Source organism: Massilia sp. 9I, assembly GCF_902506415.1.
Classification (GTDB): domain Bacteria; phylum Pseudomonadota; class Gammaproteobacteria; order Burkholderiales; family Burkholderiaceae_D; genus Telluria.
Genome location: NZ_LR733275.1, coordinates 3,481,159 through 3,538,205, shown reverse-complemented (window position 1 = coordinate 3,538,205; position 57,047 = coordinate 3,481,159). Strand labels below are relative to the sequence as shown.

The window sequence follows — 57,047 nt, the reverse complement described above, 5'->3', positions numbered from 1 at the left end:
ATCACCTTGCCGCCCAGTTCGAGCTGGCGGGCGCTCACGCGCAGGGTCCACTTGCTCGGGGCCGGCGCCGGGTCGGCGGGACGCACCCGGCGGTCCAGGGCTTCGATGTGCGCGGCCAGTTCGGGGAACTTGATCGGCTTGGTCAAATAATGATCGGCGCCCAGGCGCAGGCCGAGGATGCGGTGGTCGAATGCGACGCGGCCGGTCAGCACCAAGAGGCCGATCTCGGGATACAGCTGGCGCATCCGCGGGATGACATTGAACCCATCCTCGTCCGGCAGGCCGAGGTCGAGGACGACGACTGCGGCCGGCGTGCGCGTCAGCGCTGCCCACATTTCGCTCGCGGTCTTGGCAATGCTGACTTCATGGTCCAGTTCCCGCAGGAACTCGGCCATGTCGTCGGCGTATTCGCCATTGTCTTCAACAATCAGTATCTGCGTCATGTATTGTCACTATTAATGATCCGACCGATTATCACTGCTGGGACTGGATGAGGCAAGTTGTTGTTGTCCGCTTATATGCGAGCTGGGTAGCCACAGTACGAAGCTTGCGCCGCCCTTCCCGCCTTCCGGGTTTACGAGGCGTAGCATGCCGCCGTGGACGTCGACGATCGAACGCGCCATGTACAGGCCGAGACCGCTGCCCGGCAGGCCGGCGGCATTGCTGCCGCGGTAGCCCTTGTCGAAGATATGCGCGGCATCTTGCGGCGGTACGCCGCCGCCTTCGTCGCGCACCGTGAACTCGACCCCGCTGCCGCTGCGGCGCGCACCCAGCGCAACCTTGCTGCCGGCGGGCGAAAACTGCAGCGCGTTGTCGACCAGGACCTTCAGCGCCAGGCGCAGCCCCTCGGGCTCGCCGCGCAGTCCCAGCGTCATCTCGTCCGCCTCGACCTGCGCTTCGCGTCCGGCCGTGCGCACCTGCTGCACGCCTGCATCCAGCAGTTCGCGGGCGGCGATCGTGTTCGGCTGGCGCACCTTGCCGATCGCGGCCATGCGATCCGGCGACAGGTATTCGTCCAGCATCGCGATCAGGCGGTCCACCGCCACCGCGATCTTGCGGTAGCGCTGGCGCACCGCATCGTCGGCGCCCTGCGCTGTCGCTTCCAGCCGCTGGATGGCGCCGTCGATGGTCGCCAGCGGCGTGCGGAATTCGTGGTTCAGCATGCTGGCGAAGCGGCGCTGGTCGGCCAGGTGGGCGCGCTGCGGCGACAGGTCGCGCAACAGGCCCACCAGCGAATTGCCGCCGTCCGCGTCGCGCAGCACCGTCGTGATCGCCTGCAGCCCGATCGGATGGCCGTCGGCATGGTGCACCTCGACTTCCTGCACCCGGCGCTCGTCCGGCTGGCCCTTACTGCCCGCCGCGGCGGCGCACTGCTTCAGGTGCAGGCCGAGCGCGCCGAGCGCGTCACGGGCGCCTCCGGCAGTGAGCGCCTGCTGCAGTGCGGCCGCATCGTGGCCCAGCAGCTGCGTGAATGCCGGACTCAGGTAGCGCAGCGTACACGCCGGCAGCGCGATGCTGAAGGCGATGTCGCCGGCGAGTTCGGCGATGGTGCGGAAGTGGGCATCGATACCGGTGGTGCCGGCGCCGGGGCGCTCCGGACCGGCCGGCGCGGGTGGGTCAGCAGCCGTACTACGGGTCATCAGGCACTTTCTTATCGATGGGACAATGAACGTTGTCAGGAAGTATAGCCTTGCTTTCGCCTTTTTGTATAGAAGAGGTCGCGGCGCGGCCTCACGCCTGGGCAATGAAAAATGCGCCACGGCGCCCGCACTTGGTGGATAATTCGCGTCTATGAACGATACCGCTACCCTCCCCCCACTTCCGGACCGGCTCTCGATCGACCCGAGCAGCCCTTTTCATAACCGTGACGTCTTCCAGCGCGAAATCGGCATCCGCTTCAACGACAAGGATCGCCACGACGTAGAAGAGTATTGCATCAGCGAAGGCTGGATCAAGGTCGCCGCCGGCCGCACGCTCGACCGCAAGGGCAAGCCCATGCTGATCAAGCTGAAGGGCAAGGTCGAGGCCTTCTACAAATAAGCCCGAGTTAGCAAACGACAAAAGGGCGACCGGCATGCCGGTCGCCCTTTTCGTTTACTTACCGCCTGACTTAATCTTCCAAAGGTGCGAAGATCGCCTGCAGGTCTTCCTGCGTCAGCGCCATCTTCTGCGATTCGCCTTCGGACAGGATCGACTGCGCCAGCTCCGACTTCTTCTGCTGCAGCAGCTGGATCTTCTCTTCCAGCGTGCCCTTGGCGATCAGCTTGTACACGAACACGGGTTTGTCCTGCCCGATGCGCCAGGCGCGGTCGGTGGCCTGGTTCTCGGCCGCCGGGTTCCACCACGGGTCGTAGTGGATCACGGTGTCGGCCGCGGTCAGGTTCAGGCCCACGCCGCCGGCTTTCAGGCTGATCAGGAAGATCGGCACCGCGCCCTGCTGGAAGGCGGCCACCTGGGCCGAGCGGTCGCGCGTCTCGCCGGTCAGGAGCGCGTAGTGAATGCCGCGCGCCGCCAGTTCTTCTTCGATCAGGAACAGCATGCTGGTGAACTGCGAGAACACGAGGATCTTGCGGCCTTCCTGCAGCAGGTCTTCGACCATCTGCATCAGGTCGGTCAGCTTGGCCGACACCGCCGCCGTGTTCTTCTTGCCCGGCATGGATTTCACCAGGCGCGGGTCGCAGCAGACCTGGCGCAGCTTGAGCAGGGCTTCGAGGATGACGATCTGGCTGCGCGCCACGCCCTTGCGGTCGATCTCGTCGCGCACCTTCTTGTCCATCGCCAGGCGCACGGTCTCGTACAGGTCGCGCTGCGGACCGGACAGTTCGATCCGGCGCACCATCTCGGTCTTCTCCGGCAGTTCCTTGGCCACGTGGTCCTTGGTACGGCGCAGCAGGAAAGGCTTGATACGGCGGCTCAGCAGGGAGCGGCGCACCGTGTCGTCCTGGCGTTCGATCGGATGGCGGAACTGGTTGTTGAAGGTCTTCTCGTCGCCCAGCAGGCCAGGCAGCAGGAAGTGAAACTGCGACCACAGCTCGCCCAGGTGGTTCTCCAGCGGAGTGCCCGACAGGCACAGGCGATGGTTGGCGTTGAGCGAGCCGGCCGTCTGCGCCGCCTTGGAGCGGGTGTTCTTGATGTAGTGCGATTCGTCCAGGATCACCAGGTGATAGTGGTGCTCACGCAGCTTCTCTTCGTCGCGCGGCAGCAGCGCATACGTGGTCAGGACGATATCGGCGTCCTTGATCTGGTCGAACAGGTCCATGCGCTCTTTGCCCTGCAGGAGCAGCACTTTCAGGCTCGGCGCGAAGCGCGCGGCCTCGTCCTGCCAGTTGGCCATCAGGCTGGTCGGCGCGATCACCAGGGCCGGACTCGTGAGGCGGCCGGCTTCCTTTTCGGTGAGGATGTGGGCCAGGGTCTGCACGGTTTTACCGAGGCCCATGTCGTCGGCCAGGATGCCGCCGAGGTCATACTCGCGCAGGAACTGCATCCACGACAGGCCGTCGAGCTGGTAGTCGCGCAAGGTGGCCTGCAGGCCTTTCGGCGCCTCGACCTTCTTGACCGAGCCGAACTGGCTCAGCTTGCGGCCGGTCTCGCGCAGGCGTTCGCCGCCGGTCCAGCGCAGCTCGAGGCCGCGCGCCAGTTCTTCCAGGCGCGCCGCGTCCAGCGTCGACAGGCGCATGCGGGCCTTGATCTTGTCATTGAAGTACAGCTCGCCCAGGGTGGCGAGGATGGGCTTCAGGCGGCCCCAGGGCAGCGCCACGCGCAGGCCATCGGGCAGGGTGGCCAGCATCTGGTCGGCTTCATCGTGGGCGGCCAGCACGGCCGGGTCAAAGTCGGCGGGTGCGCTGCGGATCAGCTGCACCAGTACCGGCAGCAGCGGCACGCGCTTGCGCGCGACCACGATGCCGAGCTCCAGCTCGAACCAGGCATTGCCCGCTTCGGCCGGTTCGTCGATGTCGGCGTACCAGTCTTCGACCGCGACGGTGTCGTAGCGGTACTTGTTCGATTTCTGCACGTGCCAGCCGGCGTCGGACAATGCGTCCAGGTCGGCTTCGGCAAAGCGCAGCCAATGCGCCTGGCTGTCCAGCACTAGGGCGCCGGCCATTGCATTGAAGGGTGCGGTGACGGGCTTGCGGAAGCCCATCTCATTGAGTTGGTTGAGCGCCGACGCTTCCGCTTTCGGGTCGCGTTCGATGACTTCGGTGACGTCGCCGATCTGGCGCACCACGCGCTGGGCCGGATCGAAGGAGACGCGCTGGCCGTCGTAGTCGTAGGCCAGCACGGCGAAGTCGTGCCAGCGCGGGCTGCCGCCGTCGGCCAGCTGCACCGAATCGAGCAGCAGGTGCGGTATCGGTTTTACATCGTTGCGCAGGCGCTGGGTCAGCGGCTGCGGCAACGGCATCAGCTGCTGCAGGCCGTGCGCCAGCAGCAGCTGCGAGACGCGCTTCTTGTCGGTGCCGGTGAGGGTCGGGGCCTGGGCCACCAGGGCCTGCAGTTCGGCCAGCGAGATGTCGATGCCGCCGCGATTCAGTTCGAGCGGACCGATCGACAGGTTGTCGATGTACCAAGGCGGATCGGTCGGCAGCATGTAGTCGATCAGGTCGGCGCCGCTGTGGGTCGCGCCCTTGGCCGGTTCCACCGACCATCCGAGCTTGGCGACGCGGCCTTCGTCGCGCCAGGCCAGGCTGGCCAGGCGGGTGGGGCCTGCCTGCAGCGGATAGACCAGGCCACCGGCCATGTCGGACCACGAGTTCGCCCACAGCAGCTTGCCTTGTTCAAGAAGCATCTGCAGCAGGATGGCGCCCACTTTGCCTTTCGGTTCGGTGGCGCTGGTGCCCTGGGCCGAGCCGCTGCGCATGGCGATGAAGAAGCGCACCAGGTCGACGTCGTCGCCTTCGAGGTAGCTGGGGGGCGCCGACAGCAGCGAGAACACTTCGCTCACCGGGCTGGCGGCGGCGACGTCGCCGTTGGGGCGCAGGCGCGCCTTGCACAGGCAGATGGCGACATGGCGTCCGCCGCTGGTGGGGGCCATCACGTAGACAAACTTGTACTGCACGGCCTTCGGATCGGCGACCTCGTCGGTCAGCTTGGGCTGCGGATGCGCAGCCGCCTCGACCCTTTGCAGCCAGCTCACCACCGGCGCGGGCAGGGCGGGAGCGCGTGCGGGAGCGCGGGCGACGGCGGGTGCTGCTGCGGGTGCGTCGCTGGCGTTCTCGCGATGATCATCGACTGTGTGCATGGGCCTCGAGTGTCAGTATTAAAAACGACAATAACGAACATTATCCTTCATACGAACGCTTCCGTTTTGTTCGGAATCGCACGTAGCGGACAAAACTTGTCCGCACCATCTGCGTGCACGCGTCCTTCACTGCAGTTAGTGCATGCAGCCGACTGTTCTCGCATGTTCGAGCGTAGCTGTCAAGACTGGTGTATCCACCGCGTTTGCGTATCATTGTTCGCTTGACCTTTTTTGAATCGCCAGGTTCACGCAACATGCTGCCATCCATCGAACAACGCCTCGCCCTCGAACTGTCCGCCAAACCGGCCCAGGTGGCCGCCGCCGTCGCCCTGCTCGACGAAGGCGCGACCGTCCCCTTCATCGCACGCTACCGCAAGGAAGCCACCGGAGGCCTGGACGACATCCAACTGCGCCTGCTGGAAGAACGCCTGCGCTATCTGCGCGAGCTAGAAGACCGGCGCACCTCGATCATCGCGTCGATCACGGAACAGAACAAGATGACGCCGGAGCTGCTCGAGGCGATCGTGCACGCCGAGGACAAGACCCGCCTGGAAGACCTTTACCTGCCCTACAAGCAGAAGCGCCGCACGAAGGCGCAGATCGCGATCGAAGCGGGCCTGGCGCCGCTGGCCGATGCGCTGCTCGCCGACCCCACGCTGAACCCGGACGAAGTAGCGGGTGGCTACCTGCGTGAAGCCTTTACCAATGCGGACGGCGGCGCCAACCCGGGCGTAGCGGATGCGAAGGCGGCGCTCGACGGCGCGCGCCAGATCCTGATGGAGCGCTTCGCCGAAGACGCCGCGCTGCTGCAGTCGCTGCGCGAATACGTGCAGGAGCACGGCGTGGTCGAATCAAAAGTCGTGGCCGGAAAAGAGGACGAAGGCGAGAAGTTCGCCGACTACTTCGACTATTCCGAAACCCTGTCCACCATCCCCTCGCACCGCGCGCTGGCCTTGATGCGCGGCCGCCGCGAGGGCGTGCTGGACGTGAGCCTGCGCCTCGATTCGGAACCGGAAAAACCGAAGTGGGACGCGCCGCACAACCCGTGCGAGAGCCGCATCTGCGCCGCCTTCGGCATCAAGTCCGCAGGCCGCGCGGCCGACAAGTGGCTGCTCGATACCGCGCGCTGGACCTGGCGCGTGAAAAGCTTCATGTACATCGAGACCGAGCTGATGGGACTGCTGCGCGAGAAGGCCGAACTCGATGCGATTCAAGTCTTCGCCCGCAACCTCAAGGCGCTGCTGCTGGCGGCGCCGGCCGGCCCGCGCGCCACCATGGGCCTGGACCCGGGCCTGCGCACCGGCGTCAAGGTGGCAGTGGTCGACCCGACCGGCAAGGTGGTCGATACCGCCACCGTGTATCCGCACCAGCCGCGCAACGACTGGGACGGCGCCCTGCACACGCTTGGCCAGCTGGCCGCGAAGCACAACGTCTCCCTGATCTCGATCGGCAACGGCACCGCGTCGCGCGAGACCGACAAGCTGGCCGCGGACCTGATCAAGCAGCGCCCGGAACTCAAGCTGACCAAGATCGTCGTCTCGGAAGCCGGCGCCTCGGTGTACTCGGCCTCGGAATTCGCCTCGCGCGAACTGCCGGAACTCGACGTGTCGCTGCGCGGCGCGGTGTCGATCGCGCGCCGCCTGCAGGACCCGCTGGCGGAACTGGTCAAGATCGATCCGAAATCGATCGGCGTCGGCCAGTACCAGCACGACGTGTCGCAGACCCAGCTCGCGCGCTCGCTCGACGCCGTGGTCGAGGACTGCGTGAACGCGGTGGGCGTGGATGTGAACACCGCATCAAGCGCGCTGCTGGCGCGCGTCTCGGGCCTGTCAAACAGCGTGGCGCAGAGCATCGTGTCCTACCGCGACATGAAGGGCGCCTTTGCCTCGCGCGCCGCGTTGAAAGGCGTGCCGCGACTGGGCGACAAGACCTTCGAGCAGGCAGCGGGTTTTCTCCGCGTGATGAACGGCGAGAACCCGCTCGACGCCTCGGCGGTGCACCCGGAATCCTATCCGGTGGTCGAACGCATCCTCGGCGACATCAAGCGCGACATGAAGGCCGTGATCGGCGACAGCGCGCTGATCAAGTCGCTCAATCCGGCCAAGTACGCGGACGAGAAGTTCGGCGTGCCGACCGTGACCGACATCCTGAAGGAACTGGAAAAGCCGGGCCGCGACCCGCGTCCGGAATTCACCACCGCGACGTTTAAAGAAGGCGTGGAAGAGATCTCGGACCTGCGCCCCGACATGATCCTGGAAGGCGTGGTGACCAACGTCGCGGCCTTCGGCGCCTTTGTCGACATCGGCGTGCACCAGGATGGACTGGTGCACATCTCGGCGCTATCGAACACCTTCGTGAAGGACCCGCACACCGTGGTCAAGGCCGGCCAGGTGGTGAAGGTGAAGGTGCTGGAAGTGGACCCCAAGCGCAAGCGCATCGCGCTCACCATGCGCCTGTCGGACAGCGCACCGCAGCCGGGCACGCGTCCGGAACAGCGCGGCGACCGCAACGACAGCAAGCGCCTGGCGCAGCACCAGCGCCAGGAAAAGCCTGCCCCTGCCGCCGGCGGCGCGATGGCCGCGGCCTTCGCCAAGCTGAAGAGGTGAACGTCGCAGCCGCCGATCCGGCCAGCTCGGATGCGCTGGCGCTCATCGCGGAACTGGACGGCGCGCTGCAGGCCATCACCGGGGACAGCGGCGCCTCGTCCTTCGATCCGGAGGACGTGCGCGGCCCGCGGGCGGTGTTCATGATCGCGCGTGAGGTCGACGGCGGCCTGCTGGGTTGCGGCGCATTGCGCCCGCTGCTGCCGGGCGTGGCGGAACTCAAGCGCATGTATGCGCGCCCGGGCAGCGGCGCCGGTGCGCCCCTGCTGGCGGCGCTCGAACGCGAGGCGCGCCGGATGGGATACGAGGAAGTCCGGTTGTCCACGCGCCGCGTCAACGCCCGCGCCGTGGACTTCTATCGCCGGCATGGCTATCTTGATGCGCCCGCCTGGGGAAAATACGTGGGCAGCGAAGTCTCCGTCTGCCTCGGCCGCGTCCTCCTCAGCCCGCGTGCTTGAGGTAGAGCCCCACCATATAGATACTCAGGAAGACGAAGCCGAGCACCAGCATGCGCGACTGCGGCATGGCTGGTCTGCCGGTCTTCTTGATGTGGATGCCGTCGCGCGCCAGCAACAGTCCGTAGGCCAGGGCGGCGATGCCGCAGATCAGGCGGCCGCTGCCGTTGCCGCTCAGGCCCTGGACCAGGTTGATCAGGCCGGGCACCGCCAGCAGGGCGGCGATGACGAAGTTGGCATTGGCCGAAGGCGTGCGGCCAGTTGGTTTTTGTTCCATGAATATGCGTGGATGGTGGGAATCCGCGCGATCATACCAGTCAGGCGAAGGTGCGTACCGCCGTGGCCCCGACCTTGACCATGAAACACAGGCAGAACAGGCCGAAGCAGGCGTAGCCGACCATGGTCGTGCGGTCCGAGGCCAGCTCGCTGCGCCGGTCGCGGTAGGCCTGCACGGCGCAGTACAGCAGGAAGGCGCCCGCCAGCAGCTGGGTGAGGTTCAGCAGGACGTCTTCCATGGCGTCCTCCAACATCCCTGTCATGACATCGTACAGGCCGGGAATGACGAAAAACGCGGCCATGATCCACAGCAGGGGCGATGGCATGGAGGCGAAGCCTCGGTAAGCGGTCATGATGACTCCCGTTCGAGTGGCATGCGAACCATCATAACGGGGATTTTCGGGAAAAAATGCGTCGATTGTCACAGCCGGGGGCTCGCCCATGCCCGCCCTGCCGAATTCTTATAAAATGTCGGCATCTTATCCATTCTCACTGAAGGCATACACATGAGCGACGTTCAAACCTGGATCAAAGACACCGTGACCAATACCCCGGTCGTGCTGTTCATGAAGGGCACCGCGCAGTTCCCGCAATGCGGTTTCTCGGGCCGCGCCATCCAGATCCTGAAAGCCTGCGGCGTCGACAACATCGCCACCGTCAACGTCCTGGAAGACGCCGAAGTCCGCCAGGGCATCAAGGATTACTCGAACTGGCCGACCATCCCGCAGCTCTACGTGCGCGGTGAATTCGTCGGCGGCTCCGACATCATGAACGAGATGTACGAATCGGGCGAACTGCAGACCCTGCTGAAGAACGGCTGATCGCATGAGCAGCCGGCCACGTCGTATCGTCGTCGCCATCACCGGCGCGACCGGCGCGGTCTATGGCGTGCAGCTGCTGCGGCGGCTGCATGCGGCTCCCGGCGTCGAGACCCACCTGGTCATTTCCGACGCCGCCTCCCTCACCCTGCACCAGGAACTCGGCCTGCAGCGGCGCGACGCCGAGGCGCTGGCCCACGTCGTCCACCGCAACCGCGACATCGGCGCCTCGATCGCCAGCGGTTCGTTCCAGACCGACGGCATGGTGATCGCTCCCTGTTCGATGAAGACGCTGGCGGCCGTGGCCCACGGGCTGTCGGACAACCTCGTCACGCGCGCGGCGGATGTGATGCTGAAGGAAAGACGCAGGCTGGTGCTGATGGTGCGGGAGACGCCGTTCAACCTGGCGCACCTGCGCAATATGACGGCCGTGACGGAAATGGGCGGCATCGTGTTCCCGCCCCTGCCGAGCTTCTACCACCGCCCGGCCAGCATCGACGAGATGGTCGAGCACACGGTCGACCGGGCGGTCGACCTGCTCGGGCTCGACAATGCCCTTGCCCCCAGGTGGGGCGGCATGAAGAGCACGCCGGACGCTTGAGTCCGCTTCTTTAGCGCTTGTCGCCGTCGAAGGGATCGTCGGCCTTTTTCGCCTCGCGCGCTTCCTCGATCATCCGCCGCTTGGCGTTGCGTTGTCGCATCACTTCAGCATGGCGCGCCGCCGTCATCGGCGGTGCGGTCATCAGTTCCTTGAGCTGGGCGGTGTTGGCGTAGTTGTTTCGCATACGGCAGCTGCTCCTTGACGTGACCGTGTGGCAGCGGATCCGCTCGCCACAAGTTGATTATGAACCAGCTCCGGCAATTTGTGCGTTCCCGGAGTCACGAAAAGTGATATTGCGAAACTATTTTTGCTCGGGCTTCTGGTGGTTCATCCGCACCAGCATGCGGATGAACTCGCGCGCCAGCTGGCGGTGATGCTCGTCCAGGCGTTGTAAATCTGCAATAAGCTTCACGTCGGCTGACTCGAAGCGGGCGCCGCCGCCGTTTGCTTCCGCGCCGGCGGCAGCGTTCTCTGCGCCGCCGAAGCGCAGCCAGTCGGCCGGCACGCCCAGCCACTGGGCGATCATGCGCAGTTTTTCCTGGGTCGGGATCGCTTCACCCACCAGCCATTTGCGCGCGGCATGGACGGTGATCGGGCGGCCTTCGAAACGGATATTGAATTCCCTGGCGAGGCGGGTCGGACTATCGGGCGAGTAGTGGGCGTTCTTCAGCGCCTGTTGGAGGCGCTCACTGAAGCTCTCCCGTTCATTGGTTGAATTCATGTGATGCTATCGATTCATGTGGACGGCCTCTTATTGCTGAGAAGCCTCAACGGACAATCATACCCTTAAAAAGTAACAAAGATGTGATTATCTAATAGAATTTGCATTTCTTACAAAATGTAAATAACTCTTCAATACTCCATTTGGGGTATGAAAATATAGCTTATCGGAAAGAGTATGTCATCGCCGCACGGTTGAATGCAACAAAGTATGCAGGGCCAATAAAGCCCCTGCATTGGGGCGGGGGCTCAGGCGAGCTGGAAGCGGATGACGCCGTCGCTGTCCCGGGAGCGGCGCAGCATGCCGTCGCGCCAGAGTTTATGCAGGTGGGCGAGCGCTTCGCCCAGAGCGAAACTGAGCTGGTGGGCGTCCAGCTGGCGGCGGAACATCAGGGGCACGATGTCGACCGCCGACTTTCGTTCGACGCAGGCGGCCAGCACCTCGGCCAGGCGTGCCGCATGGTGATCATGCAACTGGGCAATACGGGTATGCAGGCCGCGGAAGGGCTTGCCGTGCGAGGGCAGGACAAGCGTGTCTTCAGGCAAGTTTGTGAACTTTTTCAGCGATTCCAGGTAGAGCTCGAGCGGGTTGCCTTCCGGTTCGACCGCAAACACGGAGACGTTGGTCGAAATGCGCGGCAGCACCATGTCGCCGGAAATTAGGACGTTCAGTTCCTCGGAATACAGCGCGGCGTGCTCGGGCGAGTGGCCGAAACCGGTGATCACGCGCCAGTCGGTGGCGCCGATCCGGACCCGGTCGCCGTCCTGCAAGCGGGTATAGGCTTCCGGTACGGAAGGCACCAGCGAGGGATAGTAAGTCTTGCGGCTGCGCATCTGGTCCAGCATGGCCGGGTCGACCAGGCCGTGGCGCTCGAAGTGCGGAATGGCCGAGGGACCGTCCACGCCCGGCAGCGCCGCCGCCATCATGCGGGCGAACGCGAACTCTCCGGCCGTGGTGCAAAACGGGGCATCGAAGCGATCGCTGAGCCAGCCGGACAGCCCGACGTGGTCAGGATGGCAATGGGTGGCGAACACGCGCAGCAGCGGCGCGCCCCCCAGGCCCTGGCCGAGCACCTGCTCCCAGGCTGCGCGGGTGGCGTCGGTACCGGCGCCGCAATCGACCACGCTCCAGCCGGCGCGGCCTTCGACCTCGTCCCGCAGCAGCCACAGGTTGATGTGGTCGAGCGCGAACGGCAGCGGCATCCGGATCCAGGCCAGCCCCGGCGCCACTTCCTGGATCACACCGGGTGCCGGAATGGTGTCGCCAAATGGATAGTGCAGCTGGGCTTCGAGCGGGTTCATGGAAAACTTTCGTATTCGTCGACAGGCGGTCGCGCTACAATGCCGTTAACGTTAACGTAAACGGAAATGCGCAGACATCGATTGTAAGCGATTCCGCGTTTTGCTTCCCTTGCCCCAGGCTTTCCTTATCCGTAGCTTCCATGGTCACCTACACCATCGCCGAACTGGCCCGCGAATTCGACATTACCGCCCGCGCCATCCGTTTCTATGAAGACCAGGGACTGCTCAGCCCCAAGCGCGAAGGCGTGGGCGGCCGCAACCGCGTCTACACCCCGCGCGACCGCACCCGGCTGAAACTGACCCTGCGCGGCAAACGCCTCGGCCTGACCCTGTCGGAAATCAAGAGCATCGTCGACATGTACGAGTCGCCGCGCGATACGGCGGCCCAGATCGACCGTTTCCTCGGGGTGCTGGCGCACCAGCGCGTGACGCTGGAACAGCAGCGTGCCGACATCGAGATGGCGCTGGAGGAAATCTCCGCGCATGAAGAGGAATGCCGCCGCCTGCTGGCGGAAAACGCGGAACGCAAAGACGCTGCCTGAATGAACCCGCGGGGCCCGGCCCCGCTTTTTTCGCCCTTTGGTTGACGTTTACGTTAACGTAAGAGGCGAGTATGATTCACCCTACTTTCTGCTCAACCACCGTTCACCCGTGAGGACGACCATGCTGCATCTCCCAGGCTTGACCTTTGACCATGGCGAAGACATCGCCGCGCTGCGCGAAGCCGTACAACAGTTCGCCGAGGCCGAAATCGCACCGCGCGCCGCGGAGATCGACCGCAGCGACCAGTTCCCGATGGACCTGTGGAAGAAGATGGGCGAACTGGGCCTGCTGGGCATCACCGTCGGCGAAGAGTACGGCGGCGCCAACATGGGCTACCTGGCGCACATCATCGCCATGGAAGAAATCTCGCGTGCCTCGGCCTCGGTCGGCCTGTCCTACGGCGCCCACTCGAACCTGTGCGTCAACCAGATCAAGCGCAACGGCAGCGAAGAGCAGAAGCGCAAGTACCTGCCGAAGCTGATCTCGGGCGAGCATGTCGGCGCCCTGGCCATGTCCGAGCCGAACGCCGGTTCCGACGTCGTCAGCATGAAACTCAAGGCAGAACTGAAGGGCGACCGCTACGTCCTGAACGGCACCAAGATGTGGATCACCAACGGTCCGGACGCCGACACCCTGGTGGTGTACGCCAAGACCGACCTGGAAGCGGGCCCGCGCGGCATGACCGCCTTCCTGATCGAAAAGGGCTTCAAGGGCTTCTCGATCGCCCAGAAGCTCGACAAGCTGGGCATGCGCGGTTCGCACACGGGCGAACTGGTGTTCCAGGACTGCGAAGTGCCGGTCGAGAACGTGCTGGGCGGCGTCGGCAAGGGCGTCAACGTCCTGATGTCGGGCCTGGACTTCGAGCGCACCGTGCTGTCGGGCGGACCGCTGGGCATCATGTCGGCCTGCATGGATTCGGTGGTGCCTTACATCCACGAGCGCAAGCAGTTCGGCCAGGCCATCGGCGAGTTCCAGCTCATGCAGGGCAAGATCGCCGACATGTATTCGACCATGATGGCCTGCCGCGCCTATGTCTACGCCGTGGGCCAGGCCTGCGACCGCGCCACCTCGCCGGAACAGGTGCGCGCCCTGCGCAAGGACGCCGCCGGCGCCATCCTGTACAGCGCCGAGAAGGCGACCTGGATGGCCGGCGAAGCGATCCAGACCCTGGGCGGCAATGGCTATATCAACGAGTATCCGGTCGGTCGTCTCTGGCGCGATGCGAAGCTCTACGAAATCGGCGCAGGCACCAGCGAGATCCGCCGCATGCTGATCGGCCGCGAGCTGTTCGGCGAAACGATGTAATACCCGCTGGACCGACAGGTCCACCGGCTTGGCCCGCGCGCGAGACGAACGATGACCCAGGGAGCGTTCCCCAAACTGCTGTCTTCCCAGATCGCATTCGACATCGCGCGCACCATCCTGGACGGCTTCGACAAGCACTACCGCCTGTTCCGCCAGGCCAGCCGCCAGGCGCGCCAGTACTTCGAGACCGCCGACTGGGCCACCGCCCAGGGGGCCGCGCGCGAGCGCATCGATTACTACGACAAGCGGGTGCAGGAATGCGTCCACGTCCTGCAGGACGAGTACGAAGCAGAAGAACTCCTCGACCCCGTCTGGCGCGAAACCAAGCTGCATTACATCGGCCTGCTGTCCGGCCACAAGCAGCCGGAACTGGCCGAGACCTTCTTCAATTCGGTCAGCTGCATCATCCTGCACCGCAGCTACTACCATAACGATTACATCTTCGTGCGCCCGGTGATCTCCACCGAGTACATCGAGACCGACGAGCCGCAGCCGACCTACCGCGTCTATTACCCGGCCGCCGACGGCCTGCACGGTGCGCTGCGCCGCGTGATCACCAATTTCCAGTTCGCCCAGCCCTTCGCCGACCTCGAGCGCGATGTCGCCAGCGTCGAGGCGCGCATCACCGAGGCCTTCGGATTGCAGCGCGCGGAGTCGAATTTGCAGCTGCAGGTGCTCTCGAGCCCCTTCTTCCGCAACAAGGGCGCCTACATCGTCGGGCGCGCCATCAACGGACCGCGCGACTACCCCTTCGTGATCCCGGTGCTGCACGAGCGCGCCGGCAAGCTGGTGCTGGACACGGTGCTGACCGACGTCTATCACATCACCCTGCTGTTCAGCTTTACGCGCGCCTACTTTTTGGTGGACATGGAAGTGCCCTCGGCCTACGTCCAGTTCTTGCGCAGCCTGATGCCGCGCAAGCCGCGCAGCGAGATCTATACCGTGCTGGGCCTGCAGAAGCAGGGCAAGACCCTGTTCTACCGCGACTTCCTGCAGCACCTGAAACACAGCTCCGACCCCTTCCGCATCGCCCCCGGCATCCGCGGCCTGGTGATGCTGGTGTTCGAGCTGCCGTCCTTCCCCTATGTGTTCAAGGTGATCAAGGATTTCTATCCGCCGCCGAAGGAAACCACGCGCGCCCAGGTCAAGGAAAAGTACCTCTTGGTGAAGCACCACGACCGCGTCGGGCGCATGGCCGATACGCTCGAATATTCCGACGTCGCGTTCCCGCTGGCGCGCTTTTCCGAGGAACTGCTGGGCGAGCTGAAGGCGTTCGCCCCCTCGCTGGTCGAGATCGAGGGCGAGCGCATCATCGTGCGCCACCTCTACATCGAGCGCCGCATGGTGCCGCTGAATCTCTACCTGACCGATGCGCAGGCGGCAGGCGACGAGGAACGCATCGAGCACGGCGTGATCGAATACGGCAATGCGATCAAGGACCTGGTGGCCGCGAATATCTTCCCCGGCGATATGCTGTACAAGAATTTCGGCGTCACTCGCCACGGCCGCGTCGTGTTCTATGATTACGACGAGATCGAATACCTCACCGACTGCAATTTCCGCGACATCCCGGAAGCGCGCAACGAAGAGGACGAGATGGCTTCGGAACCCTGGTACCCGATCGGCAAGCACGACGTTTTTCCGGAACAGTTCGGCCGTTTCCTTCTTGGAAATCCGACCATCCGTCACTATTTTATGAAGCACCACGCGGAGCTCCTGAGCCGCGCATACTGGCAATCCCACAAGGACCGCATCCTGGCGGGCGTCGTCGACGACGTCTTCCCTTACCCCCAGCAGATTCGCTTCTGCCACCCAGCACATCCCTCTACTTTGGAGAACCTGAACAATGAATGATCCAGTCGTTATCGTTGGCGCCGCCCGCACCCCGATGGGCGCCTTCCAGGGCGATTTTTCGTCGAAGTCGGCGAGCGACCTCGGCGCGGTGGCGATCAAGGCTGCGGTGGAGCGCGCCGGCGTCGATGCGAACAGCGTCGAGCATGTCTACTTCGGCAACTGCCTGATGGCCGGCCAGGGCCAGGCCCCGGCGCGCCAGGCGCTGATCAAGGCCGGCCTGCCGCTGTCGACCGGCGCCGTGACCCTGTCGAAGATGTGCGGCTCGGCGATGCAGGCCGCGATCTTCGCCCATGACCAGCTGGTGGCCGGCAGCGCCGACATCGTGGTCGCAGGCGGCATGGAATCGATGACCAACGCCCCCTACCTGATCCCGAAGGCGCGCGGCGGCTACCGCATCGGCCACGCGCCGATGTTCGACCACATGATGCTCGACGGCCTGGAAGACGCCTACTCGCGCAACGAGAAGACCGGCGAAGGCCGCTCGATGGGCACCTTCGCCGAAGAGTGCGTGGCCACCTACCAGTTCTCGCGCGAAGAGCAGGACAACTTCGCGATCGAATCGGTCAAGCGCGCCCAGGCTGCCAACAACGAAGGCTGGTTCAACTGGGAAGTGGCGCCGGTCTCGGTCGCCACCCGCACTGGCGAGCTGGTGGTCGAGAAGGACGAAGGCCCGATGAAGGCCAAGGTCGACAAGATCCCATCGCTCAAGCCCGCCTTCAAGAAGGACGGCACCGTGACCGCCGCCTCGTCCTCGTCGATCAACGACGGCGCCGCGGCCCTGGTGATGATGCGCGAATCGAAAGCGAAAGAGCTGGGCCTGACCCCGATCGCCCGCGTCCTCGGCCACGCTACCCACGCGCAGGAACCGAACCTGTTCACCACCGCACCGATCGGCGCGATGCAGAAGCTGTTCAAGAAGACCGGCTGGACCGCGGGTGACGTCGACCTGTTCGAGATCAACGAAGCGTTTGCCGCGGTGCCGATGGCCGCGATGCGCGACCTCGACATCCCGCACAGCAAGGTCAACATCCACGGCGGCGCCTGCGCCCTGGGCCACCCGATCGGCGCCTCGGGCGCGCGCATCATCGTCACCCTGCTGGGCGCGCTGAAGCGCACCGGCGGCAAGCGCGGCGTGGCCTCGCTGTGCATCGGCGGCGGCGAAGCGACCGCGATGGCGATCGAGCTGGTGTAAGCTGACAAAGCGTGGTGAATGCGGCCGTTCTGGCCGTATTCACCACGAGTCTTAGCGAATCGAACAAGGAGCCCGTCATGCCTACCGCTTTGATCCTCGGCGCCTCCCGTGGCATCGGCCACGAGATGGTGCGCCAGTACCGCCTAGAGGGCTGGCGCGTGATCGCCACCGCGCGCAAGCAGGAAGACTGCGCTGAACTGTCGCAGATGGGCGCCGTCAGCTACCCACTCGACGTCACCAGCGCCGACTCGATCGCCGCGCTGGGCTGGCGGCTCGACGACGAACAGGTGGACGTGGCCTGGCTGGTGGCCGGCGTCTACGGTCCCTCGGGCTCCAGCTTCCCTACCGGCCCAGAATTCGACACGGTCATGCACACCAACGTGCTGTCGGCGATGCGCCTGATCCCGATCGTCGGCCCGCTGGTGGCCGACACCCGCGGCAAGCTGGCCGTGCTGTCTTCTAAAATGGGTTCCATCGGCGCGCGCAACAGTACCGAGGGCACCCTGTACCGCGCCAGCAAGGCCGCATTGAACTCGGTGCTGGCCGATGCCGCCATCACCTACGGCGCGCAGGGCGTGACCTGCGTGGCCTTCCACCCGGGCTGGGTGCAGACCGACATGGGCGGCGCCGGCGCCACCCTCACGCCGGAGCAAAGCGTGCGCGACCTGCGCGCCACGCTGGCCAGGCTGGACGCGTCCAGCAACGGCGCCTTCCTCGACCACGACGGCACGCCGATTCCGTGGTAACCCTATAACGCATCGCGCATAACAAACAACGAGACACAATGATTCTGAGCGAAGAACACCAGATGATCCGCGACGCCCTGCGCAGCTACGCGCAGGAGCGCCTGGCCCCGAACGCCGCGCGCTGGGACCGCGAGCACATCTTCCCGAAGGACGAGCTGAAGGACCTGGCCCAGCTGGGCGCCTTCGGCGTCGCGGTGCCGGAGCAGTATGGCGGCGCGGGCCTCGACTACGTGTCGCTGGCGCTGGTGCTGGAAGAGATCGCGGCCGGCGACGGCGGCACCTCGACCATCATCTCGGTCAACAACTGCCCGGTGTGCTCGATCGCCATGATGTACGCGAACGAAGAACAGAAGGAGCGCTTCCTCCGTCCGCTGGCGCAAGGCGACATGCTGGGCGCCTTTGCCCTGACCGAGCCGCATACCGGCAGCGACGCTTCGGCGCTGCGCACCACGGCGGTAAAGGACGGCGACCACTACGTCATCAACGGCAGCAAGCAGTTCATCACCAGCGGCAAATACGGCGACGTGGCCATCGTCATGGCGGTCACGGACAAAGCCGCCGGCAAGAAGGGCATCAGCGCCTTCTGGGTCGAGACCCAGACGCCCGGCTACATCGTCGCCGGCGTCGAAGAGAAGATGGGCCAGCATTCCTCGGACACGGCCCAGATCGTGTTCGATAACTGCCGCGTGCCTGCCGCGAACCTGATCGGCGAAGAAGGCATGGGCTACAAGATCGCGCTGTCGGGCCTGGAGGGCGGCCGCATCGGCATCGCTTCGCAGTCGGTCGGCATGGCGCGCGCAGCCTATGAAGCGGCCCTTGGCTACGCCAGGGAACGTGAGAGTTTCGGCAAGCCGATCTTCGAGCACCAGTCGGTGCAGTTCCGCCTGGCCGAGATGGCGATGCAGATCGAGGCTGCGCGCCAGCTGATCCTGCATGCGGCGGCGATGAAGGATGCCGGGCTGCCCTGCCTGAAGGAAGCCGCGATGGCCAAGCTGTTCGCCTCCGAGATGGCCGAGCGCGTGGTCTCGAACGCGATGCAGGTGTTCGGCGGCTACGGCTACGTGGCCGACTTCCCGGTCGAGCGCATCTACCGCGACGTGCGCGTGTGCCAGATCTACGAAGGCACCAGCGACATCCAGAAGATCCTGATCGCGCGCGCGCTGTGATCCTCATCCGTCCTGCTACGGCCGCCGACCTGCCGGCCCTGTTCGCCTACCTGGGCGAACAGCTGGCCGAGAACGGCCGTGACGGCATCCTGTTCCAGCCGATGGCGCCGACCCTGGACGGCGTGCCGCAACCAATGCGCGAGCGCTTCGCGACCGGCATGGCCACGCCGGTCGGCCAGCCGGGCTGGCGCCATGTCTGGGTCGCGCTCGATGCCGCGGGCAGCATCGCCGGCCACATCGACCTGCGCGGCCGGCCGGAACCCGCCTGCGCCCACCGCACCCTGCTCGGCATGGGCGTGCGCCACGACCTGCGCCGCGTGGGCCTGGGCACGCGCCTGGTGCAGGAAGCGCTGGGCTGGGCGCGCGCCACCGGCTTCGCCTGGGTCGACCTCGAGGTGCTGTCGCAGAACCACAAGGCGCGTGCGCTCTACGTGCGCAGCGGTTTCGTGGAGACCGGCGAAGTGCCGGACCTGTACCGCATCGCCGGCATGTCGGTGGGCGAAGTCTCGATGAGCGTGCGGCTGGGCTGAGCCCTTCACTTCATGCCGCCTGCATTGACCGGCAGGCACCGGGCCCTATACTGGCCCGATGAACGTTCGTGCCCGCCTCCTCTTCCTTCCCCTGCTCCTCGTGAACCCTGCGGCCCATGCGGCCGACCTCGGCAAGGCCGACTGCCGCATCGCGCAACTGCTGCCGGCGCCCGTCGACGGCGCCGTATCGTGGTCGGGCGGCTGCAAGGATGGCTATGCCGAGGGCAAGGGCGTGCTCGAATGGCGCACGCAATCCTCGGGCAAGCGGCGCCTGGAAGCGTCCTTGGTCCAGGGCGTGGTCATGGGCGAAGCGACCGTGATGTCTGACGCCGGCACGTACATCGGGCCGGTCAGGTGGGGCATGCCGCACGGTAGCGGCTACCTGGAGTCCGCCAGGGACGGCAGCAGGTACGAGGGCGACTTCGTGGACGGGCGCAAGGAAGGCAATGGCGTCCAGGAGGCGCTGGACCGCTCGAGCTACGAAGGCCAGTGGAAAAAGAACCGGCGCCATGGCATCGGCAAGGCGAGCTACACGCTGGGCGGCAGCTACGAAGGCGAGTGGCGCGACGGCCAGATGCACGGCCAAGGCAAGATCGTCTACAACGGCGGCCGCAGCTACACCGGGGAATTCGTCGACGGACGCGCCCTCGATGCGGCGCCCCGGCCTGTCGGCGAGCGTGAACGCTTTGCCCTCAAGGACGAGCATCCGGCCGTGGGTTCCTTCCTGAAGCGCGACCGCGCCATCGGTTCGACACCCATGGAAGCGTCCTGGCAGGAACTGACGCCGGCCCAGCAAGCCATGATCCGCAGCGCCTATCCCGCCCTCGACGACAGGGACGAACCGCCGTATCCGCTCAAGGGCGGGCGCGCCTGGTATGGCGACGTCGCCAAGCTGTACCGGAAATTCACCGACTACCGCGGCGACGCGCTGGTCTACGTGACCGTGGGCGCGGACGGCAAGCCGACCAGCGTCAGCACCTATGGCGTGCCGCACAAGGAGTTCGCGCGTTACCTGGGGATGGTCGCCATGATCCAGCGCTTCAAACCGGCGCTGTGCGCGGGAACGCCCTGCGAGATGCTCTATCCAATCAAGTTCCGCTTCACCGTGGAGCAGTCCTAGGCGACCGCGGCTTCGAGCAGGGTCACGGTCTGCGCCGCGGTATCGAGCCGTGCGCGCACGCCGATCGGCACCGTGAACTGGTGGCGGATGTGGCCGATCGAATAGCCGGTCACCGCCGGGATGGTCAAGGGCTGCAGGTGCTGGTCGAAAGTCTGGTCCAGGCTCAATGAGCGCCGCCCTTCCTGCGGGGCGCAGTCCTCGCAGACGCCGACGATGACGCCGGCCGCATTCGCGAACCCGGTCGACAGGTCGAGCTGGGTCATCCAGCGATCCAGGCGGTAGGGCGCCTCGTCCACCTCTTCCAGAAACAGCAGGCTGTCGCGGAAGTCCGCCGCATAGGGCGTGCCGGCGAGGGCCGCCACGATTGACAGGTTGCCGCCCAGCAGCGCTCCGGTGGCGACGCCCGCCGTCACGGTGCGGATGCCGAAGTGCGGCATGGTGTGCGCCTTCACCACGTTCTCGGGCGCCATCGGGATCGTGTAGCTGGGGCGCGGATCGGTGAGCACGGCCATCATGTGCTCGCGCGGGTAATCGGCCAGCGTCGACGAGGCCACCGGGCCGTGGAAAGTCACGAGGCCGGTCTTGTTGTGGATCGCCAGGTGCAGCGCGGTGATGTCGGAGTAGCCGAGCAGGATCTTGGGGTTGCGGCGGATCAGGGCGTAGTCCAGCCGGGACAGCAGCGAGATGCAGCCGGAGCCGCCGCGGATCGGCCAGATCATCTTGACCTCGGGGTCGGCGAACATGGCGTGCAGGTCGGCCAGGCGCTGCTGCACCGAACCTGCGTAGTTGCCGAAAGCGGCCCCAAGGTAAGCACCCACTTTCACGCGCAGGCCCAGCGCTTCGATGTTCTGCACGGACTTCTCGATCAGGCGCTGGTCGACCACGCCGCCCGGCGCGACCAGGCCGACCAGGTCGCCGGGGCGCAGGCGCGGAGGTTTGATCAGGTGTACGGACGGCCGGCGAATCGACGCGCGCCCGGGAGCGGCAAAGCTGGGTGCTGAGATGGCGGCTGCGACGGAAGCGCCGAAGCCGCGCCGGCTGATTTTCATAGGCGAGGACAAATAAAAACGGCCCGCGCCGTGGAGGCGTTCGCCTCCATCGACTGCGGGCCGCGGGTTGGGATAACCCAGGCGATCAAGTTAGAAGAACTTGTAGGTCACCTGCAGGCTGTACGAGCGGCCACGCGGGTCGGCCACGCGCGGTTCCCAGCTGCTGCCTGCGCCGGTGTTGCCGTCGTAGGTGATCGCGAACGGCGGATCTTCATCGAAGATGTTCTTCACGCCCGCGGTCAGCGTCAGGTTCTTGAAGCCGGTGTAGCTCGCGGTCAGGTTGAAGATCGAGTAGTCGTCCACCTTCGGGTTGTAGTTGGTCGGCTTCACGAGGCCGTTGGCCACGCCCGGCAGCACCTGGTCGGTGTAACCCGAACGGTAGATGTTCTGGAACAGGCCGCTCCAGTCGCCGTACTTGTAGGTCACGTAGGCGGTATGCTTCCACTTCAGGCCCAGGTCACCGGTGAAGGTGAAGCGGCCCACTTCGCTCGGACCGAAGGCCGCGTTGGTGGTGGCGCGCGACTTCTTCTCCAGCAGGCGCGAACCGTCGATGCCCGCGGTCCAGGTGGCGCCGGTGCTGAACTTGCCGTTGAAGCGGGCGCCCAGCTCGAGACCGCGGGTGGTGCGCTCGCCGGCGTTGACCCAGCGCTGGTCGATGATGACGATGTTGCCGGCCGCATCGCGGATGAAGTTTTCCGAGAACAGGTTGTAGTTCGCCACCATGGTCGCGGTGCTGAACGAGTCGATGGTGTTCTGCTTGCGGATCTCCCAGATGTCGGCATTGGCCGAGAACCAGGCGAACGGCTCGATCACGACGCCGACGGTGCCCTGCTTCGCGGTTTCCGGGCCCAGGTTCGATTTACCGCCGGTGTAGATGTTCGGGGTGATCGATTCGCAGCCAGGCTTGGTCGCGTCGACCAGGCCGGTCGGGCAGCGGGACGGGTCGACCAGGTCCTTGCCGGCGTACGGCGACTCGGTGATGCCGTTGTACAGCTGGTTGAACGACGGGGCACGGAAGCCTTCGTTGTACGAACCGCGGAACAGCAGCTCCGGAATCGGCTGGTAGCGGAACGAGACCTTCGGGTTGGTGGTGCTGCCGATGCCGCTGTAGTGGTCGCGGCGGATCGCCAGCGTCACGTCCAGGTTCTTGACCACTGGGACCAGCAGTTCGGCGTAGATCGCCTTGATGTCGCGGTGCACGCCGTCCAGCGCGTTCGGATCGTCGAACGGTGCGTTCAGGATCGCCGGACGGGCGCTTGCTGCGCGCTTGTCGCCGTTGAACTTGTACTCTTCGCGGCGCAGGTCGAAGCCGACCGCGCCCATCACGGCGCCGGCCGGCAGGTTGAACAGCTCGCCCGACAGCGCGCCGTCGGCCTGGGTCAGGATGGTCTTGCCGCCGTACAGGGTGACGCCCTGGGCCGAGGTGCTCTTGATCAGGTCGATCGCTGCCTGCGACTGTTTCTCGCCCGGCAGCAGGAAGGGGTTGATGATGCCGGTCCCAAGCGCGTTAGCCAGCGCGACCTGGTAGTTGTAGCCGGTGCCCAGGGTCGATTCCGACTCGCTGAAGGCGCGCGACGCGCCGACGCGGTAGTCGAAAGCGCGGCCGAACAGGTTGACCGGGCCATCGGCGCCGACCAGCAGGCGCGCTGCCTTCGATTCGGTCACGATCTCGCGGTTGCCGCACTCCATGCAGCGCCAGCGGTAGGCGATCGGCAGGCCGTAGTTGGCCGAGATGCTCGGGAAGACCTTGACCAGCGCGTTGTACACGGTGTTATAGGCCGCGCCGGTGCTCGGGTAGAAGGAGCTGGCCGGGAAGGTGGTGGTGCCCGGCGAGATCTGGTTCGGCGAGAAGCGCTTGGCCACTTCGACGTTCGAGCCCACAGCTTCGACGAAGAACTGGTGGTCGCCCGACTGGAAGGTGGCGCGCGCCAGCGCGTTGTCGCTCTTGACCGGCTGCTGCAGCACGGCCGCGCGGCCGGTGTCCCAGGCGCAGCCATAGGCGGCGCCGGCGCTGTTCCACAGCTTTTCGTCGTACGGACCCATGCCGTCGATGCTGGTGCAGCCAGCGCCGCCCGGCAGGTCGAGGATGCTGATGCCGTTATAGGTGGTGGTGCCGCCGCCCGGGATGGTCGGGCCGGTGCCGGTGCGCGAGAGCAGCGACGGGCCGACGGTGGTGGCGAACACGTTGGCGCTTGGCGAACCGCGGGTGTCGACCGAAACGCCGCGGTCGGGCTGGAAGGTGTTCACGAAGTCGCGCTGGTCACCGCGCAGGGCCTTGTTCTCGCGGTGCGAGTAGGTGGCCAGCACGTTCCAGCCGTCGGTCTGCAGGTCGCCCCAGCCGCCGGTGATCGAGGCGCGGCCGATCTCGCTGCCGCCGGCTTCGGTGACGTCGACGAAGCCCTGGGCCTCCAGGCCCTTGTAATTTTTCTTGAGGATGAAGTTGATCACGCCGCCGATCGCATCGGTACCGTAGATCGCGGAGGCGCCGTCCTTCAGCACTTCGACGCGGTCCACCGCCGCCATCGGGATCGAGTTCAGGTCGACTGCCGAGCCCTTCATGCCGTGGGTCGCGATACGGCGGCCGTTCAGCAGGACCAGGGTCGAGTCGGCGCCCTGGCCGCGCAGGTTGGCCGAAGACGCGCCGTTGTTGCCGCGCTGGGCGCCCGAGGTGACGTCGGCGTTGGATGCCAGGTTGTCGGAGCCGTTGCCGTTGATGTTCAGGGTCGCGATCAGCTGCTCGGCGCTGACGATGCCTTGCGCTTCGATCTGCTTGGCGCTGATGATCTCGAGCGGCAGCGCGCCTTCCTTGGCGATACGCTTGATGCTACTGCCGGTGATCTCGACACGCTGGATCGGGCCGGTGGTCTGGATGTTCTGTGCCAGTGCCGGGCTGACTGCTCCCATCAGGGCGATCAAATGGGCGAGCTTCTTTAACTTCACGCGTTTCTCCTAACGTTTTCCCTTGGCGACCGGGGCAGGCCTGGCCGGTTATCTGGCGGTAATTCTTGTCATTACCTTATTGTGCGATTTCAGGATAGGCCGACTGATTTATGGCTATCCAATGAATTATCCGGCGGCCAGTATAACTAACAGGAATGTTTAATTTAGGAAAAACTGTATGCATCTAGGGAGACGCCCTGCCAGAGCGTGCCCTTTGCGCAACATCGACATCCAGATAACGCCATTGGGTGAATTCCACGGGGTGGCGTTTGTAGTTTTTCAACCACGGATGACGCAAATCGCCCGACAAAACGTGAGTCAGTGGCACCCACGGGTTATAGGCGTGGATCAGCTGGTTCATCTCGAAATAGAGCTTCTGGCGCTCCGGGCCGTCGCGCAGGCGGCGCGCTTGTTCGTAGCGTTCGTTATATGCCGGCAGGTTAAAGCGCGAATAATTGGCGCGGCCGGCGTTCGGGCCGTACAGCAGCTGGTAGAAGTTGTCGCCGTCGGGGAAGTCGGCGATCCAGTTACTTTCGAACATCTGGACCGTGCCCAGGCGCGAGGCCTTGATGATCTCGGTCTTCTTGTCCGACTTGAACAGCACGCGCAGGCCGATCGCGTTCAGGCACTTGCGCCATAACTCGTCGCGCAGGCGGCCGCCGACCGTGGCTTCGCTGTGCATCGTCAGCGTCAAGGGCTTGTTGTCGGGAGTCCGACGGAATCCGTCCTGGTCACGCCGTGTGTAGCCGTAGCGGTCCAGCAGGGCATTCGCCAGGGCCGGATCGTAGGGCACCGGGCTGCGGTAATGCGGGTCGTAGCCCAGCACATTGGGCGGCAGCGGCGACTCGGCCTTGATCGCAAAGCCTTTCTTCAGCAGGGCGATATCCTCGGCATTGTTATACGAGAGCGAGATCGCACGGCGCAGCGCCACCCGGTCCTTGCCGTAGCCGCCGACCACCGGGTCGTTCATGTTCATCCACATGTAATAGGTCTGCAGCACCGGGAAGCGCGACAGCACGATGCCGCGCGCCGCCAGTTCGGGCTTCAGTTGGCCGTCGCGCACCACCATGTCGGTCATCGATTCGGGAATCTGCTCGAGGTAGTCGTATTCGGCGTTCAGGAAGCCCAGCATGCGGCCTTGGAATTCCTCGGCGATGCGCACCTCGACCCGGTCCACGCGCGGCAGGCGCTTGCCTTCCAGCGCCGCGGCGATCGCCTTGTCTTCTGGGTTGTCGCCCGGGGTGGCGTGGAACACCGCGCTCGAATACGGATTGGCCAGCAGGACGATGCGGTCGCTGCGCTTCCATTCGCCCACCATGAAGGGACCGGTGCCGACCGGGTGGTTGCCGGCCTGGCCAGGATAGGCCTCGATCACTTCGCGCGCCACCGCGCCGGTGGCGGCGGTAGCGAGGTAGAACAGGAAGTTGTTGTCCGGGGCTTTCAGGCGGATGCGCAGGGTGTACTTGTCGGGAGCCTGCAGGCCGGCGACCGGCGTGTCGACGTCGTAGTCTTTTTTCAGCGCCTCGTCGCCGTCGATCTTCCCGTCGAACATATAGGCCCAGGGCGACTTCAGCGCCGGGTTGTACAGGCGCTTGATGCTGTAGACGTAGTCCTGGGCCGTCATCTCCCGTTTCACGCCCTTGAAGGCGGAATCGGGGGTGAAGTAAATGCCGGGGCGGATACGGAAAGTATAGGTCAGGCCGTCCGCACTCACCTCGGGCATGGCGGTGGCGGTGTTCGGGCGCAGCTGCGCCGGACGCGCCAGGTAGTCGTAGCGCAGCAGCGGGTCGAACAGGTTTTCCAGCAGCGACAGGCTGGCGTTGTCCGAGGCGGAGGCCGGGTCGAGTCCGGTCTCGCTGGTGGACAGGAACATGTGCAGCACCTTGTCCGGCGCCTTTGCTTGCGCATGCGCCGCGCTGCCGGCGCACAGCAGGGGGAACAGGAGAACGGCGGCGGCAAGGCGAAGTGTCATGACGGATTTATTGCTTGACTGGCGTGAGTTCGATTTCCTGCACCTTCGGCTCGCGTTCGGGCGTGAGCGTGAACTTGACGTTCACGGTGCCGCGCTCGCCCACCAGGGGGAAGCTGCCGCGCAGGCCGTTTTCGGCCTTGATCGGGCCGACCGAGGTGATGCGTCCGATCGGCTCCAGCTTTTCGCGCGCATGCACGATCCAGTCTTCCCGCGAACGGTCGAGGAACAGGTTCTCGGCCGCGATTGCGCCCGCCTGGGATGCATCCCAGGACTGCACCAGCTGCGCCACCTGGGTGTGGCGCGTGGCCAGGATCGGCGACACGGGCACCGGGCGCGGGCCAAGATCGGCACGCTCGACCAGCATCGCGAGCGCCTTGGCCGCGGGGCCGTACACCGGCCCGTAGCGCAGGTTGGTGAAGGCAAACACGCCGACACCGTGCTCCGGTGCGAAGCGGTACTGGCTGCCGAAGCCCGGCAGGCCGCCCGAATGGCCGGAAGTCACCACGTTACGGCTGTCGCGCTGCCACACCAGGCCATAGCCGTAGAAGCTGACGTTCGGGTTCGGCGTCTTCATGTCGCTCAGGGTCGCCCTGGTCGACAGGCCGGCGAAGGCGTGCGGCAGTTGCATCTCGCGTAGCGAGGCGCGCTTGACGGGGCCGCGCTCCGGCTCGTTGCGGGCCGGCCAGGCGTCCAGATGGAAGGCGACGTAGCGCGCAAAGTCATCCATGGTCGTGATCAAGCCGCCCATCGCGGCGCCGTCGCCATCGTGCAGGATCGGCTCGAGTTCCCAGTGGTCGCGCTCCCAGCGGTAGCCCAGCGCCAGCTTGCCCGGCGCGGCCTGCGCATATTCCCAGCGCGTGTCCTTCATGCCCAGTGGGCGCAGGATCTGGCGCGTGACGTAGTCCTGGAAGCGCATGCCGGACACCTTGCTGACCACCTTGCCCAGCAGGATGTAGCCGAGGTTGCTGTACTCGAAACTGTGGCCGGGGGCGTTGGAGAACGACAGCCCGGCGCCCACCAGCTGCTCGATTTTCGCGTTGGACTCGGCCATCTGGCGGTCGCCCCAGGGATTGTCCTCGGGCAGGCCGGTGGTCATCGTCATCAGGTGGCGAATCGTCAGCTCGGGCGAGTCGGTGGTGGGCAGCTTGACCCGGCGCAGTTCGGGCAGGACATTCGCGACCGGATCGTCGAGCCGCAGTTTGCCCTCGTCGCGCAGCTTCAGCGCCGCCATCGCCACGAAGCTCTTGGTCATCGAGGCGATGCGGAACTCGGTCGAACCCGTTGCCGGAATCTTGCGCTCCACGTCGGCCAGGCCGAGCGAACGGGCGTGCACCAGCTTGCCGTCGAGGACCACGCCGTACACCACGCCCGGCAGGTGCTCCTTGCCGGCCAGCTCGGTGAACATCTTGTCGATTTCGGGAAGGATCGCGGCTACGCGTTCGCCGCGGCTCGAGGCCGGCTCCTGCGCATGGCCCTGGGTGGTGACGATGCTGCCAAGGAGGAGTACCAGGCTGCACAAGCTGGAGCGAAATGGCCGCTGCATTGTTCTCTTCTCCGGTGATTGTGAATCAGGAGGAAGATTATGCCCTGATTTTCATGCCACGAAACAAACAAAAAGTGCGCCCTTATAACCTTTTCATATGGCGTAAATGCATTCTTTCATCTGTGCAGCTTGCTCTCGGCCTATACTCTCCGCTGCACAATCTGCGGTACCTCTGCGGCGAATTCACACATGGCACTCAATTACATCTGGACTGGCTTCTTCCTCGTTGGCTTCGTCGCGGCGCTCGCGCAGTGGCTGTTCCTGGGCGATAGCGAAATCTTCAAGCGCATCATCGACGGCACCTTCTCCTCGGCCAAGATGGCGGTGATGGACATCGCCCTGCCGCTGGCCGGCGTCATGACCCTATGGCTGGGGATCATGAACATCGGCGAAAAGGCCGGCGCCATCAACCTGTTCGCGCGCGTCATCGCGCCCTTCTTCTCGCGCATCTTCCCGGGCGTGCCCAAGGACCACCCGGCCAACGGCCACATGGTGATGAACTTCTCGGCCAACATGCTGGGCCTGGACAACGCCGCCACGCCCTTCGGCCTGAAGGCGATGGAAAGCCTGCAAACGCTGAATCCGAACAAGGACGAGGCCAGCGACGCCCAGATCATGTTCCTGGTGATCCAGACCTCGGGCCTGACCATCATCCCGCTGGCGATCATGGCCCAGCGCGCGATCCTGGGCGCGGCGAATCCGGCCGACATCTTCATCCCGACCCTGATCGCGACCTACTGCTCGACCATGACCGGCATCATCGCCGTCAGCCTGCGCCAGCGCATCAACCTGCTGCACCCGGCCGTATTCGGCTGGATCGGCGGCCTGACCGCGCTGATTGGCCTGCTGGTCTGGTACTTCACTGTGTTCCTCGATAAATCCCAGATCCAGCTGGTCTCGGTGGTCACGGCTAACCTGATCCTGTTCTCGATCATCGCCGCCTTCATGATCGGTGCATTGGTCAGGCGCGTGAACGTGTTCGAAGCCTTCATCGAAGGCGCCAAGGGCGGCATCGAGACCTCGCTACGGATCATTCCCTACCTGGTCGGCATGCTGGTGGCAATCAGCGTGGTGCGCAACTCGGGCATCCTGGGCATCATCGTCAGCGGCTTCGCCTGGATCTTCACTGCTCTCGGCCTGCCGACCGATTTCGTCGGCGCGCTGCCAACCGCGCTCATGAAGCCGCTCTCGGGCAGCGGCTCGCGCGCCATGATGATCGATGCGATGACTACCTACGGCGTCGACTCCTTCGTCGGCCGCCTGGCCAGCATCCTGCAGGGCGCGGCCGACACCACCTTCTACGTCGTCGCGCTGTATTTCGGCTCGGTCGGGATCCGCAAGACCCGTTACGCGATCGGCTACGGCCTGCTGGCCGACCTGGCCGGCGTCATCGGCGCGATCTTCGTCGCCTATCTCTTCTTCGGTTAAGGAGCCGTCCATGCTGCGCGCGTTTTGCTCCCCCTTCGCTCTCGCCACCCTCTTCTTCGCTTCGTTCAGCGCCTTCGCCCAGCTGCCCGCACCGGTGGCCGCGGTGCTGGCGCAGCAGGGACTGCCGGAAGAAGCCCTCGGCGTGCTGGTGCTGAAAGGCGACGCGACCGTGCTGTCGCACCATGCCGACCGGCCGATGCAGCCGGCGTCCACCATGAAGCTGGTCACGACCATGGTCAGCCTGGAGCGCCTCGGTCCCGTGTTTCGCGGCCGCACCGAGCTGCGCACGACCGGCGAGATCGACAAGGGCGTCCTGCGCGGGAACCTGGTCCTGAAGGGCGGCGCCGACGCCGACCTGTCCGGCGAACACCTGGAGAACATGCTGCGCGCCCTGCACTACCAGGGCATTCGCCGCATCGAGGGCGACCTGGTGCTGGACCGCAGCCTGTGGCAGCCGGCACGCATGGACGTCGGCATCGCTCCTTTCGACGAGTCGCCCGAGGCCTACTACAACGTGATTCCCGACGCGCTCATCATCAACAAGAACATGCTGCAGATCGACATGCGCTCTACAACGAAGCGCCTGAACCTGGAGATGCAGCCGGAACTCGACCGCGTGACGATCGGTTCCGACATGAACCTGATCGATGCCGACTGCTCGAAATGGGAAGACGGCTGGAAGCTGCCGGAAGCGGTGCGCCAGAAAGATGGCCGCATCAAGGTGCTGCTGCACGGGACCTTCCCGAAGGACTGCGCGCGCAGCTACAGCATCAACATCCTGGACCGCAACGACTACATCGAGCGCCTGTTCCGCCAGAAGTGGAAGGAACTGGGCGGGAAGTTCAGCGGCAAGGTGGTGGAAGGCACGGCGCCGCCGGACTCGCGCGTGCTGGCCGAGCACAGCTCGCGCATGCTGCCCGAGCTGGTGCGCGACACCAACAAGCCCTCCGACAACCTGCTGGCGCGCACCCTGTTCCTGAGCCTGGGCAGCCTGCAGCCGGATCCGGCGGCGGGCAGCTTCGCGCTTCCTGCCAATGGCGAGACCACCTTCGCACGCGCCGATGCGGCCGTGCGCGAATGGATGCGTGCGCAGCGCATCGACGATACCGGGCTGGTGATGGAAAACGGTTCCGGCCTGTCGCGCACGGAACAGATCACGCCGCAGCAGATGGCCTACCTGCTGCACGCCGGCCTGCGCAGCAACTGGATGCCCGAGTTCCTGGCCAGCATGCCGATCGCCGGCATGGACGGCACCCTGCGCCGTCGCCTGCAGGGCACGCCGGCCGCGGGACGTGCGCGCCTGAAGACTGGGACGCTGCGCAACGTGGTGGCGCTGGCCGGCTATGTGCCGGATGCGAACGGGGTGCAGAACGTGTTCGTGGCGATGGTGAACAGCGAGCAGGCGGGCAATGGGCGTGGGCGCGCGGTGCTCGATGCGCTGGTGGACTGGGTGGCGCGCTCCGGGGCGCCGCAGCAACAACCAGCGCAGCAGCCGGCCCCGGTCGCGCCTTAGATTCACACCTGCGCCATCCCGCCGTCGACGAACAGCTCGGTGCCGTTCACGTAGCTCGCATCATCGGAGGCCAGGAACAGCACCGCCTTCGCAATCTCTTCCGGCTCGGCCACGCGTCCCAGCGGCACCTGGCTGGCCAGCGCATCGAGCAATCCCTGCTGCGCCGCCGCTTCCGGACCGGCCAGCTCCACCAGTCCCGGCGTGCGCACCGGACCCGGGCTCACCACGTTGACGCGGATCTGGCGGTCTTTCAGGTCGAGGATCCAGCTGCGGGCAAAGGCGCGCACGGCGGCCTTGCTGGCGCTGTAGACGCTGAAGGCGGCGGTGCCGGTGACGCCCGTGATGGAGCTGGTCAGCACCACCGAAGCGCCTTTCGACAGCAGCGGGATCGCCTTCTGCACCGTGAACAGCAGCGCCTTGACGTTGCGGTCAAATGTGGCGTCGTAGTGCTCTTCGGTGATGCTCCCCAGCGCCTGCATGTCGCCGCCGCCGGCATTCACGTACAGCACGTCGAGGCGCCCGGCCTGCTCGCGGATGCGGCTGAACAGGCGATCGAGGTCGGCCGGGTTGGTGGAATCGGCCTGGATCGCGATCGCCTTGCTGCCGATGGCGGCAACGGCGGCGTCGAGTTCGGCCTGGCGGCGGCCGGTGATGAAGACCTGGGCGCCTTCCAGTGCGAACTGCTTGGCGGTGGCGAGGCCAATGCCGGTCGAGCCGCCGGTGACCAGTGCGATTTTGTTTGCAAGCTTCGTCATGATGTTCTCCGTGTGGTTGGTTGACGCAAGCCAGTGTAGTTTGTACATGCACAGGGATAAATCCGGCTATCATGGAATCATCTTCCATGCACATGCACAATCGGATGGACCACCTGCTCGCCCTGCGCACCTTCGTCCGGATTGCCGAAGCCGGCAACTTCACCAAGGCGGCCGACCAGCTCGGCCTGCCGCGTTCGACCGCCAGCAAGATCATCCAGGACCTGGAAGAACACCTGGGCACCAAGCTGATCCACCGCACCACGCGCCGCATCACGGTCACGCCGGAAGGCGCCCAGTACCACGAGCGCGCGGTGCGCCTGCTGGCTGAACTGGAAGAGATGGATGCCGAGGCGCGGCGCACGCGCGCCATGCCCAAGGGGCGATTGAGGGTCGACGTCGGCTCCTCGATCGCGAACCTGATCCTGATCCCGGCGCTCCCCGCCTTCCAGGCCGCCTACCCCGACATCGAGCTGCGCCTGGGCGTGAGCGACCGCCCGGCCGACATGGTGGGCGAAGGGATCGACTGCGTGATCCGCGGCGGCGCGCTGGCCGAATCCTCGCTCATCGGGCGCAAGCTGTGCGAACTGGACTTCATCACCTGCGCCCACCGCGACTATGTCGCCGCGCACGGCCTGCCCGCGCATCCGCGCGAGCTGGAACAGCACCACCGCCTGCTCGGTTATTTTTCCTCGCTGAGCGGCAGGACGGTGCCGCTGCGCTTCGAGCGCGACGGCGAGACGATCGAGATCGCGATCGAAGGCGGCACTGCGGTCAACGAGAGCACCGCCCACGTCAGCGCGCTGCTGGCGGGCCTTGGCGTGGCTCAGAGCTTCCGCTTCGCGCTGCAGCGCCACCTCGACAGCGGGGAACTGGTGCGGCTGCTGCCGGCATGGTCACAGCCGTCGCACCCGCTGTGGGTGATGTACCCGCCCAACCGCAACCTCAACGCCAAGGCGCGCGTGTTCGTGGACTGGGCGGTAACGGTATTCGCGGCGCTCGACGTGCGCGGGTCTTAAAGTCCCTGCTGCTTCAGCGCGTCGATTTCGAAGTCGCCGTCGTCCATCAGGCGCAGGCCGAGATCCTGGGTCGACAGGCCCAGGCTGCGCCCCATCGACAGCAGCAGGCTCTGGCCCGGCGCCGCGCGCTCCGGGTTCAGCGCATAGACCGGGTCGGCGTAGGCTTGCGCCGGCGTGATGATCGTCCACTGCATGTCCTTGAACTGCTTGACCACGTCGTCCAGCCAGAGGGCATTGATCAGGTTATGGTGCAGCAGCAGCATCTGCGGAATGTCGCGGCCCTGGAGCCGCTGCGCCAGCGCACGGTAGGCCAGCGCGCGCTGGCGCAGGTGCGCCAGGTAAGCCTGGCGGATCGGCTCGAGATCGGCGGCGCTGGCCTGCGGATTCTTCTCCAGCACTTCGACCAGTTTGTCGTTCAGGCGCCAGTCGCTGGTATCGAGCGTCACGTACGCGTTGCGATAGTCCTGCTGGCGCAGGAAGCTGCGCATCCCGTTGCGCTTGTCCGGCGTATTCCCCTCGCGCAGGAAGGTAAAGCGGAACCACCTTTGGTAGCCCGGCAGCGCAGCGATGATGCGGTCGCAGTCGAGCACTTCCTGCTGGTACTGGGCCAGGGAGACCTTGGCGCTGTCCAGGTCCGGATGGGTCATCGTGTGGTTGCCCACCACGTGCCCGGCCTGGCCCCAGGCGCGCGCCAGCGCCAGGCCTTCCGGCTTGATCGCGCCATTTCCGGCCGTGACGAACAGCGCCGCTTTCACTTTGTGCTTCGCGAGCGCCGCCAGCATCGCGTCATTGCGGGCCTGCGGCGACAGGCGCGGCGTCTCGGCCAGGCTCGGACCGTCGTCGAAGCTGAAGGCGACCGATTGTGCGTACAGCTGCGGGGCGAGGACGAGGCAGGCGGCAGCGAGCGCAGTGCGCAGGGAGTGCATGGAGAAGACAGCAGGCATGGACCGGCTCCAATCGAAGAAGGAACCGGCATTCTGGCCGCCGGGGGCGGCGCTGTCCAGTCAATGGCGCCGGCGCCGCCAGCCCAGCAAGGCCAGTCCGGCAGCGGCCGTCGCCCCGGTCGCCGGCTCCGGCACCGGCGCCAGTTGCCGGAAACTGAGCCGGGTCGCGTCGGTCCAGGCCATGGTGACGGTGGACTCCGAATAGTCGTCGTACGAATAGTCGACCGCGTCCCGGCCTGACGTGACCCAGCCGCCCCAGCCCGAGAAGAATTCGTCGTTGCCGTGCCATCCGCTCGAAAAGGACAGCTCCCGGGTGCCAGGCACGTAGCTGAAGTGACCGAGATCGCACATCATCGCGCGGGTCGGGTTCACGCCGCAGCCGGTGTACTCGATCGCGCCCACCACGAAGGAGCTCAGCTCGCCGGCCTCGAGGATGCCGTCGCCGTCGAGGTCAGTGCCGCGAAAGATGCCGGTGATCTCGGCGGCCGGCATGTCTTCTTCGCGCGTGGTGGTGCCGAAGATGTTGTGCCTGGTGGTCCAGGTGAGGTGAAAGCCGGTGTAGGTGAAGGACCAGTCGATCGACTCGGCCCGCGCGGCGCCGGCGCTGCCGGCGAGGAGGAACAAGAGAAGAAGCCTGCGCATCGCCGTTCTCCCTTCAGGGTAACGATGCCAGATTAGCACTGCCCGGCCTGGGCACGCGGCAGCCTGTCGCCGCCGCGCTACTCAGCAGGGAAGAAAAAGCTCAGAGCACGCGGCGGTAGGTGGCGCGCACTAGGTCGCGGTCGCCGCAGTCGAAATGCCACCACTCCGTGTTGATGCCGAAGAAGCCGGCAGCCAGCATGCCTTCGCGCAGCAGGCGGCGGTTGGCGACCTGTTCGTCCGTGAGCTCGCCGCTGAGAAGAAAACCTTCTTCCAGCGCTGGATGCGACAAATTGGTCATGTCGTCGAAGCCGGTGCCCATGTCGAGCTCGCGGCCCTGTTCGTCGAGCAGGGTGATGTCGAGCGCCATGCCATAGGAGTGGATCGAGCCGCGCGCCGGATCGGCCAGGTACATCTGCAGGCCGGTGCCGGCCAGGGCATCCCACAGCTGCTGCTGCACGCGCTGCGGGCGCAGGGCGTCCAGCACCAGGGCGGTATGGCCGGGGCGGCGCTCCTTCAGCCAGGCGACGAATGTTTCGAGGGCGACGGCGGCATCAACGTGCAGCCAGGCGCAGTCGAAGGGCGAGTACAGGTCGCGGCCGACGAAATTGTTGGGCGTGGCGTAGCGCAGGTCGATCGCGATCCCGTCGATGCTGGTGAGATGGCGGAATTCAGGGCTGCCGGCGATGTCCTCGCTGGCGACGGTCTGGGTCATGAAGAAGCTTTGTCGAGACAGGCGCGCGCGGTCGCGCCGATACAGTTGGCCAGCTCGCGCGCCCCGTGCGACAGGGGGGAATGGCTGGCGCTCAGCAGGTACAGGTGGACCGGCATCGCCGGCGACCACTGGCGGCACTGCACCTTGGCCGGGTCGGCCGAGGCGGCGGTGAACGGGTCGAGCACGGCCACGCCGGCGCCGGCTTCCACCAGCGAGCGGGCGATCTGGTAGGTCTGCACCACCGTGTGATAAACCGGCTGCACGCCCTGCGCCTCGCAGGCCGCGACCACGATCTCGCCCAGCGGGTCGCCGTCGTTCAGGCCGATCAGCTCCCCCGTGAGGCCATCGGCCGTGAACGGCTTGCTGAGCTCTTCCTCGCTCCAGGTGCCGCGCGGCGCCATCACGGTGAGCGCACCGTGGGCGATCGGCTCGGCCACGATGCCGGGATGGCGCGGGTCCTGCAGCGACAGCGCCAGGTCGGCTTCGCCCAGGCGCAACGCGTTCACGATCTCGCTGGTGTGCTGGGTCGCCAGCTCGCAGCGCGCCTGCGGGAAGTCGCGGCGCCATACCGTCATCGCCTGCGGCAGCACGCTGATCGCGATGGTCGGCGTCGACACCAGTCGCACGGTCTCCACCGCGCGGCTCTTGAGGCTGGCGGCCAGGCGGCGGATGCCCTGCAGGTCGCGGTTCAGCTTCTCGGTCTCGGCGAACAAGCGGTGCGCTTCCGGCTTCGGATACAGCTTGCCGCGCACGCGCTCGAACAGGGGCATGCCCAGCTGCAGCTCGGCATGCTGGAGCACTTTGGTCACCGCCGGCTGCGAGATGTGGAGGACCTGGGCGGCACCGCTGATGGTACCGACCTGCATGATGGCGTGGAAAACTTCGATATGGCGCAGGCGCATCGCTCTTTATCCTTGAGTAGAGAGTCCGCGCGCGTGGCGCGGATTTTGCGAAGGATACAGGGAAAACCCGGCTGCGGCGACCATCACGGCGTGTTCACAACAGCTGGGTTGACGGGCGGCGTCGAAGGCGTCGGCACTGGCGCCGGGACGGCCGGCGTCGGCGCCGGCACCGGTGCGGCCGGAGCAGGCGCCGTTTCCGGGACCACCGGCACCGGCGGGCTTGCCGGCGGCAGCGGCGGCACCGGCATGGTGATCACCGGCGGCGCGACCACCGGCAGCGGCGCGTTGGCCGGCGTGGTCAGCACCTCGAGCAGGGTCGCGGTTTCGGCGTCCGGGTTGCCGGCGAAGTCGGCCGGTCGGTATTTCATCTGGAAGGCCTGCAGCACGGTGCGGGTCTGCTGGTCCAGCACCCCGGTCTGCCCGATGCCGTAGCCGTGGGTGGCCAGCTTGCGCTGGAACCAGGCCACGTCCGGCAGGGTCGCGTCGAAGATCGGGCGGATGCGGGCGACGCGGTTCGCGTCCGGCCACAACACCAGGCCTTCCTGGGCCAGGCGCGCCCATGGGAACAGCGGACCCGGATCCTGCTTGCGCTGGGGCGCGATGTCGCTGTGGCCGAGGACGTTCTCGGGCGCGATGCCGTGGCGCTGGACGATGTCTTTCACCAGCGGCAGCAGGGCGTCCATCTGGGCCTGCGGGAAGGGGTAGAACAGGCGGCTGCCGTCCGGATTGACGGTGAAGCCCGGGTTGACGATTTCGATACCGATCGAACTGTTGTTCAGCTGGGTATAGGCCTTCCAGCTCGACACGCCAGCATGGTAGGCGGCCCGGTTCTCGTCCACCAGGCGGTAGATGATCGGCTGCGCATCGTTGGTAACGAGATAGTGAGCGCTCACCTGCTGCTCGGTCAGGATCTTGATCGAGGTCGGGTTGTCGGACACCGTGTAGTGCAGCACCAGGAAGCGCGCGCGGCTGGCCTGGCCCTTGGCGTTGTAGGTGGTGTCGATCTTGGGGCCGATCGGTTCGGTGGCGCAGCCAGCCAGCAGCGCGAGAATGACGGGGACAATCAGGTGTTTCATGGTCACGGAATCCTGTGGGTGTTATTGGCCGGCGCGCGGCGCCGGTTCGGCCGCCAGGCGCGCGGCGGCGTAATGCGCGCGCACCCCGGTCTGGCTCAAGATGGTTTGCGGCGGCAGCGCCGCGCGCATGGTTTCGACGATCGCCGGGTGCAGCTCGGCGGCGCGGCCGGCCAGCGCCACCGGGCGCGGACCGAAACGGCTGACCAGGGCCTGCGCCAGGCGCGCCAGTTCGCGGCCCGCTTCGCGCAGGATGGCGGCGGCGGCCGGATCGCGCTCGGCGGTGGCGGCCACCGCGATCGCCAGCTTGCCCACCTCGCCGCGTTCGCGGCCGTAGATGAACTGACGCGAGAACGACCAGTCCGAGCCGCCCACGTGCTGGAACACGGCGTGCGCCATCGGCGAGGATTCCCAGGCGCCGGGACACTCGTCCTCGCGGCGCCAGATGTGGCGCAGCGCTTCGCGCGCAATCCAGAAACCGCCGCCGCCGTCGTCCAGCACCACGCCCCGTCCGCCGGCGCGGTGAAAGCCATGGTGTTCGTCGATGAAGGCGCCGATCGAGCCGGTGCCGGAATACACCAGGTAGCCCTCGCCCGGCCGGAAGCTGGCCAGGTAGGCGATCTCGATGTCGTTGCTCAGCACGATCGCCTGCGGCGCGAGGCCCAGCAGCTCGCCCAGGCACTGCTGCAGCGGGCCGCCGTCGCCGCCGAAACCGGTGACGCCGGCGCGCACCGCCACCGGGCGGCCGTGGGCCAGCACGGCGCGGGCGATGGCCCCGAAGGTGGCCTGCACCGACTCGCGGCCTTCGGCGCTGCCCATCTGCAGGGCCGACAGGCCGCCCACCGTGCCTTCGGCAACGATGCGTCCACCCGGGGCCGCGAGGGCCCAGCGGGTCTGGGTGCCGCCGGCATCGATACCGAGGCCGAGGTCTTCGTTCTGCTGCAGTTCGGGATTAGGCATGGTATGAATAAGCGGATGAAACCGGCGTCAAGGTGAGAATATCAGGGCTTGCGCCATGCGTACACGCGTGCGCCTTCCTTGCCGAGGCGGTCGACCGCGCTCACCACCACCAGGTCGGCGGCGCCGAGCTGCGCGTCGTCCGGCACGGTCCAGTCCACGCGCGCCGCCGGCGCCACCGAGAAGCGCCACTCGCCGCCGTGGCGCGCCCAGATCGCATACAGGGTGGTCGCCTTGCCCGCCTTGAGCTTCAGGTCGACGCCGTCCTTGCCGCGCTTGGCGGTGACCAGCGGCGTGCCCGGACCGGCGCTGGCCAGCCACGGGGTAGCCGGCACCAGCACCTGGCCCTGGTAGGTGGTGGCGCGCAGCTGGTCGCTGATGCCCTTGCGGTTCTGGGTCAGCGCGGCCATGCTGAAGTGGACGTGGCCGGTCGAGAGCGGACGCGCGCGCGTCAGCGCGATCTGGTCCACGATCTCCTTCGGCTCGTAGTTCAGGGTCGGCGGCGCCGCGCCGATGCGGCTGGTGAACAGGCCCGGCCACATGTGGCGGCCCTGCGGGTTCTGCGAAATCCAGTAATCGAGCAGCACCGGGTAGGACTGGGCGGTCTGGGCGATCGGCCAGTACAGCTGCGGCACGAAGTAGTCGACCCAGCCCTTTTCCAGCCACAGCTCGGCGTCGGCGTACAGCTTGTCGTACTGCGAAAAGCCCGTGATGCCGGGCGGACGGCGGTCCGGACGGCCCATGCCGAAGGGGCTGATGCCGACCCGCACCCAGCTCTTCTCGCGGTGCACGCCCTTGTACATGGCTTCGATCAGGCGGTTGACGTTGTCGCGGCGCCAGGAGGCGCGATCGAGCTTGCCGCCGCCCGCCAGATAGCGCTCCCAGGCCGGGCCGTCGGGGAAGTCGAGCTCCTTGGCGACCGGCTTGCCGTTGCCGTCCAGGGCCTGCGCATTGCCGGCGACTTCCGGCGCGGCGATCGGGTAGGGATAGAAGTAGTCGTCGATGTGCACGCCGTCGATGTCGTAGCGGCGCACCACGTCGAGGATCACGTCCATGGTCTGCTTCGAGGCCGCTTCCTCGGCCGGGTCCATCCACATGAACTTCCCGTAGCGTTTCACTGCGGACGGGATGGTGTTGGTAATGTGGTTCGGCGCCGCCGGCGACTTGGCATTGTCGTGGCGCGCGCGGTAGGGATTGAACCAGGCGTGCAGCTCGAGGCCGCGCGCGTGCGCTTCCTTGACCCAGAACGCCAACGGGTCATACATCGGCGAGGGCGGCTTGCCTTGGGCGCCGGTCAGGTATTCGGTCCAGGGCTCGATCTGCGACGGATAGATCGCGTCGGCCGCCGGGCGCACCTGCAGCACGATGGCGTTCAGGTTGAGGCTCACCGCGCGGTCGAGGATGGCGACCGCTTCCGCCTGCTGCTGCGCGGCGGGGAGGCCCGGCTTGGTGGGCCAGTCGATGTTGGCGACGGTCGAGACCCAGGCGGCGCGGAATTCGCGCGGCGCCGGCGGCGGGTTGTCGGCCGCGCTGCCGGGCGTGGTCGGCTGCGTGCTGCAGGAGCTCAAGAAGCCGGTCAGCGCCAGCGCGCCGGTCATGGTGCCGAGCGTGAATGCGCGTTTTTTCAGGTTGGGTTTCATTCCATTCCTTGATTGTTGTTCTAGACTTTGACGAACCACCGCTTGCGCCACATGCCGTACGCGATCGCGAACATGCAGGCGTTGATGAGGATGGCGTATAACAGCGAGGTATTCGCAGGACCCAGCGGCAGCGCCTTGATCGGCGCATACAGCAGGCGCCCGAGCGCAATCTGGCTGCCGTCCGGCTGGTCCAGCTTGATAAAGCCGAGCATCTTGGCGACGAAGCCCGAGAAGGCGAAGATGAACAGGGCGTTCATGCCGTAGATGAGGAAGGGCTTGGCCCACACGGCGGCGCGTTCGCGCACGATCGCATGCGGGTTGGCGTCGAGCAGCCAGTAGAAGGCGCCGAAGGCGAGCAGCGCCCAGCCGCTCATCCACAGGCAATAGGACACCGTCCACAGGCTCTTATTGATCGGCATGAGCACGGCGTCCAGGCTCGAACCCAGGGCCAGGAACACCAGGCCGGCGAACAGCATCCGCGCGGTCTGCTCGATGCGCGGCAGGTTGGATGCCAGTACGCGGCCCGCGAGCACGCCGAACAGCTGGCTGCACAGGGCCGGGATGGTGCTGACCAGGCCCTCCGGGTCCCAGGTCTTCGATTGCACCCACAGGTGGCCATCGAGCAGCATGCGGTCGACGTACGCGCCGAAGTCCTTCCCCGGCTCGAGGACGCCCGCGCCGATGCCCGGCACCGGCACCCACAGCATCAGCACCGAATACAGCGCCAGCAGCAGCGCGATCACGACCAGCTGCGTGCGCCAGCGCAAATAGACCACCACTGGCGCGGCCAGCAAGGTGCACAGGGCGATGCGCTGCAGGACACCCGGAATGCGCACATGCTCGAAGTCGAAGCGCGGGATCAGGTTCAGCAGGAAGCCGATCAGGAAAATCAATGCGGCGCGTTTCGCCAGCTTGAGCAGCAGGCGCGGCCTGTCGGCGCCGCTGGCTGCCAGGCGGCCCAGCGACAGGGTCATGGCGACGCCGCCGATGAACAGGAAGAAGGGGAAGATGCAATCGGTGAAGGTCCAGCCGTTCCACTTCGCGTGGGCCAGCTGGGCATGCAGATTGCCCCAGTCGCCCGGGTTGTTCACGAGGACCATCGCGGCGATGGTAAAGCCGCGGAAGGCGTCGAGCGAGGTCAGGCGCACCGGTGCATCGCGCATTGCTGCGTTGTCTCCTTCATTGTTGCCGCCGTGGGGCGGCGTTTATTTTTTCCCGAATTCCGGGTCGATCTTCACCAGGGCCGCCATGATGAAGGCGGGGATCGTCGACATGCACGCCCAGATGAAGAAGTGCTTGTAGCCGAGGTATTCCTGCAGGTCGCCGCTCCACATGCCCGGCACCATCATGCCGAGGGCCATCAGGCCGGTGCAGATCGCGTAGTGGGCGGTCTTGTGCTCGCCCTCGCAGACCATGATCATGTACAGCATCATCGCCGTGAAGCCGAAGCCGTAGCCGAACTGCTCGACCGCGAGCGAGGCGCACACCACCGCGAAGCTGGTCGGCTGCACCTGCGACAGGTAGACGAAGACCAGGTCCGGCAGGTGGACCGCGAACACCATCAGCCACAGGCAGCGCTTCAGGCCCAAGCGCGAGATCAGGTAGCCGCCGGCCAGGCCGCCCAGGGTCAGGAAGGCGATGCCGATGGTGCCGTAGGCGATGCCGTACTGCTCGGTGGTGAGGCCCAGGCCGCCCGCCGCCAGCGGGTCTTTCAGGAAGGGCGCCACGAGCTTGAGGAGCTGGGCTTCGCCCAGGCGGAAGGTCAGGATGAAGCCGAGGATCAGCCAGATGTCGCGCTTCTTGAAGAACAGGGCGAAGGTGACGAAGAAGTCGCGCAGCGGATTGCTGCTGCCCTTGACCGCGTGGTCGCTGTCGGGCTTGGGCAGGACGGTCCCGTGCCACAGGAAAGCCAGGAAGAACAGCGCGGCCAGCACGAAGAACACGATCGACCAGGCCTGGTTGACGTCACCCAGCTGGTGCGCGAGATACCCGGCCAGCACCACCAGCGGGCCCTGCCCCGCCAGCGTGGCGAGGCGATAGAAGGTGGAGCGCACGCCGACGAAAGCCGCCTGCTGCTGCTGGCGCAGGCCGAGCATGTAGAAGCCGTCGGCCGAGATGTCGTGGGTGGCGGAGCTGAAGGCCATCACCCACATCACGGCGAGGCTGGCAATGAAGAAGTTCGGCAGGTGCAGCGACATGCCCACCGCGACCAGCGAAGCGGCCACCGCCAGCTGCAGCAGCACGGTCCAGCGGCGCTTGGTGCCGAACATGTCGACGATCGGCGACCACAGGGGCTTGATCACCCAGGGCAGGTACAGCAGGCTAGTATAGAAGGCGATGTCGGAGTTCGACACGCCCATGTCCTTGTACATGATGACCGAGAGGCTCATCACCACCACGTAGGGGATGGCCTGGGCGAAGTACAGGGAGGGGATCCACAGCCACGGGGATTTCGCTTGCGTCGTTTGCATGGTTCTTTCGTGGTCGGCGGGCCTGGGCCCTCCGCTGTTAGCGAATCGCGTCGCGCACGCTGCCGCGCGCCGACGCCAGGAGCGCCTGCGCCTGGTCGACACTGGTTTGTTTGATCAAGGCCACGATCGCCGTCTTGACGTGGAAGCCGCACTGTTCCAGCACCGCCTGCGCCTGCGCCTCTTCGGCGCCGGTGGCGAATACGGTCAGGCGGATGGCGCGTCGCACCAGCTTGGCATTGGTAGCGCGGAAGTCTACCATCAGGTTGCCGTACACCTTGTTCAAACGCACCATCAGGCCGCTGGAGAAGGTGTTCAGCGCGATCTTCTGCGAGGTGCCCGCTTTCAGGCGGGTCGAGCCGGAGATTACTTCCGGTCCGGTATCGAGCACGATGCCGATTTCCGCTTCGGTGGCCACCGGCGCGTCGGCGTTATTCGAGAAGCCGATGGTGAGCGCACCCGCGGCACGCGCAGCGCGCAGCGCGCCCAGTACATAGGGGGTATGGCCCGAGGCGGCCAGCAGCAGCACCACGTCGCTTGCCTCCACCTTGACGCTCGCCAGGTCGGCCGCGCCCTGCTCGACGTCGTCCTCGGCGCCTTCCACGGCGACGAACATCGCGCTCTCGCCCCCCGCCAGCAGGGCCACGGCGCGGCCATGCGGCCAGGAGAAGGTGGGATTGAGCTCGACGCTATCGAGCACCCCGAGGCGGCCCGAGGTGCCGGCGCCGACATAGATCAGGCGTCCGCCCGCCTCGATGCGCGGCAGCGCCGCGGTGATGGCGGCGGCGATGCGGGGACCGGCGGCGCGGACCGCGTCGACGGCCTTGACCTGGTCGTCGACGAAGACGTTGACCAGGTCCGCAGTCGGGTACTGGTCGAGAGTTGCATGGTCCTGGGCCGGGGTTTCGGTTTTCAGCATTGCCGTATCTTCTAGGTGCGGAGTGATCGATGAAACCAGTGTAATACCAATTGCCCGGGGTGGCCCATGAAAGCTGCACCCGTCATCATGCCGAAAAGTTATGCTGGCCTGCGGAGCTCCGCCACGAAATCGTAGTGGTCGCTAAGGCAGTAGGAATGGGTCAGCTCGACCGGCTCGCCCGATTCCAGGTAGCCCACGCGGGTGATGAACAGCACCGCGCGGCCTTCCGGCACGTCGAGGCGCTCGGCCAGTTCCCTGGGCGCGTTCATCGCGCGCAGGTGCTGCAGGGCGCGCACCGGCATGTGCCCGGTCTTGGCTAGGTGCGCGTACAGCGAACCGCCCACGTTCTCGGGGCGCGGCAGGATGGTGGCCGGGATCACGCTCACTTCATAGGCCATCACCACCCCGTCCGCCAGGCGCAGGCGCTCCAGGCGCGCCACCCGCGTGCTGGGCGACAGGCCCAGCGACAACTGCTCGTCGGCGTCGGCCAGCACCACTTCGCGCCGCAGCCAGTGGCTGCTGGGCGTGTAGCCGCGCTGCTGCAGCTGCTCGGAAAAGCTCGACAGGTCGGACAGCGGCTGCTCGATGCGCGGCGCGATGTAATTCCCCGATCCTCGCCGGCGCACCACCAGTCCCTGTTCCACCAGCTGGTCGATGGCCTTTCGCGCCGTGACGCGCGAGACGTCGAGCTGCTCGGACAGGGTGCGTTCCGAAGGCAGGGCCTGGTCGGCCTGGTAGCGGCCGTCGCGCACGTCTTGTGCGAGCTTGCGCGCTAGCTGCATATACAGTGGCGAGTTGTCGTTCAGGTCGACCTGGAAGGCAGGGCTGTTTGTCGTCATCGGTTCGGTTCAGGTGTTACACAAAGTGTAATGGCAACACCCGTCCCCGACACAGTGCAGTCCATGAAAAAGCTTTGTATATGCATTCTTATTGCTTATAAGCATACCACTTGATACCAATATAAAAGGGTTATGCCAAGGCCACGGCTATTCATTTGGCAATCCTTCCTGTCACTCCGTATGCTCGTCCGACGTAGTTCACAAATAACAAGCCACAAGGGCGAAAAAGGAGACCGGGATGAACGAGCGCAGGCGAAGCTTGCTGGGCATGGCCCTGCTGGGCGCGGTCGAGCCGCTGTTCGCGGCCCCGTCCGCACCGGCAGGCGCCACCCTCCCGCTTGAAGCGCGCCAGGCGCTCGACGCCGAACTGGCGGCGGTGGCCAACGATCCGGCCTTGCAGCTGGCCAGCCTGTCGGTGGTGGCGATCCGCGCCGGCCAGCCGGTCTACGAACAGGCCTTCGGGCGCCGCTTTATCGGCAACGGCAGCCTGCCGGACAAGCCGGCCACCCCCGCGACCCTGTACCGCATCGCCTCGATCTCCAAGATGATGACCACGCTGGGCCTGATGCGCCTCGTGGAAGCCGGCAAGGTGGACCTCGACGCCGACGTCTCCGGCTGCCTGGGCTTCAGCCTGCGCAACCCACATTTCCCGGACCAGGCGATCACGCTGCGCACCCTGCTCACCCATACCTCCTCGCTGCGCGACGAAGGCGGCTACTCCTGGCCCTTCGCCACCGCGCTGAAGGATGTGCTGGGGCCGCAGATGTGGTCAAAGCGCGCCGGTCCCGGCGCCTACTTCACCTACTGTAACCTCGGCTGGGGCGTGATCGGCACCCTGATGGAAAGGGTGACGGGCGAGCGCTTCGACCTTCTGATGCAGCGCCTGCTGCTGCAGCCGCTCGGCATCCAGGCCGGCTACAACGCCTCGGCGCTGCCGCCGGCGGCGCTGGACAAGCTGGCGACCCTGTACCGCAAGCGCACCACCGACACCGAGATCTGGGACGCGAACGGCCCCTGGATTGCCCAGGTCGACGATTACTCGGCCAAGGCGCCGGCGCCGCCACCTGGCCTCGCGAGCTACGTCCCCGGCACCAACGCCACGCCCTTCAGCCCGACCGGCGGGCTGCGCATCTCGGCGCGCGACATGGGCGTGATCATGCGGATGCTGATGAACGGCGGCGTGCATGGCGACGGCACCTACGGCAGGCGCCTGTTCCAGGACGCCACCCTGGCACGCATGTTCGCGCGCCAGTGGACCATCGATGCCAATGGCAGCAACGGCGATTCGCTGGGCGGCTTCTTCCCCGCCTGGGGCCTGGGCAATGCGCACTTCCCTGACCGCCCCGGCAGCTGCCTGGTCGACGGCGGCGGCTTCGACGCGGTCGGCCACTCGGGCGACGCCTACGGCCTGCGCTCCGTGTTTGCGGCGGACCTGGCGCGCGGCGACGGCATGATCATGCTGATGGGCGGCCCTTCCAGCGACCCGGACCGGCAGAAGGGACGCTATTCGGCGCGGGCCCGGTTCGAGGAGCGCATCCTCACGGCCCTGTATCGCCATGCCATCCTCGGCCAACGGGCGGCAACGTGATGCCAAGCTCTACATATACGGCGGTTATGGCGCTCGACGCGACTTTCATTGGCCGTGTTCCGGCCGAGCCCCTAAGCTCGACCCTCAAATTCAATAAAAAGAGTGCAGGATGCAGCAGCAAGTAATTGTCATCGGTGGCGGCGTGGTCGGCCTGACCTCGGCCTGGTGGCTGGCGGAAGCCGGCTACCGCGTCACCGTCCTCGAACGCGCCGCGGAAGTCGGCAGCGGCTCCAGCTACGGCAACGGCGGGCAGCTCAGCTACCGCTACGTCTCGCCGCTGGCCGACGAAGGCGTGCCGCTCAAGGCCTTGCAGTGGATGTTCCAGGATACCGGTCCGCTGCACTTCCGCCCCGAAGCCGACCTGCGCCAGTACCGCTGGCTGGCCAGCTTCCTCGCCCACTGCCGCGCCGACGTCAACCGCAAGACCACCGCCAAGCTGCTCGAACTGGGCGAGCTGTCGCGCCAGGGCATGAAGCAACTCGAAGTCACAGTGCCGCTCGACGAATTCGAATGGCGCGACGCCGGCAAGCTGGTGGTCTACCGCTCGCGCGACGTGTTCGAAAAAGCGGCGGGCAAGGCCGGCGCCGGCGAGATCTGGTCGGCCACCGAGTGCGCGGCGCGCGAACCCGCGCTGGCGGCGGCCGAGCCGCTGCTGGCGGGCGGCATCTATAACAGCGGCGAAGCGGTGGCCGACTGCCACGCCTTCTGCCTGGCGCTGGCCTCGCGCCTGCGCGCGCACCAGAACTTCCAGGGCTTCGTCAACGCCGAGGCGCGCCGCCTGCTGGCGGACAATGGCCGCATTACCGGCATCGAAACCGACACCGGCACCCTTGCCGCCGACAGCTACGTGCTAGCCGCCGGCATTCAGAGCCGCACGCTGTCCGATACGGTCGGCATCAGCCTGCCCCTGTACCCGCTGAAGGGCTACAGCCTGACGGCGCCGATCCGCGAGGACGACGTGGCGCCGGAAATCAGCGTCACCGACTTCGAGCGCAAGGTGCTGTACGCACGCATCGGCAACAAGCTGCGCGTCGCCGCCATGGTCGACATGGTGGGCGAAGACCTGAGCCATACGCCCAAGCGGGTGGACGGGCTGACCCGCCAGGTGAAGGAAACCATGCCGCGCGCGGCCGACTATTCGCAGATCTCGGTCTGGGCCGGCCTGCGCCCCGCCACCCCGAGCAGCGCCCCGATCATCGGCGCCACCCCCTACGGCAACCTGTGGCTGAACGTGGGCCATGGCCCGCTCGGCTTCACCTTCGCCTGCGGCAGCGCCAGCCTGCTGGCGGGCGCGATGAAGGGCGAGGCGCCGCCGTTCTCGCTGGACGGGCTGACCCTGCGCGGCTAATGGCCGCAGCCGTCTCCGCCTGAAAAATGGCGGATAATGACGGCCATGTCCAAAACGACCACGTTTGACGCCTGCCCTTGTGGCGGGCCGTCCCTGGCCGCCTGCTGCGGTCCTTTCATCGAAGGCAGCGCCATCCCACCCACGGCGGAGGCGCTGATGCGCTCGCGCTACACGGCCTACACGCTCAAGAACGAGCCCTATCTGCTCGCGACCTGGCATCCGAGCACGCGCCCGCTTGAGTCGATCATCGATGAGAAAGAGCCAATCCGCTGGCTCGGACTTGAGGTAAAATCTGCTTTACGTTTACGTCAACGTAAAGTAGATTTGCCGGATGATCCAGACAGCGACACCGTCGAATTCGTCGCCCGCTTCAAGCTGGGCGGACGGGCGCACCGGCTGCACGAAGTGAGCCGCTTCCTGCGCGAGCCCGATCCCGATACCGGGACGCCGCGCTGGTATTACGTGGACGGCAGTTTCCCAAAATAAATACCGAACAAGAGACATAGAGGACGGCAATGCCCCAGATCGAGAGCAAACTGAACCCGCGCGGCGAAGATTTCAAGGCGAATGCCGCGGCCATGCAGGCCATCGTCGATGACCTGCGCGCCAAGGTGGCCCAGATGGCCCAGGGCGGCGGCGAAGCGGCCAGCGCCAAGCATGTCGCACGCGGCAAGCTGCTCCCCCGTGACCGGGTGCAGATGCTGCTCGACCCGGGCACGCCCTTCCTCGAGTTCTCCCAGCTGGCGGCTTACGAGATGTACGAAGGCGCAGCGCCGGCGGCCGGCATCATCACCGGTATCGGCCGCGTTGCCGGTCAGGAATGCGTGATCGTCTGTAACGACGCCACCGTCAAGGGCGGTACCTACTATCCGATGACGGTGAAAAAGCACCTCCGCGCCCAGGAGATCGCCGAGCAGAACCACCTGCCCTGCATCTACCTGGTCGACTCGGGCGGCGCCAACCTGCCGAACCAGGACGACGTGTTCCCGGACCGCGACCACTTCGGCCGCATCTTCTATAACCAGGCGAACCTGTCCGCCAAGGGCATCCCGCAGATCGCGGTCGTCATGGGTTCCTGCACCGCCGGCGGCGCCTATGTGCCGGCGATGAGCGACGAATCGATCATCGTCAAGGAACAGGGCACCATCTTCCTGGGCGGGCCTCCCCTGGTGAAAGCGGCGACCGGCGAAGTCGTGACCGCCGAAGACCTGGGCGGCGGCGACGTCCACACCCGCCTGTCGGGCGTGGCCGACCACCTGGCCCAGAACGATCTGCACGCGCTGTCGCTAGCGCGCACCATCGTGTCGAACCTGAACCGCGTCAAGCCCATGCAAGGAGCCTTGCGCGAAAGCGTCGAGCCGAAATATGCGCCGGAAGAGCTGTACGGCGTGATCCCGGTCGATACCCGCAAACCCTTCGACGTGCGTGAAGTGATCGCGCGCGTGGTCGATGGCAGCGAATTCGACGAGTTCAAGGCGCGCTACGGCACCACCCTGGTGTGCGGCTTCGCCCACATCTACGGCATGAAGGTCGGCATCATCGCCAACAACGGCATCCTGTTCTCGGAATCGGCGCTGAAAGGCGCCCACTTCATCGAGCTGTGCTGCCAGCGCAAGATCCCGCTGGTGTTCCTGCAAAATATTACGGGCTTCATGGTTGGCCGCAAGTACGAAAACGAAGGCATCGCCCGCAACGGCGCCAAGATGGTCACGGCCGTGGCCACCGCCTCGGTGCCGAAGTTCACCGTGATCATCGGCGGTTCCTTTGGCGCCGGTAACTACGGCATGTGCGGCCGCGCGTTTTCTCCCCGCTTCCTGTGGATGTGGCCGAACGCCCGCATCTCCGTCATGGGCGGCGACCAGGCGGCATCGGTGCTGGCCACGGTCAAGCGCGACGGCATCGAAGCCAAGGGCGGCCAGTGGTCCGCGGATGAAGAAGCCGCATTCAAGCAGCCGATCAAGGAGCAGTACGAGCACCAGGGCCACCCCTACTACGCCACCGCGCGCCTGTGGGACGACGGGGTCATCGACCCGGCCGACACCCGCACCGTGCTCGGCCTGGGCCTGTCGGCCGCGCTCAACGCGCCGATCGAAGACACGAAGTTCGGCGTGTTCCGCATGTAAGGGGGAGAATATGGAATATCAAACGCTCACCGTCTCGATCGATGACAAGGTGGCCGCCGTCACCCTGAACCGCCCCGAGCTGCGCAATGCCTTCAACGAACAAACCATCGCCGAGCTGGCGCTGGCCTTCGACGAACTGGGACGTCACGAAGGCGTGCGCGCCATCGTGCTGGCCGCGAACGGCCCGGCCTTCTGCGCCGGCGCGGACCTGAACTGGATGAAGAAGATGGCCGGCTACTCGCACAGCGAGAACCAAGAGGACGCCGCGCGCCTCGCGGACATGCTGCGCACCATCTACCTGTGCCCGAAGCCCACCGTGGCCAAGGTGCAGGGCGACTGCTACGCCGGCGGCATGGGCCTGGTGGCGGCCTGCGACGTCGTGGTGGCCAGCGAGGTGGCGCATTTCTGCCTGTCCGAAGTGAAGCTGGGTCTGATCCCGGCCACCATCTCGCCCTATGTCATCAAGGCGATGGGCGAGCAGGCCTCGCGCCGCTACTTCCTGACGGCCGAGCGCTTCGATGCGATCGAGGCCCGCCGCATTGGCTTTGCTCACGAAGTGGTCCCTGCCGAGGCGCTGGACGCCACTGTGGCCGGCATCGTGAAGTCCCTGGTGACCAACAGCCCGAACGCGGTGCGTCAAGCCAAGGCGCTGGTGCGCGAGGTCGTGGGCCAGCCGGTCGACGACGCGCTGCTGCTTGATACCGCCAGCCGCATCGCGGAAATCCGCGCATCAACGGAGGGCCGCGAAGGCGTGGCCTCCTTCCTCGAGAAGCGCAAGCCGACCTGGCTGAATTAAGTAACAAGTATTGGATCGATTGTGAAGCAGCAGACCTCTTCCGACTGGATCGCACGCAGCCTGCGCAGCGTGTGGCACCCGTGCACCCAGATGCAGCACCACGAAGAGGTGCCGCTGATCGCGGTCAAGCATGGCAAGGGGCCATGGCTGTATGACCACGAGGGCCGCCGCTACCTGGACGGCATCAGCTCCTGGTGGGTCAACCTGTTCGGCCACGCCAACCCGCGCATCAACGCGGCGCTGAAGGACCAGCTGGACAAGCTGGAACACGCGATGCTGGCCGGCTTCACCCATGAGCCGGTGATCGAGCTCTCCGAAAGGCTGGCCGCCCTCACCGGCCACAACCTCGGCCACGCCTTCTACGCCTCGGACGGCGCCTCGGCGGTCGAGATCGCGATGAAGATGAGCTTCCACGCCTGGCGCAATGCCGGCTATCCGGGCAAGCAGGAATTCGTCTGCCTGCAGGGCAGCTACCACGGCGAGACCATCGGCGCGCTCGCGGTCACGGACGTCCCGCTGTTCAAGGACGCCTATGGCCCGCTGTTGCGCGCCTCGCACGTGGTGCCGGCGCCGGATGCGCGCAACGCAAGCGAGGGCGAATCGGCGCAGGACGTGGCCAGGCGCGCCATTGCCGCCGTGCGCACCCTGTTCGAAGAACGCGGCGACAAGATCGCCGCCATCATCGTCGAGCCGCTGGTGCAGTGCGCGACCGGCATGGCGATGTACGACCCGCTCTACCTGGAACTGCTGCGCGAACTGTGCGACCAGCACCACGTGCACCTGATCGCCGACGAAATCGCGGTCGGCTGCGGGCGCACCGGCACCTTCTTCGCCTGCGAGCAGGCCGCCATCTGGCCCGACTTCCTGTGCCTGTCCAAGGGCATCAGCGGCGGCTACCTGCCGCTCTCGCTGGTGCTCACCAGCGACGCCATCTACCAGGCCTTCTACAGCGAAGACATCACGCGCGGCTTCCTGCACTCGCACTCCTACACCGGCAACCCGCTCGCCTGCCGCGCGGCCCTGGCCACGCTCGACATCTTCGAGGAAGACGAGGTCTTGATGCGCAACCGCGAGCTGGCCACCAAGCTGACCATCGCGCTGGCGCCGCTCGCCGAGCACGAGCGCACCCACCACTTCCGCCAGCGCGGCATGATCTTCGCGTTCGATGCGCTTGAACCGGACCCCAAGCGCGCTTCGACCTTCGCACGGCGCTTCTTCACCAGCGCCGTGGAAAACGAACTGCTGCTGCGCCCGATCGGCCGCACGGTCTACCTGATGCCGCCCTACGTGCTGGACGACGAGCACGTCGAGCACCTGGCGACGCGCACGCAGAAGGTTTTTGAGTCGGTGATCGCGGGTTGAACATGAATCTGATCGAAGGCATCGACCGCAAGCTCGACACGCTGGCCGCGCAAAGCCTCACGCGCCGCCTGCGCGTGGCCGACAGCCCCTGCGCGCCGCGCCAGGTCGTGGACGGCCGCGAGATGCTGGCTTTCTGCAGCAACGACTACCTCGGCCTGGCCTCGCACCCGGCAGTCGTCAACGCCCTGCAGGAGGGCGCCGCACGCTATGGTGCCGGCAGCGGCGCCTCGCACCTCGTCAGTGGCCACAGCCGCGCGCACGCGCTGCTGGAAGAACGCTTCGCCGAGTGGCTGTCGCCCTACATCGATAGAGCACGCGCCCTCTACCTGTGCACCGGCTACATGGCCAACCTGGCCGTCTTGACTGCACTGGGCGCGGACAGCGACGCCATGATTTTCTCGGAAGCGCTGAATCACGCCTCCCTGATCGACGGCGCCCGCCTGGCCAAAGCCGGCGTCAGCGTCTACCCGCATGGCGACGTCGCCGCGCTGGAGCAGCAACTGGTCGCCAGCACTGCGGCCACGAAGATCGTCGTCACCGACAGCGTCTTCAGCATGGACGGCAACCTGACGCCGCTTCCTCAATTGCTGGCCCTGTGCGAGCGCCATGGCGCCTGGCTGGTGGTCGACGACGCCCACGGCTTCGGCGTGCTGGGCGACACGGGCCGCGGCGCGCTCGAGCACTTCGGCCTGTCCTCGGCCAACCTGGTCTACATCGGCACCCTCGGCAAGGCGGCCGGCGTAGGCGGCGCCTTCATCGCGGCGCACGCCAGCGTGATCGAGCTGCTGGTGCAGCGCGCCCGCCCCTACATCTACACCACGGCCGCGCCGCCGGCGCTGGCGCATGCACTGCAGGCCAGCCTTGATATCATCGGAGGCGAAGAAGGCGCACAGCGCCGCGCCCACCTGGCCGCGCTGGTCGCGCACCTGCAGGATGCGCTGCGTCCGCAACGCTGGCAGCTGCTGGCATCGAATACCGCGATCCAGCCGCTCGTCATCGGTAGCAACGCCGACGCGCTACGCGTGGCGGCCGCCCTGCACGAGCAAGGCCTGTGGGTGCCGGCGATCCGTCCCCCGACCGTGGCGGCGGGCACTGCACGCCTGCGCATCACCCTGTCGGCGGCGCATACCCATGAGGAAGTGGCGCAGCTGGCGCGCGCGCTGAACGAACTGGAAAGGGCCACAGCATGAGGAACCTGAACGAACCGGACCAGCCGCTGGCATTGACGCCCATCGTCACCGCCCCGGCGCCCGCCACGGCCGGCGCTGCGGTCGAGGAGCCGAAGCCGGAAGCCCTCGCGGTGGAAAGCGTACCGTCGCGCTTCTGCTGCTTCGTCACCGGCACCGATACCGAGATCGGCAAGACCCTGGTATCGAGCGCGATCCTGCACAAGCTGGCCACAAACGGCCGCCGCGCCTGCGGCATGAAGCCGGTGGCGGCCGGCGCCGAGCTGATCGACGGTGAGCTGCACAACGAGGACGCCGACATGCTGCGCGCGGCTGGCAACGTGCACCTGCCGATGAACATCACCACGCCCTTCCTGCTCAAGGAGCCGGCCGCGCCGCACATCGCCGCGGCGCTCGAAGGCGTGACCATCGAGCCGGTGCCGATCCTGGCCGCCTACACCGAGATCCACGCCGCCTCGGATGCCGTGGTGGTCGAGGGCGTGGGCGGTTTCCGCGTCCCCTTCAACGACGACTTCGACAGCGCCGACCTGGCGGCGCAGCTCAACCTGCCGGTGATCCTGGTGGTGGGCCTGCGCCTGGGCTGCATCAGCCACGCCCTGCTCACCGTGGAAGCCATCGTGGCGCGCGGCCTGGTGCTGGCGGGCTGGGTGGCCAACACGGTCGACCCGGACATGCGCTTCATGCTTGAAAACATCGACGCGCTGGAACAACGCATTCCGGCGCCGCTGCTGGGCCACGTGCCCCGCCTCGACAACCCGACGGCACAAGCCGCCGCCGAATATATCGACCTCGCGGGACTGCCGGGCTGGCATTCTCCGCGCGTCCAGACCTAAGGAAAAACCAAGATGTCCCAAGCGAATACCATTGCACTGCACCGTCCCGTCGCCATCAAGCAGCCGGACAACGTCACCTGGCCGCTGGCCGACGTGCTGGCCCTGTTCGAGCTGCCCTTCAATGAGCTGATGTTCCGCGCGCAGCAGGCGCACCGCGCCAACTTCCCGGACGGCGACGTCGAACTGGCCACCCTGCTGTCGATCAAGACCGGCGGTTGCGAAGAGGATTGCGGCTACTGCCCGCAGGCCGCGCGCTACGACACCGGCGTCGAAGCCAAGAAGATCCTCGACCTCGACACCGTGCTGGATGCGGCGCGCGAAGCCAAGGCCAACGGCGCCACCCGCTTCTGCATGGGCGCGGCATGGCGCAGCCCGAAGGAACGCGACATGGAGAAGGTCGAAACCATGGTGCGCGAAGTGAAGGCGCTCGGCATGGAAACCTGCGCCACCCTGGGCATGCTCGAAGAAGGCCAGGCCGAACAGCTCAAAAAGGCGGGCCTGGACTACTACAACCACAACATCGACACCGCGCCGGACTTCTACAACAACGTGATCTCGACCCGCGAATACCAGGACCGCCTGGACACGCTGGGCCGCGTGCGCAGCGCCGGCCTGAAGGTCTGCTGCGGCGGCATCGTCGGCATGGGGGAGACGCGCGAACAGCGCGCCGGCCTGATCGCCCAGCTGGCCAACCTGAACCCGTACCCGGAATCGGTGCCGGTCAACCACCTGGTGCAGGTCGAAGGCACCCCGCTGCACGGCATCGAGAAGCTCGACCCGATCGAATTCGTGCGCACCATCGCCGTGGCGCGCATCACCATGCCGCAGGCGCGCGTGCGCCTGTCGGCAGGCCGCCGCGAACTGGGCGAAGCGGTCCAGAGCATGTGCTTCATGGCCGGCGCCAATTCAATCTTCTACGGCGACAAGCTGCTCACCACCGGCAACCCGGAAGCGGACGACGACCGCGTGCTGCTCGAGAAGCTGGGCCTGAAGACGCGCGCCGCGACACTGGACTCGGCGCCGAAGGCTGCCTGCGGCTGCTGATTTTCTACAGCGGCCGGGGAGACACGGCCGCCCATGAACCTAAACCGAAGAAGCGAAAGACAAACGCATGTTCACCAAAATCCTCATCGCCAACCGTGGCGAAATCGCCTGCCGTGTCGCCGCCACCGCGCGCCGCATGGGTATCCGCACCGTCGCCGTGTATTCGGAAGCCGACGCGGGCTCAAAACACGTGGCGGTCTGCGATGAGGCGGTCCTGATCGGCCCGAGCGCGGCCAAGGACAGCTACCTGCGCGGCCAGAAGATCATCGAGGTGGCCAAGGCGACCGGCGCCCAGGCGATCCACCCCGGCTACGGCTTCCTGTCCGAGAACGCGGAATTCGCGCAAGCGGTGCAGGCCGCCGGCCTGGTCTTCATCGGACCGCCGGGTTCCTCGATGCGTGCGATGGGCTCCAAGTCTGCCGCCAAGCAGCTGATGGAAGGCGCCAACGTTCCCTTGGTGCCGGGCTACCACGGCGACAACCAGGAGCCGGGCTTCTTGCGTGAACAGGCCGACCGCATCGGCTATCCGGTGCTGCTCAAGGCCAGCGCCGGCGGCGGCGGCAAGGGGATGCGCGTGGTCGAGCGCTCGGAAGATTTCGAAGCCGCGCTGGCCTCGTGCAAGCGCGAAGCGATCAGCTCTTTTGGCGACGACAAGGTGCTAGTCGAGAAATACCTGATCCGTCCGCGCCACATCGAGATCCAGGTGTTCGCCGACACCCTCGGCAACTGCGTCTACCTGCACGAGCGCGACTGCTCGGTGCAGCGCCGCCACCAGAAGGTGCTGGAAGAAGCGCCGGCCCCCGGCATGACCCAGGACCGCCGCGCCGCCATGGGCGAGGCTGCCGTCAACGCCGCGCGCGCGGTCGGCTACGTGGGCGCCGGCACGGTGGAATTCATCGCCAACCAGGACGGCTCCTTCTACTTCATGGAGATGAACACCCGCCTGCAGGTGGAGCACCCGGTCACTGAAATGATCACCGGCACCGACCTGGTCGAGTGGCAGCTGCGCGTCGCCGCGGGCCAGCCGCTGCCGAAGAAGCAGCACGAGCTGGCGATCCACGGCCATGCGATCGAGGCCCGCGTCTACGCCGAGAACCCGGAAAAAGGCTTCCTGCCCTCGATCGGGACGCTGCGCCACATGGATACCCCGCAAGCGGTCGAATTCCAGCTGGGCGCTGACGGCACCAACCCGGCCGCCGTGCGCGTCGACTCCGGCGTGCGCGAAGGCGATGCCATTTCTCCCTTCTACGACCCGATGATCGCCAAGCTGATCGTCTGGGGCGCGGACCGCAACCAGGCCCTGGCGCGCCTGTCGCAGGCCCTGGCGGAGTTCCAGATCGTCGGCCTGGCGACCAACATCGCTTTCCTCAAGCGCCTGGTCGAGGGCGAAGCCTTCTCGACGGCGGACCTGGATACCGGCCTGATCGAACGCAACGGCGCCACCCTGTTCCCGGCCCCTGCCGGCGCACCGCTGGGCGCCCTGGCCCTGGCCGCGCTGGCATTGAGCCGCGGCGAGACCGTGCGCGGCGCGACCAATCCGGCCGATCCGTGGGCCCAGGCCCGCGGCTGGCGCATGAACAGCGCCTACCGCCGCACGCTCTCGTTTGCCGACGAGTTCAGCGGCGTTGAAGGCTACAAGGTCGGCCTTACCTATGGTGCACATGGCTGGGAAATCGATGCGGGCGGCGAGCGCCAGCCTTTGGCACTGGTCCGCCACGAAGGGGCGGAACTGACGATCCGCCTGGGCGACACCTCGCTGCACGGCAGCGTGCGCCGCGACGGCGAGCTGTTCCACGTATTCACCGGTGGACGTCACTACACCCTGGCGTACAATGACCCGATGGCCCACGCGGGCGAGGTCGAATCCGCGGGCGGACGCCTGACCGCGCCGATGCCGGGTAAAGTAGTGGCCGTGCTGGCCTCTCAGGGCAAGGAAGTGAAGAAGGGCGAGCCGCTGGTGATCATGGAAGCGATGAAAATGGAACATACCATTTCCGCACCGAGCGACGGCCTGGTGGAAGAAGTGCTGTACCAGGTCGGCGACCAGGTGGCGGATGGCGCGCCGCTCTTGGCATTCAAGGCGGCGTAACACCAATACAAAAATAACGAGGGGGAGAAATGCGCATACTCCTGTACCGCGGAGACGGCGTGATCGAGCCATGGGCGCGTGAATTCGCCGCCGTCATGCCGCAGGTGGAGACCGTCGCATGGAAGGAAGGCGTCGCCCTGCCGCCCTGCGACTACGCGGTATTGTGGAGTCCCACGCCCGACCTGCTGGACCAGCTCGCGCACGTGCGCGCGATCTTCCTGATGGGCGCCGGCGTCGACGCCCTGCTCAAGCTGGGCGAAGCCCTGCCGCCGGTACCGATCGTGCGCCTGGGCGACGCCGGCATGGGCGTGCAGATGGCCGAATACGTCGCGCACGCCGTGCTGCGCTACTACCGCCACTTCGACGACTACGAACAGCAGGCGCGCCACGGCGTCTGGGACCCGCTGCCGCTCAGCGCCAAGGAAGACTTCGCGGTCGGGATCATGGGCCTGGGCAGACTCGGCATGCCGGTGGTCGAGGCGATGCGCCTGTTCGGCTTCCCGGTGCGCGGCTGGAGCCGCACGCCCAAGGATATCCCCGGCGTGGAGTGCTTCCACGGCGCCGACGGCCTGGACCCCTTCCTGCGCGGCACCCGGGTGCTGGTCTGCATGCTGCCGCTCACGCCCGAGACGGCCAACCTGCTCGACCGTCACAACCTGGGCAAGCTGCAGCAGGGCGCCTACCTGATCAACGTCTCGCGCGGCGCCATCCTGGCCGAGCCCGACCTGATGACCCTGATCCGCTCCGGCCACATCGCCGGCGCCACGCTCGACGTGTTCCGCCACGAACCGCTGCCGGCGCCGCACCCGTTCTGGAACGAGCCGCGCATCAGCATCACTCCGCATATTTCGGCGCTCACCGTGCGCCACGACGCCGTGCTCCAGATCGCCGACAAGAT

The 57,047-nt window shown here is 66.2% G+C and carries 51 protein-coding genes (2 of these 51 only partly in view); 27 read left to right on the top strand and 24 right to left on the bottom strand.

Annotated features, from left to right (window positions below):
- Both GV068_RS15875 and GV068_RS15870 read right to left on the bottom strand, forming a co-directional pair.
- On the bottom strand, positions 1-443 hold the 5' portion of the coding sequence (locus GV068_RS15875; RefSeq protein WP_159699736.1) for a response regulator transcription factor. 238 nt of this gene lie to the left of the window's left edge; the window shows 443 of its 681 coding nt (coding positions 1-443); the start codon lies at positions 441-443; the stop codon falls past the left edge of the window.
- A gap of 12 nt (positions 444-455) precedes the next feature.
- Positions 456-1,640 (bottom strand): sensor histidine kinase KdpD, encoded by a 1,185-nt coding sequence (locus GV068_RS15870; protein ID WP_159699733.1) that lies wholly within the window; start codon positions 1,638-1,640, stop codon positions 456-458.
- A 151-nt stretch (positions 1,641-1,791) separates the two neighbouring features.
- Here GV068_RS15870 and GV068_RS15865 point away from each other — a divergent pair, with 151 nt between their 5' ends.
- Positions 1,792-2,040, top strand: a complete 249-nt coding sequence (locus GV068_RS15865) for a DUF3297 family protein (RefSeq protein ID WP_159699730.1) — start codon at positions 1,792-1,794, stop codon at positions 2,038-2,040.
- Positions 2,041-2,110: 70 nt separating this feature from the next.
- On the opposite strand, the gene GV068_RS15860 is transcribed toward GV068_RS15865, so the two are convergent.
- The gene (locus GV068_RS15860; protein WP_159699727.1) at positions 2,111-5,236 is read right to left on the bottom strand and encodes a DEAD/DEAH box helicase; all 3,126 of its coding nucleotides are present in this window, start codon (positions 5,234-5,236) and stop codon (positions 2,111-2,113) included.
- 254 nt (positions 5,237-5,490) lie between these two features.
- On the opposite strand from GV068_RS15860, the gene GV068_RS15855 reads away from it, so the two are divergent.
- Both GV068_RS15855 and GV068_RS15850 read left to right on the top strand, forming a co-directional pair.
- Entirely contained in the window at positions 5,491-7,842 is a 2,352-nt protein-coding gene (locus tag GV068_RS15855; RefSeq protein ID WP_159699724.1) for a Tex family protein, read from the top strand.
- Positions 7,839-8,297 carry a GNAT family N-acetyltransferase gene (locus GV068_RS15850; protein ID WP_159699721.1) on the top strand — a complete coding sequence of 153 codons (459 nt, stop codon included), beginning with the start codon at positions 7,839-7,841 and terminating at the stop codon, positions 8,295-8,297. The genes GV068_RS15855 and GV068_RS15850 overlap by 4 nt, the downstream gene beginning before the upstream one ends.
- Here GV068_RS15850 and GV068_RS15845 read toward each other — a convergent pair.
- Both GV068_RS15845 and GV068_RS15840 read right to left on the bottom strand, forming a co-directional pair.
- The gene (locus GV068_RS15845; RefSeq protein WP_159699718.1) at positions 8,281-8,571 is read right to left on the bottom strand and encodes a hypothetical protein; all 291 of its coding nucleotides are present in this window, start codon (positions 8,569-8,571) and stop codon (positions 8,281-8,283) included. The two genes, GV068_RS15850 and GV068_RS15845, sit on opposite strands and share 17 nt — an antisense overlap.
- Positions 8,572-8,611: 40 nt before the next feature.
- Positions 8,612-8,923, bottom strand: coding sequence for a hypothetical protein (locus GV068_RS15840; protein WP_159699715.1), 312 nt, complete (start codon positions 8,921-8,923; stop codon positions 8,612-8,614).
- Between the two features lie 153 nt (positions 8,924-9,076).
- Here GV068_RS15840 and grxD point away from each other — a divergent pair, with 153 nt between their 5' ends.
- Positions 9,077-9,391, top strand: a complete 315-nt coding sequence (gene grxD / locus GV068_RS15835) for a Grx4 family monothiol glutaredoxin (protein ID WP_159699712.1) — start codon at positions 9,077-9,079, stop codon at positions 9,389-9,391.
- A 4-nt stretch (positions 9,392-9,395) separates the two neighbouring features.
- Complete coding sequence (locus GV068_RS15830) at positions 9,396-9,989, top strand: UbiX family flavin prenyltransferase (RefSeq protein WP_159699709.1); 594 nt, start codon at positions 9,396-9,398, stop codon at positions 9,987-9,989.
- A gap of 10 nt (positions 9,990-9,999) precedes the next feature.
- Here GV068_RS15830 and GV068_RS24945 read toward each other — a convergent pair whose 3' ends face one another.
- The 3 genes from GV068_RS24945 to GV068_RS15820 all read right to left on the bottom strand — a co-directional run bounded on the left by GV068_RS24945 (position 10,000) and on the right by GV068_RS15820 (position 12,011).
- Complete coding sequence (locus GV068_RS24945; protein WP_201303300.1) at positions 10,000-10,173, bottom strand: hypothetical protein; 174 nt, start codon at positions 10,171-10,173, stop codon at positions 10,000-10,002.
- A 117-nt stretch (positions 10,174-10,290) separates the two neighbouring features.
- The gene (locus GV068_RS15825; RefSeq protein WP_159699706.1) at positions 10,291-10,710 is read right to left on the bottom strand and encodes a hypothetical protein; all 420 of its coding nucleotides are present in this window, start codon (positions 10,708-10,710) and stop codon (positions 10,291-10,293) included.
- A 248-nt stretch (positions 10,711-10,958) separates the two neighbouring features.
- A complete protein-coding gene (locus GV068_RS15820; protein ID WP_159699703.1) occupies positions 10,959-12,011 on the bottom strand; it encodes an MBL fold metallo-hydrolase in 1,053 nt (350 codons plus the stop codon).
- A 140-nt stretch (positions 12,012-12,151) separates the two neighbouring features.
- On the opposite strand from GV068_RS15820, the gene GV068_RS15815 reads away from it, so the two are divergent.
- The 8 genes from GV068_RS15815 (at position 12,152) to GV068_RS15780 (ending at position 20,467) form a co-directional block, all read left to right on the top strand.
- Positions 12,152-12,553, top strand: a complete 402-nt coding sequence (locus tag GV068_RS15815) for a MerR family DNA-binding transcriptional regulator (RefSeq protein WP_159699700.1) — start codon at positions 12,152-12,154, stop codon at positions 12,551-12,553.
- Between the two features lie 121 nt (positions 12,554-12,674).
- Positions 12,675-13,859: an isovaleryl-CoA dehydrogenase gene (locus tag GV068_RS15810; protein ID WP_159699697.1), complete on the top strand. Its 1,185-nt coding sequence runs from the start codon at positions 12,675-12,677 to the stop codon at positions 13,857-13,859.
- A 51-nt stretch (positions 13,860-13,910) separates the two neighbouring features.
- Positions 13,911-15,713: a bifunctional isocitrate dehydrogenase kinase/phosphatase gene (aceK, locus tag GV068_RS15805; RefSeq protein WP_159699694.1), complete on the top strand. Its 1,803-nt coding sequence runs from the start codon at positions 13,911-13,913 to the stop codon at positions 15,711-15,713.
- Positions 15,706-16,905 carry an acetyl-CoA C-acyltransferase gene (locus tag GV068_RS15800; RefSeq protein WP_159699691.1) on the top strand — a complete coding sequence of 400 codons (1,200 nt, stop codon included), beginning with the start codon at positions 15,706-15,708 and terminating at the stop codon, positions 16,903-16,905. Before aceK ends, GV068_RS15800 begins: the two co-directional genes overlap by 8 nt.
- A 77-nt stretch (positions 16,906-16,982) precedes the next feature.
- Positions 16,983-17,651: an SDR family oxidoreductase gene (locus GV068_RS15795; protein WP_159699688.1), complete on the top strand. Its 669-nt coding sequence runs from the start codon at positions 16,983-16,985 to the stop codon at positions 17,649-17,651.
- Between the two features lie 38 nt (positions 17,652-17,689).
- Positions 17,690-18,817: an acyl-CoA dehydrogenase family protein gene (locus GV068_RS15790; RefSeq protein ID WP_159699685.1), complete on the top strand. Its 1,128-nt coding sequence runs from the start codon at positions 17,690-17,692 to the stop codon at positions 18,815-18,817.
- Complete coding sequence (locus GV068_RS15785) at positions 18,814-19,347, top strand: GNAT family N-acetyltransferase (RefSeq protein ID WP_229464241.1); 534 nt, start codon at positions 18,814-18,816, stop codon at positions 19,345-19,347. Before GV068_RS15790 ends, GV068_RS15785 begins: the two co-directional genes overlap by 4 nt.
- 58 nt (positions 19,348-19,405) lie before the next feature.
- On the top strand, positions 19,406-20,467 hold the full coding sequence (locus GV068_RS15780; protein ID WP_159699682.1) for an MORN repeat-containing protein: 1,062 nt from the start codon (positions 19,406-19,408) through the stop codon (positions 20,465-20,467).
- Here GV068_RS15780 and GV068_RS15775 read toward each other — a convergent pair.
- From GV068_RS15775 to GV068_RS15760, 4 genes are all read right to left on the bottom strand, one after another.
- Positions 20,464-21,516 carry an LD-carboxypeptidase gene (locus tag GV068_RS15775; protein WP_159699679.1) on the bottom strand — a complete coding sequence of 351 codons (1,053 nt, stop codon included), beginning with the start codon at positions 21,514-21,516 and terminating at the stop codon, positions 20,464-20,466. The two genes, GV068_RS15780 and GV068_RS15775, sit on opposite strands and share 4 nt — an antisense overlap.
- Positions 21,517-21,606: 90 nt before the next feature.
- Entirely contained in the window at positions 21,607-24,456 is a 2,850-nt protein-coding gene (locus tag GV068_RS15770; protein ID WP_159699676.1) for a TonB-dependent receptor, read from the bottom strand.
- A 184-nt stretch (positions 24,457-24,640) separates the two neighbouring features.
- On the bottom strand, positions 24,641-26,428 hold the full coding sequence (locus GV068_RS15765; protein ID WP_159699673.1) for an ABC transporter substrate-binding protein: 1,788 nt from the start codon (positions 26,426-26,428) through the stop codon (positions 24,641-24,643).
- Positions 26,429-26,435: 7 nt separating this feature from the next.
- Complete coding sequence (locus tag GV068_RS15760; protein WP_159699670.1) at positions 26,436-27,971, bottom strand: serine hydrolase; 1,536 nt, start codon at positions 27,969-27,971, stop codon at positions 26,436-26,438.
- A gap of 189 nt (positions 27,972-28,160) precedes the next feature.
- Here GV068_RS15760 and GV068_RS15755 point away from each other — a divergent pair, with 189 nt between their 5' ends.
- Both GV068_RS15755 and dacB read left to right on the top strand, forming a co-directional pair.
- A complete protein-coding gene (locus GV068_RS15755; RefSeq protein ID WP_159699667.1) occupies positions 28,161-29,399 on the top strand; it encodes a nucleoside recognition domain-containing protein in 1,239 nt (412 codons plus the stop codon).
- 10 nt (positions 29,400-29,409) lie between these two features.
- Positions 29,410-30,912, top strand: coding sequence for a D-alanyl-D-alanine carboxypeptidase/D-alanyl-D-alanine-endopeptidase (gene dacB / locus GV068_RS15750; protein WP_159699664.1), 1,503 nt, complete (start codon positions 29,410-29,412; stop codon positions 30,910-30,912).
- Positions 30,913-30,914: 2 nt separating this feature from the next.
- On the opposite strand, the gene GV068_RS15745 is transcribed toward dacB, so the two are convergent.
- Entirely contained in the window at positions 30,915-31,670 is a 756-nt protein-coding gene (locus tag GV068_RS15745) for an SDR family NAD(P)-dependent oxidoreductase (RefSeq protein ID WP_159705103.1), read from the bottom strand.
- A gap of 83 nt (positions 31,671-31,753) precedes the next feature.
- Here GV068_RS15745 and GV068_RS15740 point away from each other — a divergent pair, with 83 nt between their 5' ends.
- The gene (locus tag GV068_RS15740; RefSeq protein ID WP_229464239.1) at positions 31,754-32,683 is read left to right on the top strand and encodes a LysR family transcriptional regulator; all 930 of its coding nucleotides are present in this window, start codon (positions 31,754-31,756) and stop codon (positions 32,681-32,683) included.
- Here the strand turns inward: GV068_RS15740 and GV068_RS15735 are convergent.
- The 11 genes from GV068_RS15735 to GV068_RS15685 form a co-directional block, all read right to left on the bottom strand.
- Entirely contained in the window at positions 32,680-33,627 is a 948-nt protein-coding gene (locus GV068_RS15735) for a polysaccharide deacetylase family protein (protein ID WP_229464236.1), read from the bottom strand. The genes GV068_RS15740 and GV068_RS15735 overlap by 4 nt on opposite strands.
- Positions 33,628-33,687: 60 nt before the next feature.
- Positions 33,688-34,269, bottom strand: coding sequence for a PEP-CTERM sorting domain-containing protein (locus GV068_RS15730; protein WP_159699661.1), 582 nt, complete (start codon positions 34,267-34,269; stop codon positions 33,688-33,690).
- Between the two features lie 100 nt (positions 34,270-34,369).
- Entirely contained in the window at positions 34,370-34,981 is a 612-nt protein-coding gene (locus tag GV068_RS15725) for a M15 family metallopeptidase (protein WP_159699658.1), read from the bottom strand.
- A complete protein-coding gene (locus GV068_RS15720) occupies positions 34,978-35,883 on the bottom strand; it encodes a LysR family transcriptional regulator (protein ID WP_159699655.1) in 906 nt (301 codons plus the stop codon). The genes GV068_RS15725 and GV068_RS15720 overlap by 4 nt, the downstream gene beginning before the upstream one ends.
- Positions 35,884-35,966: 83 nt before the next feature.
- Positions 35,967-36,959, bottom strand: a complete 993-nt coding sequence (locus GV068_RS15715; RefSeq protein WP_159699652.1) for an N-acetylmuramoyl-L-alanine amidase — start codon at positions 36,957-36,959, stop codon at positions 35,967-35,969.
- A gap of 21 nt (positions 36,960-36,980) precedes the next feature.
- On the bottom strand, positions 36,981-37,916 hold the full coding sequence (locus tag GV068_RS15710; protein ID WP_159699649.1) for an N-acetylglucosamine kinase: 936 nt from the start codon (positions 37,914-37,916) through the stop codon (positions 36,981-36,983).
- Positions 37,917-37,957: 41 nt separating this feature from the next.
- The gene (locus tag GV068_RS15705) at positions 37,958-39,553 is read right to left on the bottom strand and encodes a glycoside hydrolase family 10 protein (RefSeq protein ID WP_159699646.1); all 1,596 of its coding nucleotides are present in this window, start codon (positions 39,551-39,553) and stop codon (positions 37,958-37,960) included.
- A gap of 20 nt (positions 39,554-39,573) precedes the next feature.
- Positions 39,574-40,716: an acyltransferase family protein gene (locus tag GV068_RS15700; RefSeq protein WP_159699643.1), complete on the bottom strand. Its 1,143-nt coding sequence runs from the start codon at positions 40,714-40,716 to the stop codon at positions 39,574-39,576.
- A 42-nt stretch (positions 40,717-40,758) separates the two neighbouring features.
- A complete protein-coding gene (locus tag GV068_RS15695) occupies positions 40,759-42,024 on the bottom strand; it encodes an MFS transporter (protein WP_159699640.1) in 1,266 nt (421 codons plus the stop codon).
- A 37-nt stretch (positions 42,025-42,061) separates the two neighbouring features.
- Positions 42,062-42,940 carry an N-acetylmuramic acid 6-phosphate etherase gene (gene murQ / locus GV068_RS15690; protein ID WP_159699637.1) on the bottom strand — a complete coding sequence of 293 codons (879 nt, stop codon included), beginning with the start codon at positions 42,938-42,940 and terminating at the stop codon, positions 42,062-42,064.
- Between the two features lie 98 nt (positions 42,941-43,038).
- A complete protein-coding gene (locus GV068_RS15685) occupies positions 43,039-43,779 on the bottom strand; it encodes a GntR family transcriptional regulator (protein WP_159699634.1) in 741 nt (246 codons plus the stop codon).
- 238 nt (positions 43,780-44,017) lie between these two features.
- Between GV068_RS15685 and GV068_RS15680 the strand changes: the two genes are divergently transcribed.
- From GV068_RS15680 to GV068_RS15630, 11 genes are all read left to right on the top strand, one after another.
- Positions 44,018-45,367 (top strand): serine hydrolase, encoded by a 1,350-nt coding sequence (locus GV068_RS15680; RefSeq protein ID WP_229464234.1) that lies wholly within the window; start codon positions 44,018-44,020, stop codon positions 45,365-45,367.
- A 109-nt stretch (positions 45,368-45,476) separates the two neighbouring features.
- Entirely contained in the window at positions 45,477-46,715 is a 1,239-nt protein-coding gene (locus GV068_RS15675) for a D-amino acid dehydrogenase (RefSeq protein ID WP_159699631.1), read from the top strand.
- 45 nt (positions 46,716-46,760) lie between these two features.
- Entirely contained in the window at positions 46,761-47,201 is a 441-nt protein-coding gene (locus GV068_RS15670; RefSeq protein ID WP_229464233.1) for a YchJ family protein, read from the top strand.
- 29 nt (positions 47,202-47,230) lie between these two features.
- Positions 47,231-48,838, top strand: a complete 1,608-nt coding sequence (locus GV068_RS15665; protein ID WP_159699628.1) for a carboxyl transferase domain-containing protein — start codon at positions 47,231-47,233, stop codon at positions 48,836-48,838.
- Positions 48,839-48,848: 10 nt separating this feature from the next.
- Positions 48,849-49,634, top strand: coding sequence for an enoyl-CoA hydratase/isomerase family protein (locus GV068_RS15660; protein ID WP_159699625.1), 786 nt, complete (start codon positions 48,849-48,851; stop codon positions 49,632-49,634).
- A gap of 21 nt (positions 49,635-49,655) precedes the next feature.
- Positions 49,656-50,996 carry an adenosylmethionine--8-amino-7-oxononanoate transaminase gene (bioA, locus tag GV068_RS15655; RefSeq protein ID WP_159699622.1) on the top strand — a complete coding sequence of 447 codons (1,341 nt, stop codon included), beginning with the start codon at positions 49,656-49,658 and terminating at the stop codon, positions 50,994-50,996.
- Between the two features lie 2 nt (positions 50,997-50,998).
- The gene (bioF, locus tag GV068_RS15650) at positions 50,999-52,186 is read left to right on the top strand and encodes an 8-amino-7-oxononanoate synthase (protein WP_159699619.1); all 1,188 of its coding nucleotides are present in this window, start codon (positions 50,999-51,001) and stop codon (positions 52,184-52,186) included.
- Complete coding sequence (bioD, locus tag GV068_RS15645; RefSeq protein ID WP_201303299.1) at positions 52,183-53,016, top strand: dethiobiotin synthase; 834 nt, start codon at positions 52,183-52,185, stop codon at positions 53,014-53,016. Before bioF ends, bioD begins: the two co-directional genes overlap by 4 nt.
- 12 nt (positions 53,017-53,028) lie before the next feature.
- Complete coding sequence (gene bioB / locus GV068_RS15640; protein WP_229464231.1) at positions 53,029-54,060, top strand: biotin synthase BioB; 1,032 nt, start codon at positions 53,029-53,031, stop codon at positions 54,058-54,060.
- 67 nt (positions 54,061-54,127) lie between these two features.
- On the top strand, positions 54,128-56,149 hold the full coding sequence (locus tag GV068_RS15635) for an acetyl/propionyl/methylcrotonyl-CoA carboxylase subunit alpha (RefSeq protein ID WP_159699616.1): 2,022 nt from the start codon (positions 54,128-54,130) through the stop codon (positions 56,147-56,149).
- Positions 56,150-56,178: 29 nt separating this feature from the next.
- A protein-coding gene (locus tag GV068_RS15630; RefSeq protein ID WP_159699613.1) for a glyoxylate/hydroxypyruvate reductase A crosses the window boundary here: on the top strand, positions 56,179-57,047 show its 5' portion. It continues 61 nt past the right edge of the window; the window shows 869 of its 930 coding nt (coding positions 1-869); it begins with the start codon at positions 56,179-56,181; the stop codon falls past the right edge of the window.

What these genes read in the sequence shown, in the direction of transcription:
- GV068_RS15700 (WP_159699643.1), bottom strand. Translation starts at nt 40,716, where the DNA reads ATGCGCGATGCACCGGTGCGCCTGACCTCGCTCGACGCCTTCCGCGGC.
- GV068_RS15795 (WP_159699688.1), top strand. Translation starts at nt 16,983, where the DNA reads ATGCCTACCGCTTTGATCCTCGGCGCCTCCCGTGGCATCGGCCACGAG.
- GV068_RS15870 (WP_159699733.1), bottom strand. Translation starts at nt 1,640, where the DNA reads ATGACCCGTAGTACGGCTGCTGACCCACCCGCGCCGGCCGGTCCGGAG.
- GV068_RS24945 (WP_201303300.1), bottom strand. Translation starts at nt 10,173, where the DNA reads ATGCGAAACAACTACGCCAACACCGCCCAGCTCAAGGAACTGATGACC.
- GV068_RS15720 (WP_159699655.1), bottom strand. Translation starts at nt 35,883, where the DNA reads ATGCGCCTGCGCCATATCGAAGTTTTCCACGCCATCATGCAGGTCGGT.
- GV068_RS15800 (WP_159699691.1), top strand. Translation starts at nt 15,706, where the DNA reads ATGAATGATCCAGTCGTTATCGTTGGCGCCGCCCGCACCCCGATGGGC.
- GV068_RS15635 (WP_159699616.1), top strand. Translation starts at nt 54,128, where the DNA reads ATGTTCACCAAAATCCTCATCGCCAACCGTGGCGAAATCGCCTGCCGT.
- GV068_RS15665 (WP_159699628.1), top strand. Translation starts at nt 47,231, where the DNA reads ATGCCCCAGATCGAGAGCAAACTGAACCCGCGCGGCGAAGATTTCAAG.
- GV068_RS15820 (WP_159699703.1), bottom strand. Translation starts at nt 12,011, where the DNA reads ATGAACCCGCTCGAAGCCCAGCTGCACTATCCATTTGGCGACACCATT.
- aceK (WP_159699694.1), top strand. Translation starts at nt 13,911, where the DNA reads ATGACCCAGGGAGCGTTCCCCAAACTGCTGTCTTCCCAGATCGCATTC.
- GV068_RS15675 (WP_159699631.1), top strand. Translation starts at nt 45,477, where the DNA reads ATGCAGCAGCAAGTAATTGTCATCGGTGGCGGCGTGGTCGGCCTGACC.
- GV068_RS15860 (WP_159699727.1), bottom strand. Translation starts at nt 5,236, where the DNA reads ATGCACACAGTCGATGATCATCGCGAGAACGCCAGCGACGCACCCGCA.
- GV068_RS15765 (WP_159699673.1), bottom strand. Translation starts at nt 26,428, where the DNA reads ATGACACTTCGCCTTGCCGCCGCCGTTCTCCTGTTCCCCCTGCTGTGC.
- GV068_RS15680 (WP_229464234.1), top strand. Translation starts at nt 44,018, where the DNA reads ATGAACGAGCGCAGGCGAAGCTTGCTGGGCATGGCCCTGCTGGGCGCG.
- grxD (WP_159699712.1), top strand. Translation starts at nt 9,077, where the DNA reads ATGAGCGACGTTCAAACCTGGATCAAAGACACCGTGACCAATACCCCG.
- GV068_RS15830 (WP_159699709.1), top strand. Translation starts at nt 9,396, where the DNA reads ATGAGCAGCCGGCCACGTCGTATCGTCGTCGCCATCACCGGCGCGACC.
- bioB (WP_229464231.1), top strand. Translation starts at nt 53,029, where the DNA reads ATGTCCCAAGCGAATACCATTGCACTGCACCGTCCCGTCGCCATCAAG.
- GV068_RS15670 (WP_229464233.1), top strand. Translation starts at nt 46,761, where the DNA reads ATGTCCAAAACGACCACGTTTGACGCCTGCCCTTGTGGCGGGCCGTCC.
- dacB (WP_159699664.1), top strand. Translation starts at nt 29,410, where the DNA reads ATGCTGCGCGCGTTTTGCTCCCCCTTCGCTCTCGCCACCCTCTTCTTC.
- GV068_RS15705 (WP_159699646.1), bottom strand. Translation starts at nt 39,553, where the DNA reads ATGAAACCCAACCTGAAAAAACGCGCATTCACGCTCGGCACCATGACC.
- GV068_RS15760 (WP_159699670.1), bottom strand. Translation starts at nt 27,971, where the DNA reads ATGCAGCGGCCATTTCGCTCCAGCTTGTGCAGCCTGGTACTCCTCCTT.
- GV068_RS15730 (WP_159699661.1), bottom strand. Translation starts at nt 34,269, where the DNA reads ATGCGCAGGCTTCTTCTCTTGTTCCTCCTCGCCGGCAGCGCCGGCGCC.
- GV068_RS15725 (WP_159699658.1), bottom strand. Translation starts at nt 34,981, where the DNA reads ATGACCCAGACCGTCGCCAGCGAGGACATCGCCGGCAGCCCTGAATTC.
- GV068_RS15775 (WP_159699679.1), bottom strand. Translation starts at nt 21,516, where the DNA reads ATGAAAATCAGCCGGCGCGGCTTCGGCGCTTCCGTCGCAGCCGCCATC.
- GV068_RS15710 (WP_159699649.1), bottom strand. Translation starts at nt 37,916, where the DNA reads ATGCCTAATCCCGAACTGCAGCAGAACGAAGACCTCGGCCTCGGTATC.
- GV068_RS15685 (WP_159699634.1), bottom strand. Translation starts at nt 43,779, where the DNA reads ATGACGACAAACAGCCCTGCCTTCCAGGTCGACCTGAACGACAACTCG.
- GV068_RS15815 (WP_159699700.1), top strand. Translation starts at nt 12,152, where the DNA reads ATGGTCACCTACACCATCGCCGAACTGGCCCGCGAATTCGACATTACC.
- GV068_RS15845 (WP_159699718.1), bottom strand. Translation starts at nt 8,571, where the DNA reads ATGGAACAAAAACCAACTGGCCGCACGCCTTCGGCCAATGCCAACTTC.
- GV068_RS15865 (WP_159699730.1), top strand. Translation starts at nt 1,792, where the DNA reads ATGAACGATACCGCTACCCTCCCCCCACTTCCGGACCGGCTCTCGATC.
- GV068_RS15790 (WP_159699685.1), top strand. Translation starts at nt 17,690, where the DNA reads ATGATTCTGAGCGAAGAACACCAGATGATCCGCGACGCCCTGCGCAGC.
- GV068_RS15840 (WP_159699715.1), bottom strand. Translation starts at nt 8,923, where the DNA reads ATGACCGCTTACCGAGGCTTCGCCTCCATGCCATCGCCCCTGCTGTGG.
- GV068_RS15735 (WP_229464236.1), bottom strand. Translation starts at nt 33,627, where the DNA reads ATGCCTGCTGTCTTCTCCATGCACTCCCTGCGCACTGCGCTCGCTGCC.
- GV068_RS15740 (WP_229464239.1), top strand. Translation starts at nt 31,754, where the DNA reads ATGCACATGCACAATCGGATGGACCACCTGCTCGCCCTGCGCACCTTC.
- GV068_RS15660 (WP_159699625.1), top strand. Translation starts at nt 48,849, where the DNA reads ATGGAATATCAAACGCTCACCGTCTCGATCGATGACAAGGTGGCCGCC.
- GV068_RS15780 (WP_159699682.1), top strand. Translation starts at nt 19,406, where the DNA reads ATGAACGTTCGTGCCCGCCTCCTCTTCCTTCCCCTGCTCCTCGTGAAC.
- GV068_RS15715 (WP_159699652.1), bottom strand. Translation starts at nt 36,959, where the DNA reads ATGAAACACCTGATTGTCCCCGTCATTCTCGCGCTGCTGGCTGGCTGC.
- murQ (WP_159699637.1), bottom strand. Translation starts at nt 42,940, where the DNA reads ATGCTGAAAACCGAAACCCCGGCCCAGGACCATGCAACTCTCGACCAG.
- GV068_RS15755 (WP_159699667.1), top strand. Translation starts at nt 28,161, where the DNA reads ATGGCACTCAATTACATCTGGACTGGCTTCTTCCTCGTTGGCTTCGTC.
- GV068_RS15855 (WP_159699724.1), top strand. Translation starts at nt 5,491, where the DNA reads ATGCTGCCATCCATCGAACAACGCCTCGCCCTCGAACTGTCCGCCAAA.
- GV068_RS15825 (WP_159699706.1), bottom strand. Translation starts at nt 10,710, where the DNA reads ATGAATTCAACCAATGAACGGGAGAGCTTCAGTGAGCGCCTCCAACAG.
- GV068_RS15810 (WP_159699697.1), top strand. Translation starts at nt 12,675, where the DNA reads ATGCTGCATCTCCCAGGCTTGACCTTTGACCATGGCGAAGACATCGCC.
- bioD (WP_201303299.1), top strand. Translation starts at nt 52,183, where the DNA reads ATGAGGAACCTGAACGAACCGGACCAGCCGCTGGCATTGACGCCCATC.
- bioF (WP_159699619.1), top strand. Translation starts at nt 50,999, where the DNA reads ATGAATCTGATCGAAGGCATCGACCGCAAGCTCGACACGCTGGCCGCG.
- GV068_RS15695 (WP_159699640.1), bottom strand. Translation starts at nt 42,024, where the DNA reads ATGCAAACGACGCAAGCGAAATCCCCGTGGCTGTGGATCCCCTCCCTG.